The sequence below is a fragment of the Pantoea sp. GM01 genome (genome assembly GCF_000282675.1).
GTDB lineage: Bacteria > Pseudomonadota > Gammaproteobacteria > Enterobacterales > Enterobacteriaceae > Pantoea > Pantoea nemavictus.
The window spans coordinates 1-56,702 of record NZ_AKIU01000089.1 but is presented as its reverse complement, the minus strand read 5'-3'; the positions used below and the strand labels follow the sequence as shown (position 1 = coordinate 56,702).

Sequence of the window (56,702 nt, the reverse complement as noted above, 5' to 3'; positions counted from 1 at the left end):
ACAATGAAACTGCGATAAGGTCTGTTCCAGTACGCCATTGCAGAGGCCGCGCCAGCCAGCATGTGCCGCTGCTACTTCACTGCCATCTCTGCTGCAAAACAGCACCGGCAAGCAATCCGCCGTCATCACTGCGCAAACCACCCCGTTTTCACGCGTAATTGCAGCATCCGCAGGAGGTAGCGTCTCCGTTGAAGGTAAACGCGCGACGACCTGACCATGGATTTGATTTAGCCATTGCGGCATCGCCGGTAACGCCAGCTGCTCAACTAAACGTTGCCGATTAAGCGCAACGTGCTCTGCAAGGTCGCCGACGTGTCCACCAAGATTCAGCGAATCCCATGGTGCATGGCTTAAACCGCCAAAACGTGTGGTGGAACATGCCCGAACACGCTGCGGCGCAGGCCAGTCCGGGATGATCCATTCACTCATAGCCAATCCATCTGATCGCGGAACTCATGGGTATCGGCTTTCAGGGCATCAATCAAATCCACCATATCCTGCGGCAATGGCGCATGCCATTCCATCTCGATACCGGTAATCGGATGATAAAGACGTAACATCGTGGCGTGCAGCGCCTGACGGTCAAAGCCGCGCAGCGTATTGATGAAGGCTTCAGAGGCACCTTTTGGTGGACGTGGACGGCCACCGTACAACGGATCACCCACCAGCGGGTGGTCGATATGCGCCATATGCACACGAATCTGATGCGTACGGCCGGTTTCCAGGCGCAAACGTAAACGCGTATGGGCACGGAAGTGTTCCATAATGCGATAGTGCGTGGTTGCCGGTTTACCCATTGGATGTACTGCCATGTGCGTACGTTTAGTTGAGTGGCGCGCCATTGGCTGATCCACCGTACCGCCCGCTGTCATGGTACCAATGGCTACCGCTTCATATTCACGCGTAATTTCACGCAGCTGCAGCGTTTCAACCAGGTGAGTTTGTGCAGGCACGGTTTTCGCAACCACCATCAAACCGGTGGTATCTTTATCCAGACGATGAACAATACCTGCACGAGGTACGTCAACGATCGGTGGATAATGATAAAGCAGTGCATTAAGCACCGTGCCGTCAGGATTACCGGCGCCTGGATGTACCACCAGACCACGCGGCTTGTTGATCACCAGAATATCGTCATCTTCATAAACGATGTTTAAGGGGATATTTTGCGCTTCCCAGCGTTGCTCTTCTTCGATCTCAGCATCGATCGCGACATGCTCACCGCCAAAAACTTTCTCTTTTGGTTTATCGATGATGGTGCCGTTTACGCTGACTCGACGCTCGAGAATCCACTCTTTTATACGAGAACGTGAATAATCAGGGAACAATTCTGCCAAAGTCTGATCTAAGCGTTGTCCAAGTTGTGCTTCGGACACCGTTGCGGTGAGTTGAACTTGTTGTGCCATATACAGCTTCTTCGTTAACGTTGGGTTTTCACGGCGATGCCGTTTAATATAATGTGCTATCGTACCTGGCCATAATTGGGAGCTATACGGACAGCTTCTGCTATAACACTTTGAGGATAATCATTTCGTCATGACGCGTATGAAACATCTGGTGGCTGCTGCCACACTGAGCCTGAGCCTGGCGCTTGTGGGCTGTTCCGGCTCATCGGATCCCGTCCCGGACAGCCCGCCGTCTGAAATTTACGCCACGGCTCAGCAAAAGCTGCAGGACGGTAACTTTAAAGCGGCGATTAAGCAACTGGAAGCACTGGATAACCGCTATCCGTTTGGTCCTTACTCGCAGCAAGTACAGCTGGATTTGATCTACGCGTATTACAAAAATGCCGATCTGCCACTGGCGCAAGCCGCTATTTCACGTTTTATGCGTCTGAATCCAACCCATCCGAACATCGACTATGTCATTTATATGAAAGGTCTCACGGATATGGCGCTGGATGATTCAGCATTACAGGGCTTCTTCGGTATCGATCGTTCCGATCGCGATCCGACGCACGCTCGTGATGCTTTCCGTGACTTCTCGCAGCTACTGCGCGGTTATCCAAACAGCCAATATGCTGCGGATGCGCAGAAACGTTTGGCGTTCCTGAAAGAACGTCTGGCGAAGTATGAACTCTCGGTGGCGCAATTCTATACCAAGCGCGGTGCGTATGTCGCTGTAGTTAATCGTGTGGAAACGATGATGAAGGATTATCCGGACACCGAGGCAACTCATGAAGCGTTGCCGTTGATGGAAAATGCTTACCGTCAGCTTCAGTTAACGACTGAAGCCGATAAAGTGGCGAAAATCATTGCGGCTAATAATCAGTCCTGATTATTACATCCACAAAAAAAGCAGCCCGCGCGGCTGCTTTTTTTATGCCATTTTTTGGTTAACTCAATAATTTTATAGATTTATCGCTAATGTTATCCATTCAATAATGCGCCCTTCTTCGCTCATCTTCAAGCGGTACCCGCCACTTTCCCGGCCTTTCTCACAATTAAGCGGCATTGACAAAATGTGACATTTCAATGTGATCCAGATCACACATTTTCTTAATATCCACGGTATGCTGGTCCTACCCAGACGGAAATGACAGAGAGGTTTAACTATGATTCTGAACATTACCAGCAAACAAATGGAAATCACCGAGGCCATCCGTAATCACGTTGAAGAGCGTCTCGCCAAGCTGGAAAAATGGCAAACACATCTGATAAACCCTCACATTGTGTTATCGAAAGAGCCGAAGGAGTTTGTGGCAGATGCCACCATTAATACGCCTAACGGAACGCTGGTTGCCAGCGCGAAACATGATGATATGTACACGGCCATCAATGACTTGATTGCCAAGCTGGAGCGACAACTCAATAAAGCGCAACATAAACCCGAAGCCCGTCGCGCCAACAGCAGTGTGAAAGATTTCATGCCAACGGAATAAACATACATCTTCAGTAACGCGCCTTCGGGCGCGTTTTTTATTGACAGCTTTAAATCACTGCGGTTACTCTCAAACCACCTCATCTATGGAAACAACCATGAAACATCTACCGTTCTTCTTCGCATTCTTTTTTACCTTCCCCTGATTGGGAGGCGATTCGTCATGTGAAAATGAATGCGAAGACGAACAACAAAGCCTCCCAAATGGGAGGCTTTTTTATTGGACATTTTACAGGTGAGCCCTATGAATCCCGAAAATCCACTACTGGCGTTACGCGACAAAATCAGCGCCGTTGATGAAAAACTATTAGCGCTATTGTCGGAGCGTCGCACCCTGGCCGTTGAAGTCGCACAAGCCAAACTTGCCACACATCGCCCTATTCGCGACGTTGAACGTGAACGTGCTTTACTGGAAAACCTGATTTCTCTGGGAAAAAAACATCAGCTTGATGCGCACTACATTACCCGCTTATTCCAACTGGTAATTGAAGATTCCGTTCTTACCCAACAGGCTTTACTGCAGAAAAACCTTAATCATCCACATGCGCACGCTCCGCGTATTGCATTCCTGGGCCCGAAAGGTTCTTACTCGCATCTTGCAGCGCGTAAATATGCCACACGTCACTTTGACTCCATGGTGGAGATCGGCTGCCTGAAGTTTCATGACATCATTCATCAGGTCGAAAGTGGTCAGGCGGATTACGCGGTGATGCCCATCGAAAATACCAGCTCTGGCTCTATCAACGACGTTTACGATCTGCTCCAGCAAACCACTTTATCAATTGTTGGCGAACTGACCATTCCCATTGAGCACTGTGTATTGGTAAATGGCACCACCGATCTGCAGCAGATAGAAACGGTTTACAGCCATCCACAGCCGTTCCAGCAATGCAGCCAATTTATTAATCGCTTCCCGCAGTGGAAAATTGAATACACCGAAAGTACTGCTGCTGCGATGGAAAAGGTTGCAGCGTTGAATTCACCGAAGGTTGCCGCATTAGGCAGTGAAGCGGGCGGTGAACTGTATGGATTGCAGGTTTTAGAGCGTAATCTGGCCAATCAACAGCAGAACCATACGCGTTTCATCGTGCTGGCTCGTAAAGCGATTGAAGTATCCAATCAGGTACCGGCGAAAACTACGCTGATTATGGCGACTGGCCAACAAGCCGGTGCACTGGTTGAAGCACTGATGGTGCTACGCAATCATGGTCTGATTATGAGTAAACTTGAGAACCGTCCAATCAACGGTAATCCATGGGAAGAGATGTTTTACATTGATGTGCAGGGCAATCTGCAATCTGAAAGTATGCAGTTAGCGTTGGCTGAGTTAAGCGGCTTAACCCGTTCATTAAAAGTACTCGGCTGTTATCCGGGCGAGAATGTGGTGCCAGTAGAACCACGTCTCTAAGTAAAAAAGGCATCCATCTGGATGCCTTCTGTTTTACTGACGGCTGTCGTTAGCCGATCGCAGCATGCTTCTACTTTCAACCAGGAAACGCTTAGCGTAATCACCAAACCAATGCTCGACACGCTGGAAGCTGTCGATGAAAGCTTGTTTATCGCCTTGCTCCAACAGTTTGATGGCATCGCCAAAGCGCTGATAGTAACGTTTAATCAGTGCCAGATTGCTCTCAGACGACATAATAATGTCAGCATAAAGCTGCGGATCCTGTGCAAACAGACGTCCAACCATTGCCAATTCGAGGCGATAGATGGGCGAAGACAGCGCTAATAGCTGATCCAGATTGACGTTCTCTTCGGCCAGATGCAGGCCATAAGCGAAGGTCGCAAAATGACGCAACGCCTGGATAAACGCCATATTCTGATCATGCTCGACCGCACTGATGCGGTGTAAACGCGCGCCCCATACCTGAATCTGCTCAAGAAACCACTGATACGCCTCCGGCTGACGACCATCACACCAAACCACAACCTGCTTCGCCAGGCTGCCGCTATCCGGACCAAACATCGGATGCAGGCCAAGTACCGGCCCAGTGTGCGCGGCAAGCATGGCCTGCAACGGCCGATTTTTCACCGAGGCCAAATCGACCAGAATGCAGTCTTCTGGCAACTTCGGTAATTCACCGATAATTTGTTCTGTGAGATGGATCGGCACACTGATGATCACCATGCCTGCATCTCGCAGCAACGCGTCTGATCGATCCCAATCGCCTTTGTCCAGAATGCGCACCTGATAACCAGACAGCGTAAGCATCTTTTCGAACAGACGTCCCATCTGGCCACGACCACCGACGATCACCACTGGACGCAATGTTGGGCAGAGTGTTTTGAAGCCTTTATCATTCTCATGCGCGTAGGATTCGCGCATTAAACGACGCAGCACATCTTCAATCAAATCCGGCGATACGCCGAGTGCCTCAGCTTCCTGACGGCGTGAAGCCAACATGCTAGCCTCACGCTCAGGAACATAGATTGGCAAACCGTAGCGGCTTTTGACTTCCCCTACTTCGGCAACCAGCTCTAGTCTTTTTGCCAGTAAGCCAAGCAAGGCTTTATCTACTTCATCAATTTGATCGCGTAGCGCGGTCAGTTCAGCCACCATGACTCATTACACCTCGTGTGACAGACGCGCCGACAGCACTCCCTGCAGATCCTGATGGATTTCACGCAGCAAGGTTTCAGTGGTTTCCCAGTTAATGCAGGCATCAGTGACGGACACACCGTATTTCATGTCACTGCGTGGCTGCTCGGAAGACTGGTTACCTTCATGAATATTGCTTTCCAGCATCAGGCCAATGATGGAACGGTTGCCATCTTTAATCTGCGCGATAGCCGATTCGGCTACGCCAGGCTGGCGGCGATAGTCTTTGTTAGAATTACCATGGCTGCAATCTATCATTAAGGCCGGACGCAGTCCCGCTTTCAGCATCTCTTTTTCACACTGAGCGACATCTTCTGGGCCATAGTTTGGCGCTTTTCCGCCGCGCAGAATCACGTGTCCGTCAGGATTACCCTGCGTTTGCAACAGACAAACCTGCCCGGCCTGATTGATACCGACAAAACGGTGCGGCATCGCGGCGGCGCGCATCGCATTAATAGCGGTACCGAGGCTGCCATCCGTGCCATTTTTAAAGCCAACTGGCATAGAAAGGCCCGATGCCATCTCTCGGTGGGTTTGTGATTCGGTGGTACGCGCACCGATAGCCGACCAGCTGAACAGATCGCCAAGATATTGCGGGCTGTTTGGATCCAGCGCTTCCGTCGCCAACGGTAAACCCATTTCCACCAGATTAACCAGCAGCTGACGCGCAATGTGCAGCCCGGCTTCCATATCAAACGAGTTATTCATATAAGGATCGTTGATTAACCCCTTCCAGCCGACGGTGGTACGAGGTTTTTCAAAATAAACGCGCATAACGATGTACAGCTGATCCTTCAACTGTGCAGAGAGAGATTGCAACTGACGGGCATAGGCAAGTGCAGCTTCGGTATCGTGAATCGAACAAGGACCACAAACCACCAACAGGCGCGGATCGCGGCCTGCAATAATGTCAGCAATGGTTTGGCGAGAAGACGCAATTTGCGCTTCCTGCGCCGCAGTGAGCGGGAATTTTGCTTTCAGCTCTTGCGGAGTGATTAAAATCTGTTCGTCGGCGATATGCACATTGTTCAGCGCGTCTTTTTGCATGATTGCGATCCTTTTTTACTCGTTTATGCGGTTTGGGATCCTCAGTGAGGATGGCGCTCACTTTATCACACTCTGTACATCATGCAATCCATATATGTACAGTTTTGTTACCACCAACAATAAATAATCACGACTCAATATAAATGATCATATATATCAATAATATATAAATATGCGCGCAACACAGCAGTGTAAACTAATGGTTACACAGACCTTTTTGCCAACTGTATTTATTATTCAACGCGTAGCTAACATTTTGTTATTCTGACATTTTTCAGGAGCCGTACGATGCCTATTCCCATTGTGAAATTACGTCCCTTTACCCTGCAAGATATCGATGTTTTTACGGAGGCCGTTAATGAATCCTTGAGCACTCTTAAGCCCTGGTTGGCGTGGGCGCATGATGATTATCTTTTAGAGGAAGCGGTTAGTTGGATCAATTTCACGCACATCCAGCGAACCAAGGGTGAGGCTGAAGAGTTCGCCATTGTCGATGACAAGGATCGGTTATTGGGTGGCGCCGGTATACGCTTCGCCAGGCATCCGGGCGAATTTAGCGCATTAGGATATTGGGTACGAAGTGATGCTCAGCGGCAAAGCGTAGCAACCCGCGCGGTAGCGCAGTTAGTCGAGTTTGGCTTTCAGCATCCACATATTAATCAGCTTGAGATTCTGGCTGCAGAAGAGAACCACGCGAGTCGTGCAGTGGCATTGCGTAGCGGCTTTTCGTTTGTCGATTATCGCTACGGATTGATCGTATTAGCCAATGGCGCGGTCAATACGGCGATTTATCATTTAAAGCGACCATAAAAAAGGGGCTGACCAAATGGCCAACCCCTTGTTTGCTATTAACTTTGAGAAGTCGCTTACGCGCCAAGACGCTCTTTGATACGAGCAGACTTACCGGTACGCTCACGCAGGTAGTACAGTTTGGCTTTACGCACAGCACCACGACGTTTAACAGCAATGCTGTCAATTACTGGTGAGTGAGTCTGGAACACACGCTCAACACCTTCGCCGTTAGAAATCTTACGAACAGTGAATGCAGAATGCAGACCGCGGTTACGAATAGCGATAACCACGCCCTCGAATGCCTGCAGACGCTTCTTAGAACCTTCTACGACCCATACTTTCACTTCCACGGAATCACCCGGACGGAATGAAGGTACGTCCTGCTTCATCTGCTCTTGTTCAAGTTGCTTGATAATGTTGCTCATAATTAAATCTCTTATCCTGGGTAAACTGATAGTGAGGGAAGATTACTCTTCCGCCTCATCGTTTTGTTGCTGCTGATGTTCACGCTGGAACTCATTTAGCAACCGTGCTTGCTCTTCAGTCAGAGCCAGGTTTTCCAGAAGTTCAGGTCTTCTTAGCCAGGTACGGCCTAACGACTGTTTCAGACGCCAGCGGCGAATATCGGCATGGTTGCCCGACAGTAGAACTGGCGGAACCTCCATCCCTTCTAACACTTCAGGTCGGGTGTAGTGCGGGCAATCCAGCAAACCATCCGAGAACGAATCCTCATCGGCTGACGCCTGTTTCCCCAATACGCCGGGAATAAACCTGGCGACTGAGTCAATCAACGTCATGGCTGGTAGCTCACCGCCACTGAGAACGTAATCACCGATTGACCATTCTTCGTCAATCTCAGTGTGAATTACGCGCTCATCTATCCCTTCGTAGCGACCACAAACCAGAATCAACTTCTGATTCGTCGCCAGTTCGCAAACGCCCTGTTGGTCCAGTTTGCGACCCTGAGGTGAAAGATAAATCACCTTAGCGCCTTCTCCCGCCGCCGCTTTCGCTGCGGAGATGGCGTCCCGTAAGGGTTGCACCATCATCAACATTCCCGGTCCGCCGCCGTAAGGACGGTCGTCCACGGTACGGTGCCGGTCATGCGTGAAGTCACGAGGACTCCAGCTTTGAATGTTGAGCAGGCCATTTTTTACTGCCCGGCCAGTTACCCCGTACTCGGTAACAGCGCGAAACATCTCTGGAAACAGGCTAATAACACCAATCCACATCGCGTTCGCCGTTACGTTACCGGATTGTCCGGAGATCAAAAACCAGGATCCCAATCTACTTCAATAAGGCCAGTAGAGAGATCGACTTTCTTGATAACCTGTTCATCAAGAAACGGAATTAACCGCTCTTGCGCACCGAATGCATCCTTCAGGTTTGCCTTAACGACGAGAACGTCGTTCGATCCGGTTTCCATCAAATCAATGACTTTGCCCATCTCGTAGCCTTCGAGGTTAACGACTTTCATACCCATAAGGTCTTTCCAGTAGTAATCACCTGCTTCCAGCGCTGGCAGCTGCGTGGAGTCAACCGTAATTTCGCAATTGGTCAACTGCGTTGCAGCGTCCCGATCGTCAATGCCTTTAACTTTGATGATCAGGTCCTGATTGTGGTGCTTCCAGCCCTCGAGTTCGACCTGCTGCCATTTACCGGCGCGCTGGATGAACCAGGGTTGGTAGTCGAAGATGCTTTCAGCGTCTTCAGTGGAGGAAAACACTTTGAGCCAACCTCGAATGCCGTAAGCCGCGCCCATTTTTCCCAATACGATCGGGTTAACGGGAGGCTGCCCGGCAGGTTTAATGCTCATGCTCACCACCGTGACAGATTAAGCTGCTTTTTTTGCTTCTTTGATCAGCGCGTTAACGCGATCAGAAAGCGTTGCGCCCTGGCCAACCCAGTGCTCAATACGGTCCAGATCCAGACGCAGACCTTCAGCCTGACCAGAAGCGATCGGGTTGAAGAAACCTACGCGCTCGATGAAACGACCGTTACGAGCATTGCGGCTGTCAGTAACGACGACCTGATAGAACGGACGCTTTTTAGCGCCGTGACGTGCCAAACGAATTGTTACCATAACATCCTCATTAGTTAATAAAGCGCTCGGGCCCCATCGAGGAACGGGGCCCGAGCGCGATATAAAAAGCCCGAAAATTTTACTCATTTTGGCGCAAAAAGCAACCTAAGCGTGCCAAATTTCCGGCTTTTTGACGGCCGCATTAGCGACCAGGGAATCCAGGTGGCATCATGCCTTTCATGCCACGCATCATTTTGGCCATGCCACCTTTCTTCATTTTCTTCATCATGCGCTGCATATCATCGAACTGTTTCAGCAGTCGATTGACGTCTTGCACCTGCATGCCCGAGCCCAGCGCAATACGACGTTTGCGCGAACCCTTGATAATTTCTGGCTTCTCACGCTCTTTACGCGTCATCGAATTGATGATGGCCTCCATGCGAACCAGCACTTTGTCATCCATCTGCGACTTCACGTTATCAGGCAGTTGACCCATGCCCGGCAGTTTGCCCATCAGGCTCGCCATACCGCCCATGTTGCGCATCTGCTTCAACTGCTCAAGAAAATCATTGAGGTCAAAACCGTCGCCGGTTTTCAGTTTTTTCGCCAGCTTCTCAGCCTGATCGCGGTCAACTTTGCTCTCGATATCTTCGATCAGCGACAGAACATCGCCCATGCCGAGAATGCGCGAGGCGATACGTTCTGGATAGAAAGCTTCCAGCGCTTCGGTCTTCTCGCCCATCCCCATGAATTTAATCGGCTTGCCGGTAATGTGACGAATCGACAGCGCCGCACCACCGCGCGCATCACCGTCGACTTTCGTCAGTATTACACCGGTCAGCGGCAGCGCTTCATTGAAGGCTTTTGCCGTATTCGCGGCATCCTGACCGGTCATGGCGTCGACCACAAACAGGGTTTCCACCGGATTAATCGCGGCGTGCACCTGTTTGATTTCGTCCATCATCGCTTCATCGACGTGTAAACGACCGGCGGTATCCACCAGCAGCACATCGTAGAATTTCACTTTGGCTTCTTTCAGCGCGTTCTGAACAATATCGACCGGCTTTTGGCTCAGATCGGACGGGCAGAAATCGACGCCAACCTGCTGTGCCAGGGTTTCCAGCTGCTTGATCGCCGCAGGGCGATAGACGTCAGCAGAAACAACCAAAACTTTCTTTTTGTGCTTTTCGCGTAAAAACTTACCCAGCTTCGCGACGCTGGTGGTTTTACCAGCACCTTGCAAACCCGCCATCAACACCACGGCCGGTGGTTGCGCATTCAGATTGAGCGCATTATTTTCAGCCCCCATCGCTGCAACCAGTTCATTGCGAACGATTTTGATGAACTCCTGACCTGGCGTCAGGCTTTTGTTCACATCGTGGCCAACTGCAGCTTCTTTCACGCGATTAATAAAATCACGCACTACCGGCAGCGCAACGTCAGCTTCCAGCAGCGCCATGCGCACTTCGCGCAGCGTGTCTTTAATGTTGTCTTCGGTCAGCCTTCCGCGGCCGCTGATATTGCGCAGGGTTTGCGACAAACGATCGGTTAAATTATCAAACATGCTCTCTCACTTAGAACCGTAGCGAGGCCGCCCCAGGCGACACAATGCGGCGGATTATAACACGAAGACGGAGCGATCTCTGCAATTGACCTTCAGATCGTTTGGAGCCTGCTGCTGCTGGCGCTATACTGCTTTTTTCCTTATCTGACCGATACCTGAAAGGATCTATGTTCGTTTTCGCGATCGTGGCGCTGTTCGCCTACTCCCTCAGTCTTGCACTCATCATTCCCAGCCTGCTTAAACGCAACGGTGGCTGGCGCCGTTTTGCCGTGCTTTCTGCCTGCGTGGCGCTGATTGCGCACGCCGTTGCCCTGCAGCAGCGCATTTTTGCCGTGGATAATGGGCAAAATCTCAGTCTGCTCAATATCGGTTCGCTAGTTAGCCTGCTGATCTGCGCCATCATGACGATTGTTGCCTCACGTAATCGTGGCTGGCTGCTGCTGCCCATTGTGTACGGCTTCGCATTGATTAACCTGGCCTTCGCCACTTTTGTGCCGAATGCCTTTATTACGCATCTTGAAACCACGCCGGGCATGATGGTTCACATTGGTCTGTCGCTGTTTGCCTATGCCACGCTGATTATTGCCGCGCTCTATGCGTTACAACTGGCGTGGATTGATTACCAGTTGAAAAACAAGAAGCTGGCTTTCACTCAGGATATGCCACCGCTGCTGAGCATTGAGCGCAAAATGTTTCACATCACGCAAATTGGTGTCGTGCTGCTGACGCTGGTGCTGTGCACCGGACTGTTCTTCATGCATAACCTGTTTAGCGCGGAGAATGTAGATAAAGCGGTTCTCTCCATCATTGCCTGGTTTGTCTATATTGTTTTGCTCTGGGGGCACTATCACGAAGGCTGGCGCGGACGCCGCGTCGTGTGGTTCAACTGTGGCGGTGCGCTGCTGCTAACCATGGCCTACTTCGGCAGTCGCGTACTTCAGCACCTGCTCACATCTCACTAAGGATTTTGTGTTGGAACACGTTTCAACCACCACGCTGATCATTACGCTGGTCATCATGGTGCTGGTCTCTGCGTATTTCTCCGGTTCAGAGACCGGCATGATGACGCTCAATCGTTACAAACTGCGCCATAAAGCCAAAAGCGGTAACCGCGGTGCGCGTCGGGTGGAAAAACTTCTGCGTCGGCCGGATCGCTTGATCAGCCTGGTTTTAATCGGCAACAACCTCGTTAATATTCTCGCCTCCGCACTCGGCACCATTGTTGGCATGCGCCTGTATGGCGATGCCGGCGTCGCGATTGCCACCGGTATTCTGACATTTGTGGTGCTGGTCTTTGCCGAAGTGTTGCCCAAAACGGTCGCTGCGCTCTATCCGGAAAAAGTAGCATATCCCAGCAGCGTGTTATTGGCCCCGCTGCAATATGTCATGCTGCCGCTGGTTTGGCTGCTGAATACCATCACAAGGATTTTGATGCGCATGGTGGGCATTAAAACCGATGGTTCTATCAGTTCAGCATTAAGCAAAGAAGAGCTACGCACCATTGTGTATGAATCACGCTCACTGATGTCACGCCGTAATCAGGACATGCTGCTGTCAGTGCTCGATCTGGAAAAAGTTAGCGTGGATGACATCATGGTGCCGCGTAATGAGATCGTCGGCATCAACGTCAATGACGACTGGAAATCCATCGAGCGCCAGCTCAGCCATTCTCCACATGGACGCATCGTTCTGTTCCGTGATTCATTGGATGATTGCGTCGGTATGCTGCGCGTACGCGAAGCCTGGCGCATGATGACCGAGAAGAAAGAGTTCAACAAAGATCGTCTGTTGCGTGCTGCCGATGAAATTTACTATGTGCCTGAAGGTACGCCGTTAAACGTACAGCTGGTAAAATTTCAGCGTAATAAAAAGAAAGTCGGTTTGGTGGTCGATGAGTATGGCGATATCAAAGGGTTAGTGACCATTGAAGATATTCTGGAAGAGATTGTGGGTGATTTCACCACCTCAATGTCACCGTCGCTGGCAGAAGAAGTCATGCCGCAGAATGATGGTTCAGTACTGATTGAAGGCAGCGCCAACGTGCGTGAAATCAACAAAGCCTTTAACTGGACGCTGCCGGAAGAGGATGCGCGCACCATTAACGGCATGCTGCTTGAAGCTCTGGAGGAAATTCCGCTGGTCGATACCCGCATAACGCTCGGCGCCTATGATATCGATATTCTCGATGTGCAGGATAATATGGTGAAGCAGGTGCGTATCACGCCGCATCACGCGCTGAAATCCTCAATCGGCTCCTGAAGTCTGCACACAAAAACGCCGCGATGCTCGCGGCGTTTTTTTATGGTGCCTAAGCAACAACTAACTAGATATGCAGCTCTTTCAGCTTTTCAGCAGGGAGCTTCAGATCTTCGTTGCGGTTCACGCCAATGTCGTGAGCCAGCACATTACGCGCGATCTGCTGCGCTTCATCCAGTGAGTGCAGCTTGTAGCTACCGCACTGATACTCGTTCAGCTCTGGAATCTGGCCCTGCTCTTTCACTTTCAGCACATCTTCCATCGCGCCTTTCCAGGCTTTCGCCACGCGCTGCTCGTCAGGCGTGCCAATCAAGCTCATATAGAAGCCGGTACGGCAACCCATCGGCGAGATATCGACGATTTCTACGCCATCACCATTCAGGTGATTGCGCATGAAGCCGGCAAACAGGTGCTCCAGCGTATGAATGCCACGCTCAGTCAGAATTTCAATATTCGGACGGCAGAAACGCAGGTCGAAGACGGTGATGGTATCGCCATGCGGAGTCTTCATGGTTTTTGCTACGCGCACTGCAGGCGCGCCCATGATGGTGTGATCAACAGTAAAACTATCCAGTAGTGGCATACGTCACCTCCTGTTTTGAGATTTTTTTTAAAACAATGAAACTTTTCTGTTCGCCCAACGTCTGAATATATGAAAGACGCGCATTTGTTATCATCATCCCTGACAACAGAGATGTTTATTTTGGCCACATTGATGTGGCCATTTTCTTTTCTAGCCTTCGCGACCTGCAAGGTAGCTTTCGAAATCCAGCGTATCGCTCTGTTCTAGCTGCTCTTGCGCTTGCAGCGACTCACGCGCCTGACGACTAAAATCATCTTCAGTCAGAATCTCTAACGACTCCTCGCACAGCAGATGACGATATTGCTCCGCTAATGCCACGCCTGCGCCGGTCAAACCATTTTCTTTAATGGCATGAAGGATGCGCGCCGAATAGGTTAGCTCAGGATCGTCAAAGGATGCCACCAGTTGATCGCAAACCTGTTGATATTGCGTATTGCCGTGATTACTGTCGAGCACCTCGGCCACGCGACGCAGATCGGCAAACAGCGCTTTACCCACTTCAACCAATGTATGCTCAGTTTCGCTACAACCCACCGCGATAACCTGCCCCGGCTTACGTCCTTCCATCACCACACGGTTCCAGTTTTTACGCGTACACAACAGCTCATCGGCGCTCATTTCAGGCGCATCAGCCAGCGTACACCAAATCAGGAACAGGTCGAGGAAGCGAGCCTGATCGGCATCAACACCAATCGCCGAGAACGGGTTGATATCCAGTGAGCGCACTTCAATGTATTCGATACCACCGCGCAGCAGCGCATCGGATGGCGCTTCGCCTGAACGCGTAACACGCTTTGGACGAATGGGCGCATACAGCTCATTTTCAATCTGCAGAACGTTGGTATTCAGCTGTAGCCAATTGCCATCGGCATCTTTAGTGCCCATTGCCGCATACTCTTCCGACGGCGTTTTGATTGCCGCTTTCAGCGCCGCAACGTAGCCTTCCAGCGAGTTAAAGGTAATCCCTAATCCACTCTGCGATTTATTGGTGTAACCAAGATCGCTCAGGCGCAACGACGTGGCGTGCGGCAGCCACAGCGTGCCTTTACCGTCAGTTTCAAACGGCAACTTGCTCTCTTCGCGCCCTTGCAGGAATGAGGAACAAATAGCTGGTGATGCTCCGAACAGATAAGGAATTACCCAGCCAAAGCGATAATAATTTCGAATTAAACGCAGATAGCCAGCGGATATGGTCTCTTTGCCGCTTTCCAAATCTTTCACATCTGCCCACTCTTGCCAGAATGACAAAGGCAGCGAGAAATTGTAATGCACGCCTGAAATAATCTGCATCAGCGCGCTATAACGATTTTTGAGGCCCTGACGATACAGGGTTTTCATTTTACCGATATTGGAGCTGCCGTACTGCGCTAGCTCAATACTATCAACGTCATCGATATAGCCAGGCATGCTAAAGGGCCACAAACGCTCTTCGCCCAACTCACGCGCGACATGGCGGTGAATATCACGCAGGAACGCCAGTGAACGATCGATGCTTTGATCAACAGGCGTGATGAACTCCATCAGCGTTTCGGCAAAATCGGTAGTAATCCAATCATGCTTGAGTGCCGAACCCAAAGACTCGGGGTGCCCTGTGGTTGCCAGGTGACCATCGGGTTTAACGCGTAATGATTCGCGCTCAATACCACGGCCGATACCCTTTAACGCGTCAGGATGCGCTTCCAGCCAGGAAAGTGCCTTAGATACGTCCGGGATCACATTAACCTCCCGCTGTGTGAATAATTTATTTTTGTTCAGCATAATGTTAACCGTAGCCTCGAATCTGTGCGAATCAATGCCACCATTGCAATGTTTGTAATGTGGCGGTCGCGATAACGATATAACGCAGCGTTTTACCGATGGCGAGGAACAGCACCGAGGGCAGCCAGGCAAAGCGCAACCAACCCGCGAGCACGCAGAGTAAGTCGCCCACTACCGGCAGCCAGCTAAAGATCAGTGCTGCAGGTCCCAATCGATGTAACCACGTCATTGCTGTGTCGTGCCATCGCCCTTGCCTTTTCAGCGGCATCAGGCGACCAAGAAGAATGTTGGTCAGGCCACCCAGCGTGTTTCCCACTGATGCAGCCAATAACAATCCATAAACCGAACCCTTTTGGGCGATCAGCAGTGCAATCAGCACCGCCTCCGAGCTCCCCGGTAACAGGGTTGCACTCAGGAAGCTACTGCCGAATAACGAACCATAGGTCAGAAATTCATTCACAGTAAACGGACATCAACCACGTCCATGCCTGCTGCTTTTGCCGCTTGTACGCCAAAGTCAGCATCCTCAAACACCACACAGCGCTCGGGCGCAATTCCCATCATTTCAGCGCAGCGTAAAAAGGTATCCGGTTGCGGTTTATGACGCTGTACGTCATCAGCCCCGACAACCGCATCAAATAGGTGGTAAACGCCCAACTCTTCGAGCAGTGCTTTCGCCAGGCTATGTTCACTGCCGGTGCCCACCGCCATCGGACGGCGACCATGATAGGCTTTGACGACGTCCATTAGCGGCAGCGGACGTACGTCATCCAGCAGCATCGCCTTTAGAGCCGCGGTTTTTTCCGCTGCCAACAGATGCGGGTCATGCCTGGCATTGTTTTGCTCAAGAATAAACTGCGCCAGCTGCCAGGTGGGTGCGCCATTGAACCCCACCATTTTTTCTTCATCCATGGTGAAACCGTAGCGGCTAAGCACCTGCTGCCAGGCTTTTCGATGTGTCGGCTCAGTATCGAGAATTGTGCCGTCCATATCGAAAATCAGGGCATCATATTGGTCGTACATTGTCACTCCGTCGAGTACCACAAAATGAGCCATTACTTTAGCGTAATGCGCTCAGGTTGTCGCCAGGCGCGCTTAACCGCAAATGCTTTGAAAGCATTAGCATTTTTCGTTTTAGGAAAAAGGTCATAGCGTAATACCGGTGATAAACGGCGGTAATTACAACGTTTTTTAGTGGATGTAGAGATTGTCGTTGGAGGATTCAGAAACTAAGTGTCAAAAACTGAGAGATATCGAAGAAGTGATGGTGCATCCAGGAGGATTCGAACCTCCGACCGCTCGGTTCGTAGCCGAGTACTCTATCCAGCTGAGCTATGGATGCATTGAGTTACTGCTGAGGTAAATTTTGAGAAGTTTGAAGAGGAATGGTGCATCCAGGAGGATTCGAACCTCCGACCGCTCGGTTCGTAGCCGAGTACTCTATCCAGCTGAGCTATGGATGCATTGAGGTTTTCTTACGATGGACTAACTGAAACAACCTGAGGATGATACGAAGAATGGTGCATCCAGGAGGATTACTCGGCTTTCGCCTCGCCCTACGGGCCGTTGCTAAAGCAACGTTATCCTCCTTAGTGCGGCCTGAACGTTTATCACGACATGACACACTGAGGCACTTTCCATATTCGAGAATATGGTGCATCCAGGAGGATTCGAACCTCCGACCGCTCGGTTCGTAGCCGAGTACTCTATCCAGCTGAGCTATGGATGCATCGAGTTAATTCTTGTACAACGCAGGGTGCTAACAACTCACCATGAAAGGAACTGCTCGTTCACTCTTACTTCATCTTTCCGAATGGTGCATCCAGGAGGATTCGAACCTCCGACCGCTCGGTTCGTAGCCGAGTACTCTATCCAGCTGAGCTATGGATGCATCGGAAATGGCGGTGAGGCGGGGATTCGAACCCCGGATGCAGCTTTTGACCGCATACTCCCTTAGCAGGGGAGCGCCTTCAGCCTCTCGGCCACCTCACCTTACGCGTTCTTCCGAACCGTGCTTCTGAACTTTGTTTCTGCTCATCGGCACTGCGTGGCGCACATATTACTTTCCCGGACTTATAAGTCAAACATTTATTTCCAGCCTTTTGTTTGATTGCACAAATGACGCTCAATTCGGCTGCTTTAGCGACAAAAAGAGTGATTAATCAACAAAGAAAGCCTGCCAGAGAACACAAATAGGCGCTAAATGAATTGAGAGAATGAGAAAGAAAAACAGGAGATGGGCACTACAGGAGGAGAAAAACCGGTAGCGCCTCGCTGGAGAGCGAGGCGCTGAATCCGTTAGTAACTCGTTTGCTGAGTTTTTTCGGCTTGAATACGCTGATAGATCTCTTCGCGATGTACCGAAACTTCTTTAGGCGCGTTAACACCAATGCGGACCTGGTTACCTTTAACACCCAGCACCGTTACAGTCACCTCATCGCCAATCATGAGGGTTTCACCAACTCGACGAGTTAGAATAAGCATTCTTTGCTCCTTGAAAGATTAAAAGAGTCGGGCTTCTTTGTTCTCCCGGCCGTATCCATCATATAACGCTGAACAATGCCTATGACAAATACACCATTGTGCTTCGCCATGCCAATACATTCTGCTGATAGTTAGTTTAGCCGAAATACACTACATCAACCGGACTTTGTCATTACCTGGTGTGCACCGCGTTAAAAAAGCGCCAGAAAACGGGCTTCTGGCGCTTATCACAATGCGAAGTTATACGTTACAGTCGGTTACTGACCCATTCCTGCACGCCTTCCAGCGCGCCAGCCAGCGCCTGCGGATTTGTACCGCCGGCCTGAGCCATATCTGGACGACCACCGCCTTTACCGCCAACCTGAGAGGCGAGTTCGCCAATCAGTTCACCGGCTTTTACGCGGTCAGTGAGATCTTTGGTCACGCCAGCAATCAGTGAAACTTTACCTGCCTCAACGGTTGCCAGCACAATGATGGCAGAACCTAGTTGGTTCTTCAGATCATCGACCATGGTACGCAACATTTTTGGCTCAACGTTGCTCAGCTCACTCACCAGCAACCTGGTGCCTTTCACTTCAACGGCTTTGCTGCTCAGGGAAGCACTCTCCTGCGCAGCTTGCTGATCGCGAAGTTGTTGCAACTCTTTTTCCAGTGCGCGAACGTGATCAACCAGACCGCGCACTTTCTCATTAAGGTTACTGCTGTTGGCTTTCACCAATTGCGCTACATCCAGCAGCTGCTGGCTCTGTGCGTTAACTTGCGCCAGCGCACCTTCACCGGTTACGGCTTCAATACGACGAACACCTGCTGCCGTACCAGACTCAGACTGAATGCGGAATAGGCCGATATCTCCGGTACGTACTGCATGGATACCACCACACAGCTCGGTGGAGAAGTCACCCATGGTCAACACGCGAACACGCTGATCATATTTCTCGCCAAACAGCGCCATTGCGCCCTTTTCTTTTGCATCATCGAGATCCATGATTTCGGTCTCAACGGCAAGGTTACGGCGAATCTGCGCGTTAACAATATCCTCAACCTGACGGATTTCCTGCGGTTTCATGGCTTCAAAATGAGAGAAGTCGAAACGCAGATATTTATCGTTAACCAGCGAGCCTTTCTGTCCTACGTGATCACCCAACACCTGACGCAGTGCGGCATGCAGCAGGTGCGTGGCAGAGTGGTTTAAACGGATACGCGCACGACGAGTTTCATCCACCTGCGCATGCAAACGATCGCCAACGCGTAACTGGCCGCTGCTCAGCTTACCGATATGACCAATCGCTTTACCATACTTCTGAGTATCCTGAACGCTAAATTCAGCATTCTGCCCAGCCAGCACACCAGTATCGCCAACCTGTCCACCTGACTCACCATAGAACGGCGTTTCGTCAAGAACCACAACCGCGTCCTGACCTGCGCTAATCTGCTCAACCTGCTGACCGTCTACAAATAGCGCCTGCACAACAGCGTTCAGTTCCAGATGGTCATAGCCTTTAAAGTCGGTTGCAGCATCAATGCGAATGACATTGTTATAGTCGGCGCCAAAACCACTGGCTTCACGCGCGCGTTGTCGCTGCTGTTCCATCGCGGCTTCAAAGCCCGCTTCATCAATCTTTAAATTGCGCTCACGGCACACGTCAGCCGTCAGATCCGCCGGGAAACCGAAGGTATCGTACAGACGGAAGACTGTTTCGCCATCAAGCGTATCGCCCTGCAGCTTCGCCAGCTCTTCATCCAGTAGCGCAAGTCCACGCTCCAGAGTTTTAGCAAACTGCTCTTCTTCGTTTTTCAGCGCGTTTTCAACATGCTTCTGCTGACGCTTCAGATCTTCACCTGCAGCACCCATCACATCAATCAGTGGCGCAACCAGCTTATAGAAGAACGCCTCTTTCGCACCCAGCATATTGCCGTGACGCACTGCACGACGAATGATGCGACGCAATACATAGCCACGGTTTTCATTCGAAGGAATCACACCATCTGCAATCAGGAAGGCGCAAGAGCGAATATGGTCAGCGATAACGCGCAACGATTTATTATTCAGATCGGTCGCACCGGTTACCTGAGCAACGGATTGAATCAATTTGGCAAACAAGTCGATTTCGTAGTTGGAGTTTACGTGCTGCAATACGGCTGCAATACGCTCCAGGCCCATACCGGTATCCACGGAGGGTTTGGGCAGCGGCTGCATAGTACCGTCAGCCTGACGGTTGAACTGCATGAAGACGATGTTCCAGATCTCAATGTAACGGTCGCCATCCTCTTCCGGGCTGCCCGGAGGACCACCCCAGATATGATCGCCGTGATCGAAGAAAATCTCGGTACAAGGGCCGCAAGGACCGGTATCGCCCATCTGCCAGAAGTTATCTGATGCGAAAGCGCTGCCTTTGTTGTCACCAATACGGATAATGCGCTCACGCGGCACACCAATATCGTTGGCCCAAATTTCGAAGGCTTCATCGTCAGTTTCATAGACGGTCACCCACAAACGCTCTTTTGGCAGCTTAAACCACTGCTCACCCGTCAGCAGTTCCCATGCATAAGCGATCGCTTCTTTCTTGAAGTAATCACCAAAGCTGAAGTTGCCCAACATTTCAAAGAAGGTGTGATGACGTGCCGTGTAGCCCACGTTTTCGAGGTCATTATGCTTGCCACCGGCACGCACACAGCGTTGAGACGTGGTTGCGCGCGCATAGTCGCGCTTATCCTGACCAAGGAATACGTCTTTAAACTGGACCATTCCGGCATTGGTAAACAGCAATGTCGGATCGTTGTTCGGTACGAGGGAGCTGCTGGCTACAACCTGATGTCCCTTGCTATGAAAAAAGTCGAGAAACGCTTGACGGATCTCAGCAGTGCTCTTGCTCATAAAATTCCTGGAATCACGCTAACGAACGTTCCCTTTCGCTGGCAAACCACATCCATCCGGCCTGCCGCTGACTGAGGAACAAAAAGTGGGAATAAGATAAATTTTCTTCAGTGGGAAGTAAAATCACATCGCCTTTCAGTCGTCACTATTTCTGAAAACAGCCTGAATATCTTCCATCATAAAGCCTTTCGACATTAAAAAACGCTGTACCTTACTTTTCTCGGCCCAGGTTTGCGGTAAGGGCTCGCCAAATTTGCGTTTGGCAAGATCGGCGGCGCATAAGCTCCAGTTAACGTCGGTATCGAACAGCGCCTGATTTATCTCATCGCGGCCAATGCCTTTTTGCTGCAACTCCATACGCACGCGCTGTGGGCCATATCCCTTCCGGGCACGGCTTTGAATAAAGCGTTCGGTAAAGCGTTCATCGTTGAGCCAACCGCTCTCCTGACACCAGTCGAGCACTTTTTCCAGCAGCTCATCGGGAATGGGCGTGTTTTCCTGCTGCTGCAAATAGGCTGCACGCTGTGCAGAGAGCTGCAATTTACGTTTCAGCTCTTCGCGACTGTGATCGCGCTGCGTAAGGATACGCATGGCGCGGTCCAGCAAACGGGAATATGTTGGCACAGGTGCCACAGATGGTGACGATGACATATGATCAACCTTGTTCTAACAGTCGTGCAGGGTCGCAGGGTAAAGCAAGAAGGCGAGGAGGAAAAGCGCTGGCGGGGAAAAGCAAAACGGGAGCATCTCTGCTCCCGTTAATATTTTAGAAATCTTCGTTAGTTTCGCTGGCTTCTTCGCGATCTTCAGCCGAGATTTTCGCGGTGTCTGCTGCTACTGCATCACCGCTCAACAGCAAGTCACGCAGCTTTTTGTCGATCTCATTCGCAATCGCTGGATTCTCTTTAAGGAAGTTGGTTGAGTTAGCTTTACCCTGACCAATCTTCTCACCGTTGTAGCTGTACCAGGCACCGGCTTTCTCAACCAGCTTGTGCTTCACGCCAAGGTCCACCAGCTCGCCAAAGGTGTTAATGCCTTCGCCGTACATGATCTGGAATTCAGCCTGCTTAAACGGTGCAGCAATTTTGTTCTTCACTACCTTCACGCGGGTTTCGCTACCTACTACTTCGTCGCCCTCTTTGATCGCACCGATACGGCGGATGTCCAGACGAACAGAAGCGTAAAATTTCAGCGCGTTACCACCGGTCGTGGTTTCCGGGTTACCGAACATCACGCCAATCTTCATACGAATCTGGTTGATGAAGATCAGCAGCGTATTGGACTGCTTCAGGTTACCTGCGAGCTTACGCATTGCCTGGCTCATCATACGCGCGGCCAGACCCATGTGCGAATCACCGATCTCACCTTCAATTTCCGCTTTCGGCGTCAGAGCCGCCACGGAGTCAACGATGATAACGTCAACTGCGCCCGAACGTGCCAAGGCATCACAGATCTCCAGCGCTTGTTCACCGGTATCCGGCTGTGAGCACAGCAGGTTATCGATATCAACGCCCAGTTTTTTCGCGTATACCGGATCCAATGCGTGCTCAGCATCGATAAAGGCACAGGTTTTACCTTTGCGCTGTGCTGAGGCAATAACCTGCAGAGTCAGGGTGGTTTTACCCGAAGATTCTGGTCCGTAAATCTCAACGATACGTCCCATCGGCAAGCCACCCGCGCCGAGCGCGATATCCAGTGACAGTGAACCGGTAGAGATGGTTTCGACATCCATTGAGCGGTCTTCACCCAAGCGCATGATGGAGCCTTTACCAAATTGCTTCTCAATCTGGCCCAGTGCGGCAGCTAAAGCCTTCTGTTTGTTCTCGTCGATCGCCATTTCCACTCCTAATCATGCTGGGTGAGCCGACACCAAATATGTCGCTCGTTCTGTTGCTGCTAATTATACTGTATGGTCATACAGTATCAAGTTTAATTTGTCAGAAATTCATCAAGCAGCGTTTGTAGCGCCCAGGCCACAGACTGTCGGCGTACCGCATCACGGTCGCCGGCAAAAACCTTACGCTGCGCTAATACGCGCCCCTCAGGGCCCGCGATAGCAAACCACACGGTGCCAACCGGTTTATCTGGCGTGCCGCCATCCGGCCCCGCAATACCGCTCACGGCAATGGCATATTCTGCCGCCGCCGCTTTCCCCGCACCGACTGCCATCTCACGCACGGTTGGTTCGCTCACCGCACCATGCTGCTCCAGCGTGCTAACCTGCACACCAACCATTTGCTGTTTAGCTTGATTGCTGTATGTCACGAAACCGCGCTCAAACCAGGCGGAGCTACCGCTGATATCGGTAAATACCTTCGCAATCCAGCCACCGGTGCAGGATTCCGCTGCGGTGATTGTTGCCTGACGAATTTTTAGCTGTTGGCCAATGCGGTGACTCAACTGCTGCAATTGTTCATCGTTCATCGCCTTCTCCCGTTGTGGCGCCTCACGTTAGCAGTAAATGGTGCGCTGAAAAGCCCTTTTCAACCTTCAGCGATCTATTCTGCGTACTCGCTTCCAGTTACCTCAGCCTGTTTTCACTGCAACCATAAACAGTCGTGGGAAAGCTAACAAAACCTTGCCATTGCTACGAGTGGGATAAGCCGGAATGAGCGCCTGGTGATAATCATGGAGAAAGGCCGCTTGCTGCGTATCATTCAGCTCCGCGAGGAAAGGACGCAGTCCTGTCGCACGTAACCAGGTAATAACGCCCTGCGCATCGGTCATTGGATGATAATAGGTGGTGCGCCAGATATCGACCTGACAACCCGCATCGCTTAACAGATCGTAATACTGGTCGGTGGTCAAGAGACGCTTGCGATCTGCCGCCTGCGGCGAAATCAGTCCCTGCCAGTTTTCACGCTCCGCCACGTCTCGCATTAAACGGTGCGACGGCTCTTCAAGATTGTCCGGCATCTGAATCGCTAATGCGCCACCCACAGCCAATTGACTCACCAGATGCGGCAGCAATGTGTGGTGTTCAGTCAACCATTGCAGCGAGGCGTTTGCATAAATCACCTGTTGCGGCAGCTCGGCCTGCCAGGTGCGAATATCCGCCTGCTGAAAGCGGCAAGAAGGCAGTCGTTCTCGGGCCTGCTGTAACATTGCTTCAGAACTATCAATCCCGGTTATCTGCGCATTCGGCCACGCTTGCACCAACAGCTCCGTGCTGTTGCCTGGCCCGCAGCCAAGATCAGTGGCAAAGCGCACATCAGCTTGTGGAATGCGCTCCAATAACTCTCGCGCCGGACGCGTACGCTCCGATTCGAATTGACGATACAGCTGGGGATTCCAGTCTTGCATGGCAAAGCTCCTGTCTTGGCTGAAGAGCCACACACTACCTGTTTTTGCCGTCTTCACAGAAAGAGAATAGTGCGATACCTCACCTTTTTGTCTTTGGTGACTGGTGAGTATTCGCAGTTATCACTAACTTAAAACAACGTTTCATTTTTTATACATTAAGGAACCTGGCATGTCTGCAAAACCGCTATTGTCCGGCGTATGGTGTCCCTCAGTAACGCCTTTTGATAATAAGAATAATTTGGACATTGAAGCACTTGGACGCCATTTTTCACGCCTGAGTCAATCGGGCATTGATACCCTGCTGTTAATGGGCAGTATTGGTGAATTTGCATCGCTTACTCAACAGGAAAGACTACTGCTCATCCACGAGGCACGCCAACTTTCGCCACTGACTATGGTGGCAAATGTCTCCAGTACCTGCATTCCCGATATGCTGCAGCTGGCGGACGCCGCCTGGCAGAACGGCTTTGATGCGGTGATGGTGCTGCCTCCTTATTATTACGGGCAGACACAGAAGCAGCTGCTGAACTATTTCAAAACGCTGGATAAACAGCTAGGCGGCAAGTGGTTTGCCTATAATTTTCCGGCACGCACCGGTTGCGATTTAACCCCAGCGCTAGTAGCGGAACTGGCAGCCGAGTTGCCCAATTTTATTGGCATCAAAGACACCATGGATTGTTTGTCGCACAACCGCGCGATGATTGATGAAACAAGGAGAGTTCGCGCTGATTTTACCGTACTTTCTGGCTACGACGAATATCTGCTGCCCAATCTACTGGCTGGTGGTTCAGGTGTGATTTCTGGATTGAACAATATTGTGCCGGAGCTTTTTGCCCGCGCGATGCAGGCATGGCGTGCTGGGGATGTAACGCAGCTCGCCGAGATTCAACAGCGCATCGGAAAGCTGATGGCGATTTACACTATTGGCGATGATTTTGTTACCACCATCAAAACGGCTGTCGCCCGCCGATTTGATTCGATGAGCAGCTACTCGCGTAATTACGGCGGCGAGCTGACAGCGGAACAGTGCGCGGAAGTGGATCGTTTGCTGAGTTAAAACAGGCAGGACGGCGCGGCGCCGTCCCGTCATTAATTCTAGTTCTTTTTTACAAATTCAGATTTGAGTTTCATCGGACCAAAACCCTCGATCTTGCAATCAATATTGTGATCACCTTCGACTAAACGAATGCTTTTTACCTTGGTGCCGATTTTTAACGTGGAAGAACTGCCTTTAACCTTGAGATCTTTGATAACAGTGACGCTATCGCCATCCACCAATAAATTACCGTTGGCGTCGCGTACAACTAAACCATCCACTGCATCATCGCCACTTGCCGTCCAGATATGACCACAAGATGGGCAATTCAGATTATCGCCATCTTGCCAGGTGTAATCGGCCTGGCATACAGGACAGGCAGGTAAGGTACTCATAAGCGCTCCTCAGAAGTAGGATGCGGTGAAGATGGCACCGCAAAAGGGCCGCCATCTTATACCCTCACACTTTACAAGGACAGCATTAAAAGACACTGCCTTGACGCGCTTTAGCGACGGCTTCACCCAGTTGCCACACCGCCATTGCGTAGTGCGTGCTGTGGTTATAGCGGGTAATTGCATAGAAGTTTGGCAGGCCATACCAATACTGGTAGCTGGTGCCGAGGTCCAGACGCAATAAACTTACCTGATTATTACCGTCCAGCGATCCTTGCGGCGTCAGGCCACTTGCCGCTAAGGTGCTGACGGGATATTTAGTTTTGAAGCCATTCTCTAATGCTGGAGCCTGACCGCTCGCAGGAACCGCAACATTTTCTCCAGCACGCCAGCCGTGTTCTTTAAAGTAATTGGCCACGCTGCCAATCGCATCAACCGGATCCCACAGGTTAATGTGGCCATCACCATTAAAATCAACCGCATATTGCTTGTAAGAGGATGGCATGAATTGCCCATAACCCATCGCACCGGCAAAGGACCCGCGTAGATCCAGCGGATCATCTTGTTCTGTACGCGCCATCAGCAGGAAGGTCTCCAGCTCACCGCTGAAGTAGGCCGAACGACGTGGATAGCTAAATGACAGCGTTGCCAGCGCATCCAGCAAGCGCGTTTTGCCCATCACCCGGCCCCAACGCGTTTCGACACCGATAATACCAACAATGATTTCCGGCGGCACACCGTAGACCTGCTGCGCACGCTGCAGTGCATCCTGATACTGATTCCAGAATGCCACGCCGTTCTGCACGTTATCCGGCGTAATAAACTTATTGCGATAGCGAATCCACGCGCCATTCGGTCCGGTTGGCGGCGTATAGCTTGGAGCTTGCTGGTCCATTAAACGCAGTACGTAATCGAGACGCTTCGCCTGGCCAATGACCGCGTGCAGCTGCTCACGATTAAAGCCGTGCTTTGCCACCATTTGGTCAATGAACTGCTCAGCAACTGGATTACCGGCAAAATCGCCAAACATAGGCTGAATCGCGTGGGAAGGCTCCAGTAAAAAACCGCCTTTAGGTGCAGGAACAACGGCGGGTTGCTGATGAGATGCAGGCTTACTGCTGCAAGCAGCAAGCAGAGTGATAAGCGGAAGAAGAGCAACCTTAAAACGCATTGGATATCCATAAGCCAGGTGAAACCGGAAGCACTCATGGTAATCGTTCATTGAAGTGACATACAGAGCAATATCTTAAAATTTAGCCCTTTGCCGCCGGTTTCAGCCGGTTACAGTGTGAATTTGCGAAACGGCTCCACACTTTACCTTTTTCGTTAAAATTTGCTTTTTACCGCTTAAGGCAATTTGTTATGGTCGGCAGCCAGAAAGCCCTACTGGCGGATGAAGGTATTGTGGCAAAAATGGTAATATCCCGCTTTCGTTATTTATCCACGATAACGGGACTTCCGGCTGCATTGACCCAGCCTCAGGCAATTAAAAGAATGAATGTTGAGTGAGAATACGATGAAAGGAGCAGAGCAAATGGACTTTAGTGGCCATACGCCGATGATGCAGCAATACCTGCGCCTGAAGGCCGATCATCCTGACATCCTGCTGTTTTACCGCATGGGCGATTTCTACGAGCTGTTTTACGATGACGCGAAACGCGCCTCGCAGCTGCTGGAAATATCTCTGACTAAGCGTGGCGCATCCGCGGGAGAACCCATCCCGATGGCGGGTGTGCCCTATCATGCGGTTGAAGGTTATCTGGCGAAACTGGTCCAGCTCGGCGAATCAGTCGCGATCTGCGAGCAGATTGGCGATCCCGCCTTGAGCAAAGGCCCGGTTGAGCGCAAAGTCGTGCGTATCGTTACACCCGGCACCATCAGCGATGAAGCTTTACTGCAAGAGCGCCAGGATAATCTTCTGGCCGCTATCTTTCAGAGCCAGCGCGGCTTTGGTTACGCGACGTTAGATATCAGCTCTGGTCGATTCCGCCTGAGTGAACCGGGCGATGTGGAAACAATGGCGGCGGAACTGCAGCGTACCAATCCCGCTGAGCTACTCTATCCCGAAGATTTCCAGGCGATGACGCTGATTGATCAACGTCGTGGTCTGCGTCGCCGTCCGCTGTGGGAATATGAAATCGATACGGCGCGCCAACAGCTCAATCTGCAGTTTGGCACCCGCGATCTGAGCGGTTTTGGTGTCGAGCAGGCCCACCTGGCACTGCGTGCCGCCGGATGTTTACTGCAATATGTCAAGGATACGCAACGCACCTCGCTGCCGCATATCCGCTCGCTGAGCATGGATCGTCAGCAGGATAGCGTGATTATGGATGCCGCCACACGCCGAAATCTGGAGATCACTCAGAATCTGGCGGGTGGAATCGAGAATACGCTGGCGGCAATACTGGATAAAACCGTCACGCCTATGGGCAGCCGTATGCTTAAACGGTGGCTACATATGCCACTGCGTGATGTCTCTACTATTGCTCGTCGCCAGGAATCTATCGCTGAGCTGCAATCACTCAGCCAGGAATTGCAACCGGTGCTGCGCCAGGTGGGCGATCTGGAACGTATTCTGGCGCGCCTCGCGCTGCGTACTGCTCGCCCCCGCGATTTGGCGCGCATGCGTCACGCCTTTCAACAATTGCCAGAGTTAAACCAGCAGCTTGCAGGCGTTGAGGCTACGCAGCTAATTAACCTGCGGTCTCAGATGGGTGAGTTCAACGAGCTGCGTGAGCTGCTCGAGCAAGCCATTATTGAATCACCGCCGGTGCTGGTGCGCGACGGTGGCGTGATTGCCCCGGGTTACAATGCTGAGCTCGACGAATGGCGCGCCCTGGCGGATGGCGCCACCGATTATCTTGATCGCCTGGAGATTCGCGAGCGTGAAAAACTCGGGCTGGATACGCTGAAAGTCGGCTTTAATGCGATTCACGGCTATTACATTCAGGTAAGTCGCGGGCAAAGTCATCTGGTACCCATTCACTATGTTCGCCGTCAGACATTGAAAAATGCTGAGCGTTACATCATCCCCGAACTGAAAGAGTATGAAGACAAGGTTCTGACATCAAAAGGGAAAGCATTAGCCCTTGAGAAAGGCCTCTATGAGGACCTTTTCGACCGTTTGCTGCCGCACCTTGAAGCGCTGCAAATCAGCGCAGCCGCGCTATCAGAACTGGATGTATTAGCCAATCTGGCCGAGCGCGCCTGGACGCTAAACTACTGCCGTCCGGTGCTGCAAGAAAAAGCGGGGATTCGCATTACCGCAGGACGCCATCCGGTGGTTGAACAGGTGCTGAAAGAACCCTTTATCGCCAACCCGCTGTCGCTCTCTCCGCAACGGCGCATGCTGATTATTACCGGCCCCAATATGGGCGGTAAAAGTACCTATATGCGCCAGACCGCCTTGATCGCTTTGATGGCGTGGATTGGTAGCTATGTGCCCGCAGAAGAAACGGTCATCGGCCCGATCGATCGTATATTCACTCGCGTCGGCGCTGCAGATGACCTGGCTTCTGGTCGCTCCACCTTCATGGTTGAGATGACGGAAACCGCCAATATCCTGCATAACGCCACCGAAAACAGTCTGGTGCTAATGGATGAAATTGGTCGCGGTACCTCAACTTACGATGGGCTGTCGCTGGCATGGGCTTGTGCAGAGAGCCTGGCGAATCGTATTAAAGCCATGACGCTGTTCGCTACCCACTATTTCGAGTTGACTACGCTGCCAGAGAAAATGGAAGGTGTGGTGAATGTGCATCTGGATGCGGTGGAACATGGCGATACTATCGCCTTTATGCATAGCGTACAGGATGGCGCGGCGAGCAAAAGCTATGGTCTCGCGGTAGCTGCGCTGGCGGGCGTGCCGAAAGAGGTGATCAAGCGTGCACGTAACAAGCTGAAGGAGTTAGAAACACTGTCCGGTAGCTCTGCAGCATCAACGGTGGAAGGTTCGCAAATGCAGTTGTTGGTGGCAGAAACCTCACCAGCGATGGATGCGCTGGAAGCACTGGATCCTGATAGCCTCACACCTAAGCAGGCGCTGGAATGGATTTATCGCCTCAAGACGCTGGTCTGAAGTCACTAAATGACTGCTGGCAGCAACTATATTGCAAGCAGTCAGAAAACCTGACCTGCAGGCGAAAAAAAACGGTGACCATCAGGTCACCGTTTTTCATTATCGGTAAAAATTATTCGCGAAACAGTGCTTCAATGTTCAGGCCCTGTGTCTGCAGAATCTCACGCAGACGGCGCAGCCCTTCCACCTGGATTTGACGTACGCGTTCACGGGTCAACCCGATTTCACGACCTACATCTTCCAGCGTTGCCGCTTCATAGCCTAACAGGCCAAAACGACGCGCCAGCACTTCACGCTGCTTGGCATTCAATTCAAACAACCACTTAACGATGCTTTGTTTCATATCATCATCTTGCGTGGTGTCTTCCGGACCGTTGTCTTTCTCATCGGCCAGGATATCCAGCAGCGCTTTTTCGGAATCGCCACCCAAAGGTGTATCAACCGAGGTAATGCGCTCATTGAGACGCAGCATACGGCTTACGTCATCAACTGGCTTGTCTAACTGCTCGGCAATCTCTTCAGCACTCGGCTCATGATCAAGCTTGTGCGAAAGTTCACGCGCGGTACGCAGATAAACGTTTAACTCTTTAACGATGTGGATTGGCAAACGAATGGTACGGGTTTGATTCATGATCGCCCGTTCAATTGTCTGTCGAATCCACCACGTGGCGTAAGTTGAGAAACGGAACCCACGTTCTGGGTCAAACTTCTCTACGGCGCGAATCAAGCCGAGATTACCCTCTTCAATCAGATCCAGCAGCGCCAGACCACGATTGCTGTAACGGCGGGCAATCTTTACTACCAAGCGTAAGTTACTTTCAATCATGCGGCGGCGAGAAGGAATATCACCCCGCAATGCACGGCGTGCAAAGAAGACTTCTTCTTCTGCCGTCAGCAGTGGTGAGTAACCAATCTCTCCGAGGTAAAGCTGCGTCGCATCCAAAACGCGTTGCGTCGCACCCTGTGACAACAGCTCTTCTTCCGCTACGTCGTTGTTATCACCAGGTTCGTTCTCAACGAGAGCCTTCTCATCAAAAACCTCAGCTCCGTTGTTTTCCTCGAATTCCGCATCTTCATGTAAATCGTTAACTTTCAGCGTATTCTGGTTCATTAGCGGCTCCTACCCGTGATCCAAGGGCAGAACCAAGGTTCTGCCGGATTATCGCTGCGGTAAATAACGCAACGGGTTTACGGATTTCCCCTTGTAACGAATTTCAAAGTGCAATCTTACTGAACTGGTACCGGTGCTACCCATGGTAGCGATTTTTTGCCCCGCCTTAACTTCCTGTTGTTCCCGGACCAGCATAGAGTCGTTGTGGGCGTAGGCGCTCAGGTAGTCATCATTGTGTTTGATGATGATTAAATTACCGTACCCACGGAGCGCGTTGCCTGCGTACACCACTCTTCCCGAAGCTGTGGCGACAACAGGTTGTCCACGCGAACCGGCGATATCGATACCTTTATTTCCGCCTTCCGCAGCGGAGAAGTTATCGATGATCTTCCCATCAGTCGGCCAACGCCAGCTTCCCACTGGAGTTGTGCTATTAGTCGTGCTGCTGACTGTAGGTGGTGCGACAACCGGAGCTGTGGTCGTTGCCACATTATTTGCTCCTTTCGACGGCAGCAATTTGCTACCCGACGAATTACCCGAATCATCAGAATACGTAATAACAGGTTGCTGTGCAACAGGGGTCGATTTAATTTGCGTTTGACTCGGTGTAACAGGTACGCCGCCCTGTGTTGCATCCGCTACGGTTATCGCATTACCACCGGTGATGGTCTGGCCGTTGCCGTTACCAACCTGCAGCGTTTGCCCGGCGTTCAAGCCATATGGCGCTGCGATGTTGTTGCGTTGCGCCAGATCGCGGAAATCGTTGCCGGTAATCCAGGCAATATAGAACAGGGTGTCGCCACGTTTCACGGTGTAGGTCTCGCCGCCGTAGCTGCCTTTCGGAATATTCCCATAGTTGCGATTGTACACAATGCGACCATTTTCCGTGGCCACATTATTATTACCACTAACCATTCCGCCGGACGGTTGCGCTGAAGAAGTGCCGCCGCTTAACATTCCGCCACTCGGCATCGCAGGCACACCGCTACTTTGCGAGGAGATCATGCCGCCACTGGGGGCTGAAGCCATTCCACTGTCGCCGCTGTTACTACCAACCTGGCTAATGGGTGCCTGCGTATTATCGCCTGAACTACAGCCCGCCAGCCAAAAACCTACCAAAGAAAGTGCCGCCAAACGGCGTAATTGAAATGCTGTGCTTCCCATGCTCACTGATCCCCCGTGATGGCAACCCTGAATATAAATGTGTAACGGCGTTAACCGCATAATCCACTGCGCGTAACGTTAAAAACGGTCTTTAGCATTGATAAACAAGGATAGTAACAATATCAACTGTGCCGTGCCATGTAACAGTTGTGAAGAATTGCGTAGTGACGGTTCAGGCAAGATCGCCCTGAACCAACGGCACAAAGCGGACGGGCTCGATGATTTCTTCTATCAATTCATCGCCCTGACGACGCAAACGCTTTAACACCTGTTGATCCTCACCTACCGGCAGCACCATTTTGCCGCCCTCGCCCAATTGCGCTATCAGCGAAGTCGGAATTTCAGGTGGCGCTGCGGTGACAATAATGGCATCGAACGGACCACGCGCCGCCCATCCCTGCCAGCCATCGCCGTGACGCGTTGAGATATTGTGCAAATCGAGTTGCTTCAGGCGGCGCTTAGCCTGCCATTGCAAACCTTTGATACGTTCTACGGAGTAAACATGATTGACCAGATGCGCCAGAATGGCGGTCTGATAGCCAGAACCGGTGCCAATTTCCAGCACGCGCGATTCTGGAGTGAGCTCCAACAAGGCGGTCATCCGCGCCACCATGTAGGGCTGTGAAATGGTCTGCCCCATGCCAATCGGCAACGCGACGTTTTCCCACGCTTTGTGCTCAAACGCCTCATCGATAAAACGCTCGCGAGGCACATCAGCAATGGCTTTCAGCAGAAATTCATCATGAATGCCCTGCGCACGTAGCTGCTCCAAAAGCGTTTCGATGCGGCGGTTTATCATGCCAGCTTTACCTCAGCCTGGAGCAGCCAGTCACTTAATACTTCTTGTGCGGCATGCGCGGTCAAATCAACATGCAACGCGGTTAGCGAAACATAGCCCGCATCCACCGCTGCGAAGTCGGTATCCGGGCCCGCATCCAGCTTTTGCCCCGGCGGACCAATCCAGTAAAGCGGCTGGCCACGCGGATCTTCAGTGCAGATCACCTGATCGGCCGGATGGCGGCTGCCACAGCGCGTAACACGAAACCCTTTGATTTCTGCTAAAGGCAAATCGGGCACATTGATATTGAGGATACGCCCGGTACGCAGCGGTGCACGTGATAGCGCACGCAACAGCGTACAGGTTATGGATGCGGCAGTATCGTAATGGTAATGCCCATTGAGCGAAACGGCGAGCGCCGGCAGCCCAAGATGACGCCCTTCCATCGCTGCAGCCACCGTGCCTGAGTAGATGACATCGTCGCCCAGGTTCGGCCCGGCGTTGATGCCCGAAACCACGATATCGGGACGCGGCTGCATAAGCTTGTTCACGCCGAGGAACACACAGTCTGTCGGCGTTCCCATTTGCACCGCAATATCGCCATTTTCATGGGTAAAAGTGCGCAGTGGCGTTTCTAATGTCAGAGAGTTTGATGCGCCGCTACGATTGCGATCGGGCGCAACCACCTGCACCTCAGCAAACTCACGCAGTGCGCGAGCCAGCGTCTGGATGCCGGGAGCATGAATTCCATCATCATTGCTAAGCAATATCCGCATCTATTCCTGACCTTTGTTCATTCAACTGGTCCTCGACCTGTTTGCCGAACGCAATTTTGGCGCCGCAAAAGAGCCGTCTGGCGGGACAAGGATGTTTGCATTCTAGCGGCGAGGCGCTGGAAGTGGTAGGCGAAAATCAAGGAACTGGCGGTGTTTGCCGTAACAATATGCAATTTGAGATGACGCACAAAATAAAAATGCCCGGCACCAAAGCCGGGCAACAGCGAGGATTATTGGCGGTCTGGCAAGCTCACCGCGTACAAATACCAGGCCGAATGAGGCAGCCAACCTTCCGCCCAGCGCCAGTCATCATCTTTCCGCGTGACGGCATAACCTTCATCGAAGGCGATACCCTCAGCGACCTGGTTGGATGCTCCGGTAATGCCGTTAACAATGCCGCCTGGCAGCGTGGTGTATTTCCATGAATTAAAGAACAGATAGCTGATATGGCGGTAACCACTGCCGGTCAGCATGCTGACATCATAAGGATTGTTGCCCAAAATCCAGTTCAGCTGATTCCAGGCGTAACCCTGCAGCTGCTGGGTGAAGGTTTTATCATCGGCAAACAGCGGCATGGCCTGACGTGCAGCCGCCGCCAGCGAGGCGATCCGCGCATTCTCACCCTGCCACCACGGCGCAGCTTCGCTGTCATGCGGGAAGAAGAAGCTGGTACGTTTATCACCATTTTTCAATTGAATCAGCTGGCGTGCGTAGCCAAACGGATTATTGGTTTCTTTGGTCACCGCCAGTTCAAAGCCCAGCGAGCGTTTCACCGTATCTTTGATTTTCGTCTGCTGCTCTTGCGGAGCAATGCGCGCATACTCCAGCAGCGCGATCACAGGCAGCCCGGCATCTGACGGATGGAAGAAGGGGCGCCGCTGCGTATCGGCGCGCCAGTAATCATGCCAGTTATCCAGCGAGGTCAATCGTGCCATCAGGCTTTGCGCGCGTTGTTGTGCCGCCGTCAAATAGACCGCTTTGTGCGAAGCGCGATACAGCTCTGTCGCCGCCAGCAGCGCGGTATAGTCATCAACGATATTCTCTTTACCGTCATTCACCATGTGCGCATTGTTTTTTTGCAAAAAAGCGAAGGCGTCTTCGGCCGTTTGCAAATACTGCTTGCGGCTGAAATTACCGTCATTTTCCATGGTGCTGGCCAATGCCAGCGCGGCAATCGACATACCCGCTCCTGAACGGAAACTCGCCTGCCATACCAGCCGCCCAACGGCTTCCTCCTCGACAATAGTGGAATCTGACTCTTTCTCCTTAATCTGCGTACGCCAGTTTGGGTTAGCAATCACGCGATCCTGCGCCCGTTTCTCTTTACCGGGCGAAGAGATCGCCTGGAAGAAAGATTCGCCCGGACGTTTCATCCGCACCAGAAAATCGGCGCCGTACAGGCCTTCGTCCAGCATCCGGCGGCGATACTCATCAAAATTTTGATTTTGGCGCGCACCCAGGTTCTGATAGCCGCGCAATAAGCTCCAGGCCACCAGCGGCGCCTGCTGTGGATTGAAATAGGAGGTCAGATTTTGATGTGAAAGATGCACCCCGTAATCGCCGGTGGCATCGTACCAGCCGCCGTGCACATCAACGGTGCCAGAGCCTGTACCAGCCGGCAGCGGCAGTTTGCGATCGGACTTATCAAACAACCCGGTGACGCGCTGGCTTTTGAAGTAAGCAATCACATCGGAAAGCGTGTAGCGCTCCAGCAGATCGGCGCCGATGATAAATGGCCCGGAACGAACGTCGCCGTCGCTACTGGTGGTTTGCAGCACGTAGCGTCCCTGTTTTTTCCAAGCGGAAAAATCCGCGCGGTAGAAGGTGCGATCGCCCCAGCCCTGCACTTCGCCCTGCGGCTGTAAAGTGCCACTCAGCACCTGCTGATTGGTTTCACTGTCTAGCAGCACAAAGTTTACTGGTGGCTTAGCGCGTGACTCGCCGGTCAATTGAACAACGGCGGTTTTTGGTGCAGCAATGTCGTAACCCACCTGATTAATCAACACGTGAGTTTCAGCGTGTGCCAGTCCAGCCATCAGCAGCGCGGCGGTAAGTGCGGAGAAACGAATCCTCATGGTCATCATCCTTAGTGTATTGAGTGATTAAAACAGGCTAAAAGGGGCAATCATCAGGAATTTGATGTCCTTTTCATCCTGGAAAACGTTGCCATAGCCACCGCCCCAGCTCGGGTTATCGCTATGATTATTGAACGCGGTGAGATGGAGTTTGAACACGGTGTTTTTGGCCCAGCCGGATTGCACCTGCCACACCAGATCGCCGTTAATGGCGGTTTCGGTCAGACGTTGATCTTGTGACCAATCGCCACCACGCGCCGGTTTGCCGTCCCAGCCCCAGGCAAAAGAGCCGCCGATACTGACGCCTGGCCAGACGATATCGCTAAGATCGACCATCATCCCGGCAAAGATTGCCTTCTCACCGTCGGCATTGAAGTCAGAGCGAGAATCCCACCACATATCAATACGGCCAGCCGAGTTCGGGTAAATCGGCGTCATCGCCACGGTGTAATAACCCTGCTTGCCCGGCGCGTGCACCACGCTGCCTTCCAGCCGGAACTGATAGCGATCAACCTGATAAGCCAGCGTTAATCCCTGTTGCCAGGCGAATTCGTCATAAACATCATGACGGCCGGTACGATCCTGCGAACCGTAAAACTGCCAGCTCAAACTTAGCGGATTGTCCCAAATCACAGTCTGACGAGCGGCCTTAGCGAAATATTTATCGAGGTAGTGCGGTGATTCCCCCCACGCCAGCTCCAGCGTGTTACCGTTTTTGAAGTCGTACTTGCCGCCTAACGAATGCAAATAGGGAATACGCGTCTGGCGATCGATTTCGCGAAACTCGTACATTTTGCGATACCACGGCGCCTTATATTTGTTGGCGCCCATCCACGACAGCGATAGCGCACCAGCGGAGCCATAGTCATAAACCGCCCCCACTTCTAAGCCCTGATAGGTGCCCGGTAAGAATCCCCACTGCGTACCGAGCAGCGTTTGGCCACTCGGCTGGATGTAACCCGCTCGCAGCCAGTAATCACCCGCCTTCACTTTCAGCGCCGCACGATAGAGATCGAGACCATTTTTTTCGCCCACGCCGCGGTCTTCCCACATCGATGGACCATGACTGAAGCTGATTTCATTGGGGTGCGCCGGGCTGCCCTCAAACAGATCCCAGGTGGCGAAGGCGGCGAGATCCACGCCGACAACATCCGCCAGATAGCCTGATTGATATTCCAGCGCGCCGGTCAGCGTGCTGTGATGCAGATTGGTTTGATAGTGTTGGTAATGGCTGCTGTCCGGATTGAGATCCTTACGCTCGCGGTGACGTTGCCAGTAGTACAGCGTGCCATCTACTTTGCTGTCTTCAATGAAACCTGCCGCATTAGCCGCAGGCGGTGCTGCACACAGCATCAACGTTGCCAGTGGCAGCAGCGCCACTTTTTTTCCCTGAGTTAAAGCATTCATTGCATTTCCTTAAGGTGCACGCAGCCCTGCGATAGCAGCCGCATACCTGGTCCCTGTTAGTCAGTATTGAAAGTTGCGCGTCAGGCGCTGGGTTTAGTCACACCGGGCCGCGTCCAGCGGCCATAGATCAGTGTCAGGACGAAGGGGACGATGAAAGCCACTGCAATCGCCGCCACTTCATAAATCATTTTGGAATCGGGACCTTCAAACAGACCGAGTTCGAAGACGTTGAGTACCGGCAGAAAACTGTAAGTTTTTACCTGTAACAGTCCGGTAATCGCACCGCCTAATGCGGCACCGATACAGCCGAAGATGAATAACATGCGGAACTTGAGATTGACGCCATACAGCGCCGGTTCGGTTATGCCGAAAAACGCCGATAGCGACGCTGAGAGGGCAATTTGGCGGTCACGCAGATTGCGAGCGATAAAGATGGCGCCACTCACCGCACCAAATTGCCCCATTACCGCCGACATGAACATCGCCATGATGGTGTCGTAGCCCTGCACCTGAATGTTAATCAGCGCGAGGGGAATAATGCCCCAGTGCACGCCAAACACCACGAACAGCTGGCCAATACCCGCCAGCAGCGCGCCGGAGATCATGGGACTGAGCTGATAGAGCGCGCTGTAGCCATTGGCGATGCCGACACCGGCATAATCCGCCAGTGGACCAATCAGTGTGAATACCACAAAGCCGCAGATAATCAGCGAAAGACACGGCACAAATACCAGCGCCGCGACGTCCGGAATCCACTGCTTCAGCTTGCGTTCAACGTTGCTCAGCAGCAGCACCGCCAGAATCGCTGGGATCACCGCGCCGCCATATATTTTCAGGCTAATGTTCAGACCCAATACGGCGAAGTGCTGCGGCAAGTCAGGCTGCGTGAGTGGAAATACCATCGCTGCCGTTAATGCCAGTGCAGTGAAACGGCTGGCGCCAAAACGATCGGCGGCAGTCACCGCGATAAACAGCGGCAGGAAGACAAAAACGCCACTGGCGAGCGCATTAAACATGGCGAAAAGCAGATCATCGCTAGCCACCAGGCCCTGAGTTTGCAGCAGCACCATGATGCCTTTAATTACCCCGATTCCGGCCAGGACCCCAATATAGGGCGTAAAAATCGCACCAAGCGTTGCCAACATTTTTCCCGCCAGTCCACGTTCGTCAGAACCCGGTTTGACCGGTTCAGCAGCCGGTTGCGACCCGAGTTGCATCGCCTGATACAGCTGCTCCACCTGCGGGCCCACCACCACCTGCAACTGCCCGGATGCATTCACTACGCGGATCACCCCCGGCAAGCCGCTGATAGCCGGGATGTCCACGTTTGCCATATCGTGGATGGCCAGCCGCAGGCGGGTGGCGCAGTGCGAAATATGGCTGATGTTGTCATCCCCGCCGACCTGCTCCCGGATAGTCTGGGCCAGCTTCACGTAATCGAGTTTCATTATGGTTATCCTTTTTCAACGCGCCCGGTGTTAGTCGTAATCGCCCGGTTTGGTTTTGCTCTTCATCGACACGCCAAAGTCGGTGAAGATGCGCTGCGGCAGATTGTTACCCTTCGCTTCCGCAATGTGATGCGCCAGAATCTGGAACGGAATCACCAGCAGCAGCGGCGCCATCCACTCGCTCACTTCCACCCCCAGCGCCAGCGTGCGTTCATCATCGCTTTCGCCGAGGCAAAGGCTCCAGACATGTGGTGTAACGCGCTGTTCATAGTCGCGCAGCAGACGCAGGCGCTCGCGTACCGGCGCATCAACATCAATAAAGAACAGACGGTGTTGTGGGTTTATCTCGAAATACGGGCCGTGCATGAATGCTTCGAGCTCAATGCCCTGCGATGGTACGCGCACCGTTTCACTGAACTTGGTCTCCATCTCCTTGATCACACCCAGTGCCGGTCCAAAGCCGATGGAGATAAAACGTGGTGCGGCGGTGAGATCCGCCTGCCAGCGCTGCCAGAAAATTTCAGTACGTTCAATAATGTCTGGAATCGCCGTCGCGCCGCGCTGCAGCATCGCAAACTCCTGCTGCTCCTGTTGCGCGGTGATACGGCCGCTTTGACGCGCGCTGTGCAGGCCGATCAGCATCAGCATCATTACGGTGGCTAAATAGCCTTTGGTGACGTAACCGACGCGCTCTTCGCCACTTTTAATCTCCACCGCATGATCCACCGCCTGCGCCAACGGACTGGCCAGCTTGCCGGTGATGCCCCAGGTTGCCACGCCATGCTGTTGCTTGAGGGCGGCAATGGCTGCCAGGGTTGAAGTGCTCTCGCCGCTTTGTGAAATGGCGATTACCAGATCGATGGCCGGATCCCACTGCTCGTAATGCTGGAAATGAAATGGCTCCTGCACGCTAATCCGCACGCCTGTTAGACGCTCCACATAATATTTAGCGCTGAGGGCGGCATTGATGCTGGAACCCGTGGCGAGCACCAGCACCGATTTTGCTGCACCGAGCGCGGGCAAATCATCTGGATAGCATGCCAGCAGGTGGCTGAGCACCTCAGGCTGCTGGTGGATGTAAGTCATCATGGTGGGTTTCATTACTGCTCCTTAAACAGTTCTCCTGAAAAACTGAAAACGTTTTCAGGTTGCAAGCAAACTTATTTAATGGCGCAGATTAAGTCAACGCAGGAATGGTGAAAATGAGATCGCGATTACAAAGCGTAACTTATTTAAAATTAAGGGATTAAGTTACAGGTTAAGCTGATTCGCCGAGGATTAATAGCGGCGTTGGCGGGACAATTTGTTGATTTTCTTGAGATGATTTTCCGTCGAGCTGCGCCATCATCATAGTGATAATGTTCTGCCCAAGCTGCGGGTTCTGATGATCTACGCTTGTGAGGCGGGGAATGAAAAATTCGCTGCCGGGGAAACGTTCGCAGCTGATAACGGCCACCTGATGAGGTACCTGAATAGCGCGATCGCTAAGCGCACGAATGGCCCCCATCGCCACGCGATCGTTGATGGCGACCAGCGCCTGCGGCGGTTCTGGCAGATCCCACAGCGTTTCAATCGCTTGATAGCCATGTTGCGGATAGAAGTTATTCAAGCAAATCCACGCGTCGTTCGGCGTGATTTCCGCCTGCTGTAGAGCCGCACGGAAATGATTGACGCGTTCGCGTGTCACCCACACTTTGCGTGAGCCGCCGATAAAAGCGATGTCACGCAGGCCACGCGCAAGCAGGTGATTAACCGCTAGCTCAACACAATGCTGATGATCGCGCATTACGCATGGCCAGCGACGATCGGGATGGGGTTGGCCGACCACCACCACCGCCATTTTGCTCATCAGCGTCTCCAGCATCGTCAGATAATCTGGCGGAATCGGCGCAAAGTCGCTGTGGCCGCCAAGCACGATGACGCCATCAATTTGGCTATCAATAATCGATTGAAAAATTGCGCTTTCATCGCCTGACGTACCATCGCTGCGGTTGGCGGATTGTGTATCGTATAGCGTGATTTTATAGCCAATGGCCAGGCAGGCTTGCTGAATCTGCGCCACTAAGGTGACGAAGTAGGGATTGGTGATATCGGAAACGATCACCGCAAGGGTGTAACTCTGACGCGAAATCATGCCGCGCGCCATCAGGTTGGGGCTGAACTGATGCTCAGCAATCACTTTATCGACGCGCGCACGGGTCTTTTCAGACACCCATGCATGCTTGTTAAGCACGCGTGAAACGGTGGTAATAGAAACACCGGCGAGCAGCGCAATATCCTTAATGGTAAGATTTTTGCTCATGATCGCCGAATGTACCTATTCGTCGCCAATCGGTGCTGCTGCGCCGTTGCTTAGCAGCTCGCGCACCACGCTGGTAGCAAAACTGCCCGCCGGCAGCCAGAACTGCATCTCTAGCGTGACGTCGTCCCACCAGCTCCAGCGCAGATCTTTCGGCACCACCAGCGCCGCACGCCGCGAGGCATCAACGCGTTCACGATCGAGTAAAGCCAGCAGATCGCCCGACGACGCCAGTTGCTCCCGCTCGAACGCCAGCACTTCGCCTTGGGTACCGAGCTCGCCGCGTCCGGCCAGCGGTGCGGTGATACGCAGTTCATGGTTATCGACACGCTGCTGCAGTTCCGCTAACTCTTCCGCCAGCGCGACAAACCAGCTGCCACGCCCTGCCAGCTGCAACGCATCTCCCGCCTGTGCACGATCCAGTGCGCCATCGCGCTGTAAACGGGCACTGGTGAGCTGGTTAAATAGCTGGCTGCGCGCTGCCGAGAGTAAAATGCCTTTCATGCTGCGATCGCGCGGGCGGAATTTATCTTCAGCCCACAATTTTGCCTGCGTCAGGTTGTTACCGCCGCGACCAAAGCGCTGCTCGCCAAAATAGTTGGGTACGCCGCGCTGTTGAATCTGCTGCAGACGCGTTTCAACGTCGCTACGATCGGAAATTTGGCGCACGATTAAACGGAAGGCATTGCCCGCCAGCGCGCCGGTGCGCAGTTTGCGCTTGTGACGGATCACCTGCAGGATTTCGACGCCTTCCAGCTGAAAACCGGCCAGATTCGGCATCGCATTGCCTGGCACACGGAAGCACAGCGTCTGCTCGGTGACCGCATGACGATCTTTCATGCCGGCATAGCTGAGATCGCGTACCGGCACCTTAAGAAATTTGGCGATGGCTTCGGCAACAAAGCGGGTGTTGCAGCCAATTTTACGAATGCGGACTAAAACCTGTTCTCCCTCGCCATCATAGGGATAGCCAAGATCTTCAATCACGACAAAATCTTCGGGATTGGCTTTAATCACGCCGCTGGCATTGGGCACGCCGTGCAGGTAATGCAACTCACTCATGCCCGATCGGCCTTAATCAGCAGCGCAACCGCTTCACAGGCAATGCCTTCACCGCGACCGGTAAAGCCGAGCTTTTCGGTGGTGGTGGCTTTCACGTTGACGTCATCCATATGGCAACCGAGATCTTCGGCAATATTGACGCGCATCTGCGGCACATGCGGCAACATTTTCGGTGCCTGCGCAATGATGGTCACATCAACGTTACCGATGCGATAGCCTTTCAGCTGAATCCGACGCCAGGCTTCGCGCAGCAAACCGCGGCTGTCAGCGCCTTTAAACGCCGGATCGGTATCCGGGAACAACTTGCCGATATCGCCCATCGCCACCGCGCCGAGCAAGGCATCCGTCAACGCATGCAGCGCCACATCACCATCAGAATGGGCAATAAAACCGTGTTCGAAGGGAATACGCACCCCGCCAATCACTAACGGACCTTCGCCGCCAAAAGCGTGAACGTCAAAACCGTGACCGATACGCATCATGCGCTCTCCTGTAACTGAATCTGGGTAAGATAGAAGGCCGCCAGCGCCAGATCTTCTGGCCGCGTCACCTTAATATTGTCGCTGCGTCCACTCACCAATTCCGGGTGATAACCGCAATACTCCAGCGCCGACGCTTCATCGGTAATGGTAGCGCCTTCATGGAGTGCGCGCGTCAGGCAAGCGGTAAGCAGTTGATGCGGGAAAAATTGCGGCGTCAACGCGTGCCATAAGTCTTCGCGTTCAACAGTATGAGCAATGACCGCTTTGCCTGGTTCGCCGCGCTTCATGGTGTCGCGCACCGGCGCCGCCAGAATCCCGCCGACGTTGCTGTACTCGCGTACCGCCAGCAGGCGCGCTAAATCGTCCGGATGCAGGCACGGGCGCGCGGCATCATGCACCAGCACCCATTGGTGATGCTGAATGGCCTTTAATCCCGCCAGCACAGATTCAGCGCGCGTGTCGCCACCGGTCACTCTTACCACGCGGGAATCCTGCGCCAGCGGCAGTGAATCGAACCAGCCGTCATCGCTGCTTACCGGCACAATGACCTGTTTTACCGCCGGATGAGCCAGCAAGCGCGCAACGCTATGTTCAAGAAGGGTAAATTGACCAATGGTCAGATACTGTTTTGGGCAGGCAGCTTGCATACGGCTGCCCACACCTGCGGCGGGCACCACGGCAATCACATCCGCAAGGATCGGGCGCTTGTTCATGGCTTATCGTTGTTGATTTTGCGCAGCTTGTTGCGCGTTACGTTTGTTCTGGTCTGGCACCAGACGATAGAAAGTCTCACCGGGCTTAATCATGCCCAGTTCATTGCGTGCGCGTTCCTCGATCGCTTCCGAGCCGCCATTGAGATCGTCAATTTCGGCAAACAGCTGATCGTTACGCGCTTTAAGTTTGGCGTTATTCGCCTGTTGTGACGCGACGTCTTCGTTGACGCGCGTGTAGTCATGAATACCGTTCTTACCCAGCCACAGGGAATATTGAAGCCATCCCAGCAGCACGAGTAGCAGTAACGTCAGTTTTCCCATCCCCGCCCCCTGAAAAACGGCCCAATCATCCCATAACTTGGCGCTGGACTCCACTGCGGCGGCGAAAATGCCGCGCACCAGCAGTTATCGGCGCAAATAATGACAGAGAGAGGCGCGAGACGGCAGGTAAAGTTTTGTAACCAGCCGATGCGTTTGCACATCAGGTGGGCGTTACCAACCCGAGAGAAATGAGAACAGCAGCCAGAACAGGCACACCACCACGATCGCTGTGGCGATACCGCTCCAGAATAAATGCGTACGAATCACCAGGCTCAGCACGATACCAATCAGCACTGAAACCGGTAACAGCGCGAGGAAGAACGGCCAGGTGTAGAGGAAGAAGAACAGCGTGTTGGAGCCGTAGAGCATGAACGGAATCGCCAGCGCGCACCAGTACGAGAGAAAGCCAAACACGCCGCCCGGCAGCGACGAGCGAGGCTCATCCGGGGTGCGTTCATCTTTACGGGCTAGCATGGGCGTTACGTTCTGCATAGAGATCCTGTTGACGCTAAGCGCGGCAAACCCGGGAGGATTTGCCGCTGTCGATTCAGGATTTAATGATATCGCGGTGACGCAGCAGGTCTAACAATTGGCCGGTCAGTTTTGTAACCAATTGTTCGCCATCCAGATGGATTTCAGGGGCTTCTGGCGCTTCATACACGCTGTCGATACCGGTAAAATTACGCAGCTCACCGGCACGGGCTTTTTTGTAGAGACCTTTGGGATCGCGCGCTTCACACACCGCTAACGGCGTATCGACAAACACCTCAACGAACTGCCCTTCGCCCAGCAGATCGCGCACCATTTGGCGCTCGGCACGATGCGGCGAGATAAAGGCGGTTAACACCACTAAACCGGCATCGACCATCAGCTTCGCCACTTCACCCACGCGACGGATATTCTCTTTACGATCGCTATCGCTGAAGCCGAGGTCACGGCACAGGCCGTGACGCACGTTATCGCCATCCAGCAGATAGGTATTCACACCCGCGCGATGCAGCGCCTGCTCCAGCGCGCCGGCCACGGTGGATTTGCCCGAGCCGGAAAGTCCGGTGAACCACAGCACCACGCCTTGATGGCCATGCTGCTGTTCGCGTTCCTCACGCGTTACCGGATGATCGTGCCACACCACGTTTTCATCGTGCTGCGCCATTACTGACCGCCCAGCAGATCGCGTGCGTTCCAGTGCGGGAAGTGACGGCGCACCAACGCATTCAGCTCCAGCTCGAAATCGCTGAACTGGCCCGCTTGCGCATGCACATTGCTCAGCGGCTGATTAATCATGCCCGCGCCGACCGTCACGTTGCTCAGACGATCGATAAAGATCATGCCGCCGGTAACCGGATTCTGCCGATAGGCATCCAGTACCATCGGTTCGTCAAAGGTCAGTTCGACCAGACCGATGCCGTTGAGCGGCAGGCTATCCACCGTGCGCTTCTCCAGCGAGTTAATCTCCACCTGATGGATGACTTTCTCCACGCGCGCGCGGGTTTTCTTACCGGCAATCTTCACTTCATAGCTTTGTCCCGGCTGCAGCGGCTGCTCAGCCATCCACACCACGTCCGCCGTCGCGGATTGCACCGCTTGCAGATCGGCGGCGGCATCCACCAGCAGATCGCCACGACTGATGTCGATTTCATCTTTCAGCACCAGCGTAATCGCTTCACCAGCGCCCGCTTCTGGTAAGTCGCCATCAAAAGTGACGATGCGCGAGATAGTCGATTCCACGCCTGATGGCAGCACTTTTACGCGCTGGCCCACTTTCACTACGCCAGAGGCCAGCGTACCGGCATAACCGCGGAAGTCGAGGTTGGGACGATTGACATACTGCACCGGGAAACGCATCGGCTGATGATCCACCACGCGATTCAGCTCCACGGTTTCCAGTACGTCGAGCAGCGTTGGGCCGCTGTACCACGGCATGGTCACGCTCGGCGTCGCCACGTTATCGCCTTCCAGCGCTGACATCGGCACAAAGCGAATATCGAGGTCTTCCGGCAACTGCGCGGCGAAATCGAGATAATCCTGTTTGATCTGCTCGAAGGTCTCTTGCTTGTACTCCACCAGATCCATCTTGTTGATGGCGACCACCAGATGCTTGATGCCCAACAGCGTGGAGATAAAGCTGTGACGACGCGTCTGATCCAGCACGCCTTTACGCGCATCGATCAGCAGAATCGCTAAATCGCAGGTAGAGGCGCCGGTCGCCATATTGCGCGTGTACTGTTCGTGTCCCGGCGTATCAGCGATGATAAATTTGCGCTTCTCGGTGGAGAAGTAGCGATACGCCACATCAATGGTAATGCCCTGCTCGCGCTCGGCTTGTAAACCATCAACCAGTAAGGCGAGGTCAAGCTTCTCACCCTGAGTGCCGTGACGTTTGCTGTCATTGTGCAGCGATGACAGCTGGTCTTCATAGATTTGACGCGTATCGTGCAGCAGGCGACCAATCAGCGTACTTTTGCCGTCGTCAACGCTACCGCAGGTGAGGAAACGCAGCAGGCTTTTGTGTTGTTGCGCGGTCAGCCAGGCTTCTACGCCGCCCTGATCGGCAATCTGTTGTGCAATAACGGTATTCATCTGCGTCTCCTTAGAAATAACCCTGACGTTTCTTCATTTCCATCGAACCTGCCTGGTCGCGGTCAATCACGCGTCCCTGGCGTTCACTGGTGGTGGAGACCAGCATCTCTTCAATGATTTCCGGCAGCGTTTGCGCTTCCGATTCCACCGCGCCGGTTAGCGGCCAGCAGCCGAGGGTACGGAAACGCACCATACGCTGTTTGATCACTTCGCCTGGCTGCAGATCGATACGATCGTCATCAATCATCATCAGCATGCCGTCACGCTCCAGCACCGGGCGCGGCGCGGCGAGGTACAGCGGCACGATCTCGATATTTTCCAGGAAGATGTACTGCCAGATATCCAGCTCGGTCCAGTTGGAGAGCGGGAACACGCGGATGCTTTCGCCTTTGTTAATCTGGCCGTTGTAGTTGTGCCACAGCTCAGGACGCTGATTTTTCGGGTCCCAGCGGTGGAAGCGATCGCGGAATGAGTAGATGCGCTCTTTGGCGCGCGACTTCTCTTCATCACGCCGTGCGCCACCAAAGGCTGCATCAAAGCCGTATTTGTTCAGCGCCTGCTTCAGGCCTTCGGTTTTCATGATGTCGGTATGCTTGGCACTGCCGTGCACGAACGGGTTGATGCCCATCGCCACACCTTCCGGGTTGCGATGCACCAGCAGCTCCGCGCCCATCGCTTTTACGGTGCGATCGCGGAACTCGTACATTTCCCGGAATTTCCAGCCGGTATCAACGTGCAGCAGCGGAAATGGCAGCGTGCCCGGATAGAAGGCTTTGCGCGCCAGATGCAGCATCACCGAGGAGTCTTTGCCGATGGAGTACATCATCACCGGATTGCTGAACTCGGCCGCCACCTCGCGGATGATATGGATACTCTCTGCCTCCAGCTGGCGCAGATGAGTAAGACGATTTTGGTCCATAATTTTTCCTCAAGCCAAATTGACAACGGCGGACTCGCGAGCCCCCTGCTGTGCCGAATGTTGGAACCAGGCCAATTGCCCGTGCAAATTCACTACTTCGCCAATCACTAACAGTGCTGGCGTGGGCGCGGCCGCAGCCAGCGCTTCCAGTTGATCTAATGTACCGGTCAGCACCTGCTGATCCTGACGCGTGCCGCGGCCAATCACCGCCACCGGCGTGGAGGCCGCGCGCCCATGTTCGATAAGCCCGGCAGCGATTTCCGCCGCTTTCACCGTGCCCATATAAATCGCTAAGGTTTGACGCGCGCGCGCCAGCGACGACCAATCGATGCCGTTGCCGTCGGCCTGGCAGTGACCGGTGATAAACAGCACGCTCTGCGCGTAGTCACGATGGGTAAGCGGAATTCCGGCGTAGGCGGTTGCGCCCGCTGCCGCGGTGATGCCGGGCACCACCTGGAAGGGAATTCCGGCGGCCTGCGCCGCCTGCAACTCTTCACCGCCGCGACCAAAAATAAACGGATCGCCGCCTTTCAGACGCACCACGCGTTTACCCTGCTGCGCGAGGCTCACCAGCATCTGATTAGTCTCTTCCTGCGGCACCGAATGCGCGCCGGCGCGTTTGCCAACGCAGATGCGATCGGCGTCACGGCGCACCAGTTCTAACACTTCGTCGCTGACCAGATGGTCATACAGCACCACATCGGCCAGCTGCATCACCTGCAAGCCACGCAGCGTCAGCAAACCGCTGTCGCCCGGACCGGCGCCCACCAGCGTGATTTCGCCCTGATTATCGCTGTCGTTATCCAGTTCGCGATCCAGCGTACGACGCGCTTCATTCACATTGCCCGCCGCCATCTGGCTGGCGAACAGCCCGTTAAAGGCACGCTCCCAGAAACGACGACGTTCAGACATGCGGTGATAGCGCTGTTTTACCTTGTCGCGCCACTGCCCCGCCACTTCGGCCATCTGCCCGAGATTAGCGGGCAGTAACGCTTCAATTTTTTCACGCAGCAGACGCGCCAGCACCGGCGCGGTGCCGCTGGAGGAGATGGCCACGACCAGCGGCGAGCGATCGACAATCGATGGGAAGATAAAGCTGCATTTCGGCTGATCGTCTACCACGTTCACCAGCTTGTGGCGCGCGTTGGCCGCCTCAAATACCTGTGCATTGAGCGCGTTGTCATCGGTGGCAGCTATCACGAGGAATACGCCGTCCAGCTGTGCCGGATCAAAGCTGTGGGCGATCCATTCAATCGCCTTAATATCCAGCAGCGCCTGCAGCTCATGGCCGAGTTCGCGCGCCGCGACCAACACGCGCGCACCCGCACGCCGCAACAGTTCAATTTTGCGCGCAGCAATTTCGCCACCGCCAACAACCAGCACCGGACGGCTTTTGAGATCGGCAAAGAGGGGCAGATAATCCACGTTAACCTTGCTAGTTTTACAATAAGTTAACGCGACTATACGTCCCGCCCTTCCGACAGATGAAATTACGAATTGGAATGAGTAGTTACCGAATGGAATAACGACCCAGGATTGCTGATAACATTTTGTGCTTAACAAATGATATTGCTGGTGTTTCGGAGCAATTCAAATTGTGCAAGCGTCATCACAGTTTCATACTATCTCGGATTTTTTTTAGCATGACGGGATGTCAGAAAAGGACCCTAACTATGTTTGCTAATTTCCGCCGCACTGTGCTGGCTGCACTGCTCGCGGGCGGTTTGCCTCTCTTTGTTCAGGCTGCGAGCATCAGCGCGCCTGGACACTTTGCCGAACAGCAACTTCGCCACATCGCAACCTATTTCCCCGGCCGCATGAGCGGCAGCCCAGCCGAGTTGCTCACCGCCGATTATTTGCAGCAGCAATTCAGCCAGCTGGGTTATCAGAGTAATACCCGCCAGTTCAACACCCGCTATGAATGGCTAGAGAAAAAGGGTGAAAGCCGCACACATAAAGTCACCGCCACCTCGGTGATTGCTGCGCGCGCAGGTGCGGTGCCGCAGGAGATCCTGATTGTGACGCATCTGGATACCTGGACGCCGCTCAGCCGCCATGAAGCCGATAACAATCTCGGCGGCCTGCGTTTGCAGGGCGTGGATGACAATGCGTCCGGACTTGGCGTGATGCTGGAGCTGGCGCAGGCGTTGAGCAAAACGCCGCTGCACTACGGCGTGCGCTTTGTCGCGCTGAGCGCCGGTGAGGCGGGCCTGCACGGCATGGATGATTATCTGGCACGCATGAGCGAGCAGGAGAAGAAGAACACGCTGCTGGTGATCGATCTCAACAGTCTGATCGTCGGCGATCATCTCTACTTTAATAGCGGCATCAATACGCCCTCGGCGGTGCGCAAGCAGACCAGCGCACGCGCCGTGCAGCTGGCACACCGTTACGGTATCTCCGCAGCCAGCCACGCTATGACCGCGCGCGATTATCCGGGCGTGAATCCGTTTGATAAGGCCGGCATGCCGTTAATGGATGTCACTGCCGCTAACTGGACGCTGGGCAACAAAGATGGACAGCAGCAGCGCGCGCGTTCCCACCATTTTCCGGAGGGCAACGTGCGCCATCAAACCGAGCGCGATAACCTCAACTATCTCGATCGTTGGCTGCCTGGCCGCATCACCCAACGCACGCGTGACAGCGTGAAGATCTTGCTGCCGCTGCTGACCGAGCTGGCTAATCCGACAACCTAAGGATCTATTATGTACGTGGTATTTCTGAACTATTTTCGTCCGGTAGAGGAAGTGGAAGCGTTACTGGCGCCGCATATCGAATGGCTGGATCGCTACTTTGCTAATGGCGTATTTATCGCGGCGGGACGTAAAGATCCGCGCACCGGCGGCATGATTATGGTGAAAGATATCGATCGAGCCCGGTTGGATACCATCCTCGCGGAGGATCCCTTTGTCGCGGTGGCGCATTATGAGGTGACGAAGGTGAATGTGACGCGTGCGGCGGAAGAGTTTGCGGGGCTGCAAGGGATTTGATGGTGCCCGCTGTCCCCCATCCCGGCCTTCCCCCGCTAGCGGGGGAAGGAGACGCTGCCGCATGCCCCTTCAGAACTCACATATGGCACATCTTCCTCCCCCATTTATGGGGGAGGACCGAGGAGGGGGACAGCGAGCACATTATCACCCTTCATGCAACCCGCACTCGCGCTTCAGGCCGAAGAAGCGTGTCTCCTCTTCTGCCATGCCCGGCTCCCACTTTCTGGTGGTGTGCGTATCGCCTACTGATAAATAACCTTCATCCCACAGCGGATGGTATTTCAGTCCATGCTGCTGCAGGTATTGATGCACCTGACGGTTATCCCAATCGATAATCGGCAGAATTTTCAACACGCCGCGCTGCACCGCCAGCACCGGCAAACTGGCGCGGCTGCCGGATTGATCGCGGCGCAGGCCAGCAAACCAGGTTTGCGCGCCCAAGGTTTCCAGCGCGCGGTTCATCGGTTCCACTTTGTTGATCTGGTTGTACTGCTCAATCCCTTCAACACCCTGCTCCCACAGTTTGCCGTAACGCGCTTCCTGCCATGCTGCTGAGGTCTCAGCGCGGAAGATTTGCAGGTTGAGATTGAGCTTGTCGGTCAGCTCATCAATAAAGCGATAGGTTTCCGGGAACAGATAGCCGGTATCGGTGAGGATCACCGGAATGTCCGGTTTCTGCTGCGTCACCATATGCAGCAAAACCGCCGCCTGAATACCAAAGCTGGATGACAGCACAAACGCGCCAGGCAGATGCTCCAGCGCCCAGCTGACGCGCTCTTCAGCCGAGCGCTTCTCCAGCTGCACGTTACTTTCTGCCAACGCCATAATGCGATCAACTTTTGATGAACCATTCAGTGCTGCGAGATCGAGTACCGTCATACTGCCTCCGAGTCCCAAAAATCACGGGCGGGATCAACCACGGCTTTGATGATGCCAGTGCGAATCACGAAGTCGCCGAAGCCTTCATTGGCCTGACGCTCGGTTGCCCAGCGCGCCACCAGCTCGTCGATGCTGGCGAGGATTTCGCCTTCGTTGATATTCTCGCGGTACATGCGTGGAATGCGCGTACCTTCGCGGTTGCCGCCAATGTGTAAGTTGTAACGGCCCGGCGCTTTACCCACCAGACCCAACTCAGCCAGCAAAGCACGGCCACAACCATTCGGGCAACCGGTAACGCGTAACACTATGTGCTCTTCACCCACGCCATGCTTATGCATGATCTCTTCCACTTTGGTGACGAACGATGGCAGGAAGCGCTCGGCTTCGGCCATTGCCAGCGGACAGGTCGGGAAGGCGACGCACGCCATCGAGTTTTCACGCTGCGCCGTTACCGCTTCCATCAAACCGTGTTCACGGGCGATGGCTTCGATCTGCGCTTTTTGCTTCTCAGGCACGCCAGCCACAATCAGATTCTGGTTGGCGGTCAAACGGAAATCGCCCTGATGAACTTTGGCGATTTCGGCGATGCCGCGCTTCAACGGACGACCCGGATAATCCAGCAGACGACCATTCTCGATGAACAGCGTCAGGTGCCACTTCTTATCGATGCCTTTCACCCAGCCAACGCGGTCGCCGCGCGAGGTGAACGCATAGGGACGAATCGGTTCAAACGTCAGGCCGGCACGTTTTTCCACTTCCGCTTTGAAGGTTTCGACACCGACGCGTTCCAGCGTGTACTTAGTCTTGGCATTTTTACGATCGGTACGGTTACCCCAATCGCGCTGCGTGGTCACCACCGCGGCCGCCACGTCGAGAATCTTCTCTACCGGCAGGAAGCCAAACTCGCTGGCGGTGCGTGCGTAGGTGGCTTTGTTACCGTGATCAATCGACAAACCACCGCCAACCAGCAGGTTAAAGCCAATCAGCTTGCCGTTCTCAGCGATGGCGATGAAGTTCAAATCATTGGCGTGCAGATCGACATCGTTATGCGGCGGCACCACTACCGTGGTTTTGAATTTACGCGGCAGATAAGTCTCACCGAGGATCGGCTCTTTATCCGTGGTGGCGACTTTCTCTTTGTCCCACCAGATCTCAGCGTATGCACGGGTTTGCGGCAGCAGATGTTCGGAGAGCTTTTTCGCCCACTCGTACGCTTCCTGATGCAGCTCTGATTCCACCGGGTTCGAGGTGCATAACACGTTACGGTTAACGTCGTTGGCGGTCGCCAGCGCGTCGAGTCCAACTTCGTGCAGCATCTGGTGCGTCGGCTTCACGTTCTTCTTCAGAATGCCGTGAAACTGGAAGGTCTGACGGTTAGTCAAACGGATGCTGCCGTAAATGGTTTTTTCGCTGGCAAATTTATCAATCGCCAGCCACTGCGTTGGCGTGATGATGCCGCCCGGCAGACGGCAGCGCAGCATCATGGCGTGACGCGGCTCGAGTTTCTGCGCCGCGCGCTCGGCACGAATGTCGCGGTCATCCTGTTGGTACATACCGTGAAAACGGATCAGCAGGAAGTTATCGCCGGTGAAGCCGCCGGTCAGGCCATCGTCGAGATCGTCGAGGATGGTGCCGCGCAAGTAGTTACTCTGTTTTTTTAGACGCTCAGCGTCGACCAGCTTGCCTTCAACGACCAGCGGTCCAGGATGTTTTTCGCTCATTAGTAAACGTCTCGCTGATAACGGCGCTCAATGCGCAGCTCACTTAAAAATTCATCAGCCGTTTCACGATCCATGCCGCCGTGTTCGACCACCACATCCAGTAATGCTTGCTCAACGTCTTTTGCCATGCGATTGGCATCGCCGCAGACGTAAAGGTGCGCGCCTTCCTGTAACCAGCTCCACACCTCCGCACCTTTGGCGCGGATTTTATCTTGTACGTAAATTTTCTCGGCCTGATCGCGCGACCATGCCAGATCAATATTAGTCAGCAAGCCATCTTTGACGTACTTCTGCCACTCTACCTGATAGAGGAAATCATCGGTGAAGTGCGGATTGCCGAAGAACAGCCAGTTTTTGCCGCCTGCGCCATCGTTATCGCGCTGCTGCATAAAGGAGCGGAACGGCGCGATGCCGGTGCCCGGACCAATCATAATTACCGGGGTTTCCGGATTAGCAGGCAGGCGGAAATTGTCGTTATGCTCGATGAAGACGCGAATTTCGCCCTCTTCTTCAATGCGATCCGCCAGCCAGGTAGATGCACCGCCACCGCGCTGGCGACCGTCGATCTCAAAGCGCACCGCACCGACGGTAATATGCACTTCGGTTTCGTTTTCTGCCTGCGAAGAAGCAATCGAGTAGAGGCGCGGCGTCAGCGGACGCAGCAGGCTGGTTAATTGCTCTGGATTCAGTTCAGTCGGCGCCTGACGCACCATATCGACAATCGGGAAGCTCTGCGCATAGCTCTGCAGCTTTGGCTTGTCACCCGCTAATGCCAGCAGCGTATCGTTGCGCGACAGGGCGGCATATTGTTCAACGATTTGTGGCGTATTAACCGTCAGTTCGAAGTGTTTTTGCAGCGCCTCAGTGAGCGCCAGCGTTTTGCCCTGCACCTCAACCTGCTCGTCGCCTTTCAGCCACACCAGCTGCAGCAGTTCCTGCACCAGTTCAGCATCGTTTTCAAACCACACGCCCAGCGCGTCACCCGGCTGGTAACGCAGGCCAGAATCGCCGAGATCGATTTCAATGTGGCGCACATCTTTATCCGAGTCGCGTCCGGTGATTTTCTGGTTTGCAGCAAAGCTGGCCAGCAGCGGCTCTTCTTTAGTGTACGGGCTGCTGTCGACCAGGTTGACGCTGCCTGCCGCTGTGATGGCGGCCTGGGCTGGCGATTCGCTCGGCACGCGCGCTTTTAATATCTCGGTGATCTGCTGGCGCCAGGCCGTTGCCTGCTCTTTGTATTCAACGTCCGCATCCACACGATCCAGTAGACGTTCGGCACCGAGTTCCGCCAGACGCTCATCAAAGTCTTTACCGGCTTTGCTGAAAAACTCATAAGAGGTATCGCCAAGACCGAACACCGCAAAGGCGGTGCCGGTAAACTTCGGCGCCTTCTTCGACAGCAGGAACTTGTGCAGCGCCACGGCTTCTTCCGGCGGCTCGCCTTCACCTTGGGTGGAGGTCACCACCACCAGCAGCTTTTCCTGGCCGATCTGTTTGAATTTGTAATCGCCGGCGTTAACCAGATTGACGCTCAGCTTCGCTGCCAGCAGGTCATCACGCAACTGCTCAGCCAGGCGACGCGCATTGCCGGTCTGCGAGGCGGAGATCAGCGTGATGGTCGGTGTTTCGGCCTGAACAGGCGCTGGCGCGGCAGCCGCACCCGGCGTCTGATTGACCATGCCCCAGAAATAGCCGGAGAGCCAGGCCATCTGCGTGGTGTTGAAATCCGTGGTCGCCGCCTGTAAGCGCGCGAGTTGCTCCGGGGATAACGGAAGCAGTGAACCTGGTGCCTGAGTCGTCATTGCGTTAAAAATTCCAGTGTCAGAAGTCCGGATCAATATGTTGCGAAAGAGTGCGTAGGTTACCGGGCTGTATATTAACGATTAAATACGCCTTCGACATATTAAATAACCAAAATGACTAAGTGGTTTTTCGGGTAAAGTTAACCAGCAAAAGTGGTAAATGAAGACGATATGATTCAAAGAGTTAATTAGGCGTTTTAGCAGGATTGCGTCGTTTAATGCCCTTTTCATGGCGAGCGGGTGCGAAAAATCTGCAATTCAGGTAGACTTCAGCGGTTTTTAAGTCTGAGAGCCATTATGTCTACCACGTTATTTAAAGAGTTCCAGTTTGAATCTGCCCATCGCTTACCTCACGTGCCGGAAGGCCATAAGTGTGGGCGTTTGCACGGCCATTCGTTCCTGGTGCGATTAGAAATCACCGGCGAAGTGGATGCGCATACCGGTTGGGTAATGGATTTTGCCGAGCTGAAGGCAGCGTTTAAGCCTTTGTACGATCGCCTCGATCATCACTATCTGAATGACATCCCAGGTTTAGAAAATCCCACCAGCGAAGTGCTGGCAAAGTGGATTTGGGATCAGATGAAGCCGATTCTGCCTGAGTTGAGTGCGGTGATGATTAAAGAGACCTGTACCGCTGGTTGTGTTTATCGCGGTTGAGACCAGGCAAGTGAAGCCGTAATCGTTGAGTGAGGTCGCCATGAGTGGCGACCCTACGCATCTAAAGTGCGCACTGTGCCAAATCAGGCAATATTCAAATACTTGTGCGTCTGCATTGAAAGCCGCCAGTTGCGGGCGATACAGGTTTCAATACAAAGTTTGGTGGCAGCATCGCCACGGCTGATCGGCTGTAACGCCACAATACGCTTTTTCTCGTCATGCAGGCCCGACAACAACGCATCCAACGCTTCGACATCACGCTCACGCGCCACCGGATGTTTAATCTCATCCGCGCGTTGCAATGCCTGCGGCAACACGTCATAACCGCCGCGCATATTCACCTTCGGTGAAACCGTCACCCAGGTGGCTTCTGAGCACTGCACTTCGTGCGTGCCGCTGGTTTCGATTTGGCACGCAAAGCCCGCCGCTTCTAATGCTTGGGTCAGCGGACGCAGATCGAAAATCGCCGGTTCACCGCCGGTTATCACCACGTGACGTGCGGTCCAGCCCTGGCGCTGAATAGAGTCGAGAAGCATCGCGGCATCGGCGTTGCCCCAGGCATCGCTCTCCACGGTTTTCACCAAAATATCGCCCAGCGAGGTCTCCCGATCTGCCCGCGTTTCCCAGGTATGTTTGGTATCACACCAGCTACAGCCCACCGGACATCCTTGTAAGCGGATGAACAGCGCCGGAACGCCGGTGTAGAAACCTTCGCCCTGCAGCGTCTGGAACATTTCGTTAATCGGGTAGAACATTTTTCACTCACGTCTAAAATTTGAGGCGCAGATTATGGCAGATCTTGCGCGCCGAGTAACAGCTGCTTCGTGCCAAATAAAAGCAAAAGCCCCGCACAAGGCGGGGCTTCATTCGGACGATGCTGCCCGCAGGCAGCATACTCAGGCGATTACGCCTGGCCTTTAACTTCTTTCAGACCGTTGAACGGTGCTTTGCTGCCCAGCGCTTCTTCGATACGAATCAGCTGGTTGTACTTAGCAACGCGGTCAGAACGGCTCATAGAACCGGTTTTGATCTGGCCAGCTGCAGTACCTACTGCCAGGTCAGCGATGGTTGCATCTTCGGTTTCACCTGAACGGTGTGAAATCACCGCGGTGTAGCCAGCATCTTTCGCCATCTTAATTGCAGCCAGGGTTTCGGTCAGTGAACCGATCTGGTTGAATTTGATCAGGATGGAGTTAGCGATGCCTTTCTCGATACCTTCTTTCAGGATTTTGGTGTTGGTTACGAACAGATCGTCACCCACCAGCTGGATTTTGTCGCCCAGCACTTTGGTCTGGTATGCGAAGCCAGCCCAGTCAGATTCGTCCAGACCATCTTCGATAGAGACGATTGGGTACTGTTTGGTCAGGTCTTCCAGGAAGTGCGTGAACTCTTCTGAAGTGAAGGCTTTGTTACCTTCGCCAGCCAGCACATATTTGCCGCCTTTGTAGAATTCAGATGCTGCGCAGTCCATCGCCAGAGTGATGTCTTTGCCCAGCTCGTAGCCTGCTGCTTTTACCGCTTCAGCGATAACAGCCAGCGCTTCGGCGTTAGAACCCAGGTTTGGCGCGTAGCCACCTTCATCACCGACTGCAGTGCCCATACCTTTTGACTTCAGCACTTTTGCCAGGTGATGGAAGACTTCAGAACCCATGCGAATGGCTTCTTTCAGGGTTGGCGCGCCAACCGGCTGAATCATGAATTCCTGGATGTCGACGTTGTTATCGGCATGCTCGCCACCGTTGATGATGTTCATCATTGGCAGTGGCATAGAGTATTTGCCCGGGGTGCCGTTCAGTTCAGCGATGTGCGCATACAGCGGCAGGCCTTTAGAGGCAGCAGCCGCTT

The 56,702-nt window shown here is 53.3% G+C and carries 56 protein-coding genes, 5 tRNA genes and 1 other annotated feature (1 of these 62 running past the window's edge); of the genes, 12 read left to right on the top strand and 49 right to left on the bottom strand.

What is annotated here, in order from left to right; translation table 11 throughout:
- A protein-coding gene (gene yfiH / locus PMI17_RS22860; protein ID WP_007893337.1) for a purine nucleoside phosphorylase YfiH crosses the window boundary here: on the bottom strand, positions 1 to 429 show its 5' portion. 300 nt of this gene lie to the left of the window's left edge; 429 of the gene's 729 nt are visible here — the first part of the coding sequence; its start codon is at positions 427 to 429; its stop codon lies off the left edge, out of view.
- Positions 426 to 1,406, bottom strand: coding sequence for a 23S rRNA pseudouridine(1911/1915/1917) synthase RluD (gene rluD / locus PMI17_RS22855; protein ID WP_007893335.1), 981 nt, complete (start codon positions 1,404 to 1,406; stop codon positions 426 to 428). The genes yfiH and rluD overlap by 4 nt, the downstream gene beginning before the upstream one ends.
- A 130-nt stretch (positions 1,407 to 1,536) precedes the next feature.
- Between rluD and bamD the strand changes: the two genes are divergently transcribed.
- The 4 genes from bamD to pheA all read left to right on the top strand — a co-directional run bounded on the left by bamD (position 1,537) and on the right by pheA (position 4,288).
- Positions 1,537 to 2,277, top strand: a complete 741-nt coding sequence (gene bamD, locus PMI17_RS22850; protein ID WP_007893327.1) for an outer membrane protein assembly factor BamD — start codon at positions 1,537 to 1,539, stop codon at positions 2,275 to 2,277.
- A gap of 277 nt (positions 2,278 to 2,554) precedes the next feature.
- A complete protein-coding gene (raiA, locus tag PMI17_RS22845) occupies positions 2,555 to 2,881 on the top strand; it encodes a ribosome-associated translation inhibitor RaiA (protein ID WP_007893325.1) in 327 nt (108 codons plus the stop codon).
- A gap of 96 nt (positions 2,882 to 2,977) precedes the next feature.
- Positions 2,978 to 3,102, top strand: a sequence feature (Phe leader region).
- Positions 2,979 to 3,026 carry a pheA operon leader peptide PheL gene (gene pheL, locus PMI17_RS25460; protein ID WP_100703679.1) on the top strand — a complete coding sequence of 16 codons (48 nt, stop codon included), beginning with the start codon at positions 2,979 to 2,981 and terminating at the stop codon, positions 3,024 to 3,026. Its footprint overlaps the feature before it by 48 nt.
- A gap of 22 nt (positions 3,103 to 3,124) precedes the next feature.
- On the top strand, positions 3,125 to 4,288 hold the full coding sequence (pheA, locus tag PMI17_RS22840) for a bifunctional chorismate mutase/prephenate dehydratase (protein ID WP_007893323.1): 1,164 nt from the start codon (positions 3,125 to 3,127) through the stop codon (positions 4,286 to 4,288).
- A 33-nt stretch (positions 4,289 to 4,321) separates the two neighbouring features.
- Here the strand turns inward: pheA and tyrA are convergent, their stop codons facing one another.
- Positions 4,322 to 5,443, bottom strand: coding sequence for a bifunctional chorismate mutase/prephenate dehydrogenase (gene tyrA, locus PMI17_RS22835; RefSeq protein WP_007893321.1), 1,122 nt, complete (start codon positions 5,441 to 5,443; stop codon positions 4,322 to 4,324).
- Between the two features lie 6 nt (positions 5,444 to 5,449).
- Positions 5,450 to 6,529 carry a 3-deoxy-7-phosphoheptulonate synthase gene (locus PMI17_RS22830; protein WP_007893319.1) on the bottom strand — a complete coding sequence of 360 codons (1,080 nt, stop codon included), beginning with the start codon at positions 6,527 to 6,529 and terminating at the stop codon, positions 5,450 to 5,452.
- A 288-nt stretch (positions 6,530 to 6,817) separates the two neighbouring features.
- Here PMI17_RS22830 and PMI17_RS22825 point away from each other — a divergent pair, with 288 nt between their 5' ends.
- Positions 6,818 to 7,339, top strand: coding sequence for a GNAT family N-acetyltransferase (locus PMI17_RS22825; protein ID WP_007893317.1), 522 nt, complete (start codon positions 6,818 to 6,820; stop codon positions 7,337 to 7,339).
- A gap of 56 nt (positions 7,340 to 7,395) precedes the next feature.
- On the opposite strand, the gene rplS is transcribed toward PMI17_RS22825, so the two are convergent.
- The 5 genes from rplS to ffh form a co-directional block, all read right to left on the bottom strand.
- On the bottom strand, positions 7,396 to 7,746 hold the full coding sequence (gene rplS / locus PMI17_RS22820; protein WP_007893316.1) for a 50S ribosomal protein L19: 351 nt from the start codon (positions 7,744 to 7,746) through the stop codon (positions 7,396 to 7,398).
- A 42-nt stretch (positions 7,747 to 7,788) separates the two neighbouring features.
- Positions 7,789 to 8,553, bottom strand: a complete 765-nt coding sequence (gene trmD, locus PMI17_RS22815; protein WP_036622119.1) for a tRNA (guanosine(37)-N1)-methyltransferase TrmD — start codon at positions 8,551 to 8,553, stop codon at positions 7,789 to 7,791.
- Between the two features lie 35 nt (positions 8,554 to 8,588).
- Entirely contained in the window at positions 8,589 to 9,137 is a 549-nt protein-coding gene (rimM, locus tag PMI17_RS22810; protein ID WP_007893314.1) for a ribosome maturation factor RimM, read from the bottom strand.
- Positions 9,138 to 9,155: 18 nt separating this feature from the next.
- Complete coding sequence (gene rpsP / locus PMI17_RS22805; RefSeq protein ID WP_007893313.1) at positions 9,156 to 9,404, bottom strand: 30S ribosomal protein S16; 249 nt, start codon at positions 9,402 to 9,404, stop codon at positions 9,156 to 9,158.
- Positions 9,405 to 9,546: 142 nt separating this feature from the next.
- Positions 9,547 to 10,908, bottom strand: a complete 1,362-nt coding sequence (gene ffh, locus PMI17_RS22800; protein ID WP_007893312.1) for a signal recognition particle protein — start codon at positions 10,906 to 10,908, stop codon at positions 9,547 to 9,549.
- Between the two features lie 167 nt (positions 10,909 to 11,075).
- Here ffh and PMI17_RS22795 point away from each other — a divergent pair, with 167 nt between their 5' ends.
- Positions 11,076 to 11,870, top strand: a complete 795-nt coding sequence (locus PMI17_RS22795) for an inner membrane protein YpjD (protein ID WP_007893311.1) — start codon at positions 11,076 to 11,078, stop codon at positions 11,868 to 11,870.
- A gap of 10 nt (positions 11,871 to 11,880) precedes the next feature.
- Entirely contained in the window at positions 11,881 to 13,167 is a 1,287-nt protein-coding gene (locus PMI17_RS22790; protein ID WP_007893309.1) for an HlyC/CorC family transporter, read from the top strand.
- A gap of 64 nt (positions 13,168 to 13,231) precedes the next feature.
- Here the strand turns inward: PMI17_RS22790 and luxS are convergent, their stop codons facing one another.
- From luxS to tam, 15 genes are all read right to left on the bottom strand, one after another.
- Positions 13,232 to 13,747 carry an S-ribosylhomocysteine lyase gene (gene luxS, locus PMI17_RS22785; RefSeq protein ID WP_007893307.1) on the bottom strand — a complete coding sequence of 172 codons (516 nt, stop codon included), beginning with the start codon at positions 13,745 to 13,747 and terminating at the stop codon, positions 13,232 to 13,234.
- A 150-nt stretch (positions 13,748 to 13,897) separates the two neighbouring features.
- Positions 13,898 to 15,505 (bottom strand): glutamate--cysteine ligase, encoded by a 1,608-nt coding sequence (gshA, locus tag PMI17_RS22780; RefSeq protein ID WP_007893305.1) that lies wholly within the window; start codon positions 15,503 to 15,505, stop codon positions 13,898 to 13,900.
- A 31-nt stretch (positions 15,506 to 15,536) separates the two neighbouring features.
- Positions 15,537 to 15,965 (bottom strand): YqaA family protein, encoded by a 429-nt coding sequence (locus PMI17_RS22775; protein ID WP_007893302.1) that lies wholly within the window; start codon positions 15,963 to 15,965, stop codon positions 15,537 to 15,539.
- Positions 15,962 to 16,528 (bottom strand): fructose-1-phosphate/6-phosphogluconate phosphatase, encoded by a 567-nt coding sequence (gene yqaB, locus PMI17_RS22770; RefSeq protein ID WP_007893288.1) that lies wholly within the window; start codon positions 16,526 to 16,528, stop codon positions 15,962 to 15,964. The genes PMI17_RS22775 and yqaB overlap by 4 nt, the downstream gene beginning before the upstream one ends.
- Before the next feature lie 242 nt (positions 16,529 to 16,770).
- Positions 16,771 to 16,847, bottom strand: a tRNA-Arg gene (locus PMI17_RS22765).
- A gap of 44 nt (positions 16,848 to 16,891) precedes the next feature.
- Positions 16,892 to 16,968 (bottom strand) — tRNA-Arg (locus PMI17_RS22760).
- 189 nt (positions 16,969 to 17,157) lie between these two features.
- Positions 17,158 to 17,234: transfer RNA gene (locus PMI17_RS22755), tRNA-Arg, on the bottom strand.
- Between the two features lie 85 nt (positions 17,235 to 17,319).
- Positions 17,320 to 17,396: transfer RNA gene (locus PMI17_RS22750), tRNA-Arg, on the bottom strand.
- 8 nt (positions 17,397 to 17,404) lie between these two features.
- Positions 17,405 to 17,497 (bottom strand) — tRNA-Ser (locus tag PMI17_RS22745).
- 306 nt (positions 17,498 to 17,803) lie between these two features.
- Positions 17,804 to 17,989 carry a carbon storage regulator CsrA gene (gene csrA, locus PMI17_RS22740; protein WP_004155916.1) on the bottom strand — a complete coding sequence of 62 codons (186 nt, stop codon included), beginning with the start codon at positions 17,987 to 17,989 and terminating at the stop codon, positions 17,804 to 17,806.
- 247 nt (positions 17,990 to 18,236) lie between these two features.
- Positions 18,237 to 20,864 (bottom strand): alanine--tRNA ligase, encoded by a 2,628-nt coding sequence (gene alaS / locus PMI17_RS22735; RefSeq protein WP_007893276.1) that lies wholly within the window; start codon positions 20,862 to 20,864, stop codon positions 18,237 to 18,239.
- A gap of 135 nt (positions 20,865 to 20,999) precedes the next feature.
- Positions 21,000 to 21,455 (bottom strand): regulatory protein RecX, encoded by a 456-nt coding sequence (locus tag PMI17_RS22730; protein ID WP_007893275.1) that lies wholly within the window; start codon positions 21,453 to 21,455, stop codon positions 21,000 to 21,002.
- A gap of 175 nt (positions 21,456 to 21,630) precedes the next feature.
- Entirely contained in the window at positions 21,631 to 22,701 is a 1,071-nt protein-coding gene (gene recA / locus PMI17_RS22725; RefSeq protein WP_007893274.1) for a recombinase RecA, read from the bottom strand.
- Between the two features lie 92 nt (positions 22,702 to 22,793).
- Positions 22,794 to 23,288 (bottom strand): nicotinamide-nucleotide amidase, encoded by a 495-nt coding sequence (gene pncC / locus PMI17_RS22720; protein ID WP_007893272.1) that lies wholly within the window; start codon positions 23,286 to 23,288, stop codon positions 22,794 to 22,796.
- Positions 23,289 to 23,390: 102 nt separating this feature from the next.
- Positions 23,391 to 24,167 (bottom strand): trans-aconitate 2-methyltransferase, encoded by a 777-nt coding sequence (tam, locus tag PMI17_RS22715; RefSeq protein ID WP_007893271.1) that lies wholly within the window; start codon positions 24,165 to 24,167, stop codon positions 23,391 to 23,393.
- 169 nt (positions 24,168 to 24,336) lie between these two features.
- Between tam and PMI17_RS22710 the strand changes: the two genes are divergently transcribed.
- Positions 24,337 to 25,224 carry a dihydrodipicolinate synthase family protein gene (locus PMI17_RS22710; protein ID WP_007893269.1) on the top strand — a complete coding sequence of 296 codons (888 nt, stop codon included), beginning with the start codon at positions 24,337 to 24,339 and terminating at the stop codon, positions 25,222 to 25,224.
- Between the two features lie 38 nt (positions 25,225 to 25,262).
- On the opposite strand, the gene PMI17_RS22705 is transcribed toward PMI17_RS22710, so the two are convergent.
- Together PMI17_RS22705 and mltB are read right to left on the bottom strand one after the other, a co-directional pair.
- Complete coding sequence (locus tag PMI17_RS22705) at positions 25,263 to 25,598, bottom strand: zinc ribbon domain-containing protein YjdM (protein ID WP_007893266.1); 336 nt, start codon at positions 25,596 to 25,598, stop codon at positions 25,263 to 25,265.
- A gap of 85 nt (positions 25,599 to 25,683) precedes the next feature.
- Entirely contained in the window at positions 25,684 to 26,766 is a 1,083-nt protein-coding gene (mltB, locus tag PMI17_RS22700) for a lytic murein transglycosylase B (protein WP_007893263.1), read from the bottom strand.
- 363 nt (positions 26,767 to 27,129) lie between these two features.
- Here mltB and mutS point away from each other — a divergent pair, with 363 nt between their 5' ends.
- On the top strand, positions 27,130 to 29,673 hold the full coding sequence (gene mutS / locus PMI17_RS22695) for a DNA mismatch repair protein MutS (RefSeq protein ID WP_007893260.1): 2,544 nt from the start codon (positions 27,130 to 27,132) through the stop codon (positions 29,671 to 29,673).
- A gap of 112 nt (positions 29,674 to 29,785) precedes the next feature.
- Here mutS and rpoS read toward each other — a convergent pair whose 3' ends face one another.
- From rpoS to cysG, 18 genes are all read right to left on the bottom strand, one after another.
- Positions 29,786 to 30,784, bottom strand: a complete 999-nt coding sequence (gene rpoS / locus PMI17_RS22690; RefSeq protein WP_007893257.1) for an RNA polymerase sigma factor RpoS — start codon at positions 30,782 to 30,784, stop codon at positions 29,786 to 29,788.
- 48 nt (positions 30,785 to 30,832) lie between these two features.
- On the bottom strand, positions 30,833 to 31,948 hold the full coding sequence (nlpD, locus tag PMI17_RS22685) for a murein hydrolase activator NlpD (RefSeq protein WP_007893255.1): 1,116 nt from the start codon (positions 31,946 to 31,948) through the stop codon (positions 30,833 to 30,835).
- Between the two features lie 172 nt (positions 31,949 to 32,120).
- Complete coding sequence (locus tag PMI17_RS22680; RefSeq protein ID WP_007893253.1) at positions 32,121 to 32,747, bottom strand: protein-L-isoaspartate(D-aspartate) O-methyltransferase; 627 nt, start codon at positions 32,745 to 32,747, stop codon at positions 32,121 to 32,123.
- Positions 32,744 to 33,502: a 5'/3'-nucleotidase SurE gene (gene surE, locus PMI17_RS22675; protein ID WP_007893252.1), complete on the bottom strand. Its 759-nt coding sequence runs from the start codon at positions 33,500 to 33,502 to the stop codon at positions 32,744 to 32,746. Before surE ends, PMI17_RS22680 begins: the two co-directional genes overlap by 4 nt.
- Positions 33,503 to 33,732: 230 nt before the next feature.
- Positions 33,733 to 35,577, bottom strand: a complete 1,845-nt coding sequence (locus tag PMI17_RS22670) for a glycoside hydrolase family 9 protein (protein WP_007893251.1) — start codon at positions 35,575 to 35,577, stop codon at positions 33,733 to 33,735.
- Positions 35,578 to 35,604: 27 nt separating this feature from the next.
- The gene (locus tag PMI17_RS22665) at positions 35,605 to 36,984 is read right to left on the bottom strand and encodes an OprD family outer membrane porin (protein ID WP_007893250.1); all 1,380 of its coding nucleotides are present in this window, start codon (positions 36,982 to 36,984) and stop codon (positions 35,605 to 35,607) included.
- A gap of 80 nt (positions 36,985 to 37,064) precedes the next feature.
- The gene (locus tag PMI17_RS22660) at positions 37,065 to 38,432 is read right to left on the bottom strand and encodes a PTS transporter subunit EIIC (protein ID WP_007893249.1); all 1,368 of its coding nucleotides are present in this window, start codon (positions 38,430 to 38,432) and stop codon (positions 37,065 to 37,067) included.
- A gap of 30 nt (positions 38,433 to 38,462) precedes the next feature.
- Positions 38,463 to 39,533 carry an SIS domain-containing protein gene (locus PMI17_RS22655; protein WP_007893248.1) on the bottom strand — a complete coding sequence of 357 codons (1,071 nt, stop codon included), beginning with the start codon at positions 39,531 to 39,533 and terminating at the stop codon, positions 38,463 to 38,465.
- A 157-nt stretch (positions 39,534 to 39,690) separates the two neighbouring features.
- Positions 39,691 to 40,734: a LacI family DNA-binding transcriptional regulator gene (locus PMI17_RS22650; RefSeq protein WP_007893247.1), complete on the bottom strand. Its 1,044-nt coding sequence runs from the start codon at positions 40,732 to 40,734 to the stop codon at positions 39,691 to 39,693.
- Between the two features lie 15 nt (positions 40,735 to 40,749).
- The gene (truD, locus tag PMI17_RS22645) at positions 40,750 to 41,793 is read right to left on the bottom strand and encodes a tRNA pseudouridine(13) synthase TruD (protein ID WP_007893246.1); all 1,044 of its coding nucleotides are present in this window, start codon (positions 41,791 to 41,793) and stop codon (positions 40,750 to 40,752) included.
- A complete protein-coding gene (gene ispF, locus PMI17_RS22640; RefSeq protein WP_007893245.1) occupies positions 41,790 to 42,272 on the bottom strand; it encodes a 2-C-methyl-D-erythritol 2,4-cyclodiphosphate synthase in 483 nt (160 codons plus the stop codon). The genes truD and ispF overlap by 4 nt, the downstream gene beginning before the upstream one ends.
- Positions 42,272 to 42,988, bottom strand: coding sequence for a 2-C-methyl-D-erythritol 4-phosphate cytidylyltransferase (ispD, locus tag PMI17_RS22635; protein WP_007893242.1), 717 nt, complete (start codon positions 42,986 to 42,988; stop codon positions 42,272 to 42,274). Before ispD ends, ispF begins: the two co-directional genes overlap by 1 nt.
- A 3-nt stretch (positions 42,989 to 42,991) precedes the next feature.
- A complete protein-coding gene (ftsB, locus tag PMI17_RS22630; RefSeq protein WP_007893240.1) occupies positions 42,992 to 43,309 on the bottom strand; it encodes a cell division protein FtsB in 318 nt (105 codons plus the stop codon).
- Positions 43,310 to 43,480: 171 nt separating this feature from the next.
- The gene (locus PMI17_RS22625; RefSeq protein WP_007893238.1) at positions 43,481 to 43,801 is read right to left on the bottom strand and encodes a DUF3561 family protein; all 321 of its coding nucleotides are present in this window, start codon (positions 43,799 to 43,801) and stop codon (positions 43,481 to 43,483) included.
- A gap of 55 nt (positions 43,802 to 43,856) precedes the next feature.
- On the bottom strand, positions 43,857 to 44,462 hold the full coding sequence (gene cysC / locus PMI17_RS22620; RefSeq protein ID WP_007893235.1) for an adenylyl-sulfate kinase: 606 nt from the start codon (positions 44,460 to 44,462) through the stop codon (positions 43,857 to 43,859).
- Positions 44,462 to 45,889 carry a sulfate adenylyltransferase subunit CysN gene (gene cysN / locus PMI17_RS22615; protein WP_007893233.1) on the bottom strand — a complete coding sequence of 476 codons (1,428 nt, stop codon included), beginning with the start codon at positions 45,887 to 45,889 and terminating at the stop codon, positions 44,462 to 44,464. Before cysN ends, cysC begins: the two co-directional genes overlap by 1 nt.
- Positions 45,890 to 45,899: 10 nt before the next feature.
- Complete coding sequence (gene cysD, locus PMI17_RS22610) at positions 45,900 to 46,808, bottom strand: sulfate adenylyltransferase subunit CysD (RefSeq protein WP_007893231.1); 909 nt, start codon at positions 46,806 to 46,808, stop codon at positions 45,900 to 45,902.
- Positions 46,809 to 46,817: 9 nt separating this feature from the next.
- Positions 46,818 to 48,233, bottom strand: a complete 1,416-nt coding sequence (cysG, locus tag PMI17_RS22605) for a siroheme synthase CysG (RefSeq protein WP_007893230.1) — start codon at positions 48,231 to 48,233, stop codon at positions 46,818 to 46,820.
- 248 nt (positions 48,234 to 48,481) lie between these two features.
- On the opposite strand from cysG, the gene PMI17_RS22600 reads away from it, so the two are divergent.
- Positions 48,482 to 49,504: an aminopeptidase gene (locus tag PMI17_RS22600; RefSeq protein WP_007893228.1), complete on the top strand. Its 1,023-nt coding sequence runs from the start codon at positions 48,482 to 48,484 to the stop codon at positions 49,502 to 49,504.
- A gap of 9 nt (positions 49,505 to 49,513) precedes the next feature.
- Positions 49,514 to 49,798 carry a YciI family protein gene (locus PMI17_RS22595; protein WP_007893226.1) on the top strand — a complete coding sequence of 95 codons (285 nt, stop codon included), beginning with the start codon at positions 49,514 to 49,516 and terminating at the stop codon, positions 49,796 to 49,798.
- Positions 49,799 to 49,942: 144 nt separating this feature from the next.
- Here PMI17_RS22595 and PMI17_RS22590 read toward each other — a convergent pair whose 3' ends face one another.
- The 3 genes from PMI17_RS22590 to cysJ are packed head-to-tail and all read right to left on the bottom strand — an operon-like array spanning position 49,943 to position 54,200.
- Positions 49,943 to 50,677, bottom strand: a complete 735-nt coding sequence (locus PMI17_RS22590; protein WP_007893224.1) for a phosphoadenylyl-sulfate reductase — start codon at positions 50,675 to 50,677, stop codon at positions 49,943 to 49,945.
- Positions 50,674 to 52,398 (bottom strand): assimilatory sulfite reductase (NADPH) hemoprotein subunit, encoded by a 1,725-nt coding sequence (gene cysI / locus PMI17_RS22585; protein ID WP_007893223.1) that lies wholly within the window; start codon positions 52,396 to 52,398, stop codon positions 50,674 to 50,676. Before cysI ends, PMI17_RS22590 begins: the two co-directional genes overlap by 4 nt.
- A complete protein-coding gene (gene cysJ / locus PMI17_RS22580; RefSeq protein WP_007893221.1) occupies positions 52,398 to 54,200 on the bottom strand; it encodes an NADPH-dependent assimilatory sulfite reductase flavoprotein subunit in 1,803 nt (600 codons plus the stop codon). Before cysJ ends, cysI begins: the two co-directional genes overlap by 1 nt.
- Positions 54,201 to 54,497: 297 nt before the next feature.
- On the opposite strand from cysJ, the gene queD reads away from it, so the two are divergent.
- On the top strand, positions 54,498 to 54,857 hold the full coding sequence (gene queD / locus PMI17_RS22575) for a 6-carboxytetrahydropterin synthase QueD (protein ID WP_007893219.1): 360 nt from the start codon (positions 54,498 to 54,500) through the stop codon (positions 54,855 to 54,857).
- Between the two features lie 83 nt (positions 54,858 to 54,940).
- Here the strand turns inward: queD and queE are convergent, their stop codons facing one another.
- Positions 54,941 to 55,612, bottom strand: coding sequence for a 7-carboxy-7-deazaguanine synthase QueE (gene queE, locus PMI17_RS22570; protein ID WP_007893217.1), 672 nt, complete (start codon positions 55,610 to 55,612; stop codon positions 54,941 to 54,943).
- 149 nt (positions 55,613 to 55,761) lie between these two features.
- On the bottom strand, positions 55,762 to 56,702 hold a 941-nt coding region (eno, locus tag PMI17_RS22565), incomplete at its 5' end, for a phosphopyruvate hydratase (RefSeq protein ID WP_007893215.1).

Excerpts from the sequence above, each read along its gene's own strand:
- PMI17_RS22650 (WP_007893247.1), bottom strand. The coding sequence starts at position 40,734 with ATGAGCAAAAATCTTACCATTAAGGATATTGCGCTGCTCGCCGGTGTT.
- PMI17_RS22680 (WP_007893253.1), bottom strand. The coding sequence starts at position 32,747 with ATGATAAACCGCCGCATCGAAACGCTTTTGGAGCAGCTACGTGCGCAG.
- yqaB (WP_007893288.1), bottom strand. The coding sequence starts at position 16,528 with ATGTACGACCAATATGATGCCCTGATTTTCGATATGGACGGCACAATT.
- rpoS (WP_007893257.1), bottom strand. The coding sequence starts at position 30,784 with ATGAACCAGAATACGCTGAAAGTTAACGATTTACATGAAGATGCGGAA.
- luxS (WP_007893307.1), bottom strand. The coding sequence starts at position 13,747 with ATGCCACTACTGGATAGTTTTACTGTTGATCACACCATCATGGGCGCG.
- tyrA (WP_007893321.1), bottom strand. The coding sequence starts at position 5,443 with ATGGTGGCTGAACTGACCGCGCTACGCGATCAAATTGATGAAGTAGAT.
- PMI17_RS22825 (WP_007893317.1), top strand. The coding sequence starts at position 6,818 with ATGCCTATTCCCATTGTGAAATTACGTCCCTTTACCCTGCAAGATATC.
- raiA (WP_007893325.1), top strand. The coding sequence starts at position 2,555 with ATGATTCTGAACATTACCAGCAAACAAATGGAAATCACCGAGGCCATC.
- rplS (WP_007893316.1), bottom strand. The coding sequence starts at position 7,746 with ATGAGCAACATTATCAAGCAACTTGAACAAGAGCAGATGAAGCAGGAC.
- PMI17_RS22705 (WP_007893266.1), bottom strand. The coding sequence starts at position 25,598 with ATGAGTACCTTACCTGCCTGTCCTGTATGCCAGGCCGATTACACCTGG.
- ispD (WP_007893242.1), bottom strand. The coding sequence starts at position 42,988 with ATGAACAAGCGCCCGATCCTTGCGGATGTGATTGCCGTGGTGCCCGCC.
- csrA (WP_004155916.1), bottom strand. The coding sequence starts at position 17,989 with ATGCTTATTCTAACTCGTCGAGTTGGTGAAACCCTCATGATTGGCGAT.
- queE (WP_007893217.1), bottom strand. The coding sequence starts at position 55,612 with ATGTTCTACCCGATTAACGAAATGTTCCAGACGCTGCAGGGCGAAGGT.
- trmD (WP_036622119.1), bottom strand. The coding sequence starts at position 8,553 with ATGTGGATTGGTGTTATTAGCCTGTTTCCAGAGATGTTTCGCGCTGTT.
- nlpD (WP_007893255.1), bottom strand. The coding sequence starts at position 31,948 with ATGGGAAGCACAGCATTTCAATTACGCCGTTTGGCGGCACTTTCTTTG.
- PMI17_RS22730 (WP_007893275.1), bottom strand. The coding sequence starts at position 21,455 with ATGCGTATCCTTACGCAGCGCGATCACAGTCGCGAAGAGCTGAAACGT.
- mutS (WP_007893260.1), top strand. The coding sequence starts at position 27,130 with ATGGACTTTAGTGGCCATACGCCGATGATGCAGCAATACCTGCGCCTG.
- ispF (WP_007893245.1), bottom strand. The coding sequence starts at position 42,272 with ATGCGTATCGGTCACGGTTTTGACGTTCACGCTTTTGGCGGCGAAGGT.
- cysC (WP_007893235.1), bottom strand. The coding sequence starts at position 44,462 with ATGGCGCAGCACGATGAAAACGTGGTGTGGCACGATCATCCGGTAACG.
- pncC (WP_007893272.1), bottom strand. The coding sequence starts at position 23,288 with ATGAACGATGAACAATTGCAGCAGTTGAGTCACCGCATTGGCCAACAG.
- alaS (WP_007893276.1), bottom strand. The coding sequence starts at position 20,864 with ATGAGCAAGAGCACTGCTGAGATCCGTCAAGCGTTTCTCGACTTTTTT.
- bamD (WP_007893327.1), top strand. The coding sequence starts at position 1,537 with ATGACGCGTATGAAACATCTGGTGGCTGCTGCCACACTGAGCCTGAGC.
- gshA (WP_007893305.1), bottom strand. The coding sequence starts at position 15,505 with ATGCTGAACAAAAATAAATTATTCACACAGCGGGAGGTTAATGTGATC.
- PMI17_RS22590 (WP_007893224.1), bottom strand. The coding sequence starts at position 50,677 with ATGACGGTACTCGATCTCGCAGCACTGAATGGTTCATCAAAAGTTGAT.
- surE (WP_007893252.1), bottom strand. The coding sequence starts at position 33,502 with ATGCGGATATTGCTTAGCAATGATGATGGAATTCATGCTCCCGGCATC.
- rimM (WP_007893314.1), bottom strand. The coding sequence starts at position 9,137 with ATGAGCATTAAACCTGCCGGGCAGCCTCCCGTTAACCCGATCGTATTG.
- PMI17_RS22665 (WP_007893250.1), bottom strand. The coding sequence starts at position 36,984 with ATGAATGCTTTAACTCAGGGAAAAAAAGTGGCGCTGCTGCCACTGGCA.
- recA (WP_007893274.1), bottom strand. The coding sequence starts at position 22,701 with ATGGCGATCGACGAGAACAAACAGAAGGCTTTAGCTGCCGCACTGGGC.
- queD (WP_007893219.1), top strand. The coding sequence starts at position 54,498 with ATGTCTACCACGTTATTTAAAGAGTTCCAGTTTGAATCTGCCCATCGC.
- truD (WP_007893246.1), bottom strand. The coding sequence starts at position 41,793 with ATGAGTGAGTTGCATTACCTGCACGGCGTGCCCAATGCCAGCGGCGTG.
- PMI17_RS22655 (WP_007893248.1), bottom strand. The coding sequence starts at position 39,533 with ATGAAACCCACCATGATGACTTACATCCACCAGCAGCCTGAGGTGCTC.
- PMI17_RS22595 (WP_007893226.1), top strand. The coding sequence starts at position 49,514 with ATGTACGTGGTATTTCTGAACTATTTTCGTCCGGTAGAGGAAGTGGAA.
- cysD (WP_007893231.1), bottom strand. The coding sequence starts at position 46,808 with ATGGACCAAAATCGTCTTACTCATCTGCGCCAGCTGGAGGCAGAGAGT.
- tam (WP_007893271.1), bottom strand. The coding sequence starts at position 24,167 with ATGCAAGACTGGAATCCCCAGCTGTATCGTCAATTCGAATCGGAGCGT.
- PMI17_RS22710 (WP_007893269.1), top strand. The coding sequence starts at position 24,337 with ATGTCTGCAAAACCGCTATTGTCCGGCGTATGGTGTCCCTCAGTAACG.
- PMI17_RS22830 (WP_007893319.1), bottom strand. The coding sequence starts at position 6,529 with ATGCAAAAAGACGCGCTGAACAATGTGCATATCGCCGACGAACAGATT.
- cysN (WP_007893233.1), bottom strand. The coding sequence starts at position 45,889 with ATGAATACCGTTATTGCACAACAGATTGCCGATCAGGGCGGCGTAGAA.
- PMI17_RS22625 (WP_007893238.1), bottom strand. The coding sequence starts at position 43,801 with ATGCAGAACGTAACGCCCATGCTAGCCCGTAAAGATGAACGCACCCCG.
- pheA (WP_007893323.1), top strand. The coding sequence starts at position 3,125 with ATGAATCCCGAAAATCCACTACTGGCGTTACGCGACAAAATCAGCGCC.
- cysJ (WP_007893221.1), bottom strand. The coding sequence starts at position 54,200 with ATGACGACTCAGGCACCAGGTTCACTGCTTCCGTTATCCCCGGAGCAA.
- rpsP (WP_007893313.1), bottom strand. The coding sequence starts at position 9,404 with ATGGTAACAATTCGTTTGGCACGTCACGGCGCTAAAAAGCGTCCGTTC.
- PMI17_RS22660 (WP_007893249.1), bottom strand. The coding sequence starts at position 38,432 with ATGAAACTCGATTACGTGAAGCTGGCCCAGACTATCCGGGAGCAGGTC.
- mltB (WP_007893263.1), bottom strand. The coding sequence starts at position 26,766 with ATGCGTTTTAAGGTTGCTCTTCTTCCGCTTATCACTCTGCTTGCTGCT.
- PMI17_RS22600 (WP_007893228.1), top strand. The coding sequence starts at position 48,482 with ATGTTTGCTAATTTCCGCCGCACTGTGCTGGCTGCACTGCTCGCGGGC.
- ffh (WP_007893312.1), bottom strand. The coding sequence starts at position 10,908 with ATGTTTGATAATTTAACCGATCGTTTGTCGCAAACCCTGCGCAATATC.
- PMI17_RS22795 (WP_007893311.1), top strand. The coding sequence starts at position 11,076 with ATGTTCGTTTTCGCGATCGTGGCGCTGTTCGCCTACTCCCTCAGTCTT.
- PMI17_RS22670 (WP_007893251.1), bottom strand. The coding sequence starts at position 35,577 with ATGAGGATTCGTTTCTCCGCACTTACCGCCGCGCTGCTGATGGCTGGA.
- ftsB (WP_007893240.1), bottom strand. The coding sequence starts at position 43,309 with ATGGGAAAACTGACGTTACTGCTACTCGTGCTGCTGGGATGGCTTCAA.
- cysI (WP_007893223.1), bottom strand. The coding sequence starts at position 52,398 with ATGAGCGAAAAACATCCTGGACCGCTGGTCGTTGAAGGCAAGCTGGTC.
- rluD (WP_007893335.1), bottom strand. The coding sequence starts at position 1,406 with ATGGCACAACAAGTTCAACTCACCGCAACGGTGTCCGAAGCACAACTT.